Origin of the sequence: Limosilactobacillus ingluviei DSM 15946, assembly GCF_001435775.1 — a bacterium.
Lineage (GTDB): Bacteria > Bacillota > Bacilli > Lactobacillales > Lactobacillaceae > Limosilactobacillus > Limosilactobacillus ingluviei.
In genome coordinates this window covers 1-57,671 of sequence record NZ_AZFK01000087.1, presented here as the reverse complement: position 1 = coordinate 57,671, position 57,671 = coordinate 1, and the positions used below count along the sequence as shown (strand labels likewise).

Sequence of the window (57,671 nt, the reverse complement as noted above, 5' to 3'; positions counted from 1 at the left end):
TGTTAGTCAGGGCAACACCCACTAACCCGGCCTCAAGGGCCAGGCGGGTATAGTAGCCTGCCGTTCCAAAGTGATTGGAATTCCGGACGACCGCCATGGCGATCCCGGTTTGTTTGGCTTTTTTAATAATTTCTCGCATTGCTAAACGCGCCGCAAGCTGACCCATGTTTTGATTGGCATCGACCAAGACCAGCCCCGGTCGCTGTTTGATTACTGTTGCCTGCTTTGTTGGTATAATAGTGTGGTCCTTGACCATTTGGGCATACCATGCCAAACGGTTAATCCCGTGCGAAGAAATTCCGCGTAAATCCGCATCGACTAATGTATCCGCCAAAAATTTGGCATCATCAGCCGAAAAATTTAGTTTAACAAAAATCTGTTCCAAGTAGGTCCGTTCACTTTCAGACAAAATTCGCATTCAGCATCGCTTCTTTCTCATTGTTTTATCATCTTTTTATAATTTTAAAGTGATCTGAGCAAATGTCAAGATTAAAAAAACTCCGCTGTGCTTAGTGCACACCGGAGTAAAATTAGTAATTACTTTTCCGTTGCCTTTTCCAAGGCCTTCATGATCGAAGGGTTCTTGGAGTGGCAGTCCTTCAGCATTTGTAAGTCGGCTGCGGATAATTCAACTACGTACTTGGCCATCGTTTTACCTCCCTTTTCGCTAATGAATTTATCTTACCACAAATTCCGTGCTTTGCTGCGTTAAAGTTCACTGGTCGCAAAGGAACGGCCTTCTAGGGAACGCAATAAGGCATCAACCGTATCCAACGCCGTTAGCAATGGTACGTTGTGTTCAATCGCCGTCTGGCGGATGATAAAGCCATCTGAGGTATGCTCATAATCATGTCCCATTGTATTGATGACCAGGTTCACTTGCCCCGCCTTAATGACATCCAAAATGGTTGGGGCCGCTTGATCATGGACACGCTGGACTTTGGTGACGTGTAAGCCATGTTTCTTCAGGTACTTAGCGGTCCCCTTGGTGGCCAAGATGCGGTAGCCAATCCGGGCAAACCGTTTCGCCAGGGCTTTAACCTGTTTTTTATCGTGGTCTTCCACGGTTAACAGGACCGTCCCGTTGAGCGGCAATTGCATTTTAGCCCCAGCAAAGGCTTTGTATAAGGCTTTGGCAAAGTTGGCATCCGTGCCCATTACTTCCCCGGTCGACTTCATTTCAGGCCCCAAGTAGGCATCGACCGCATCCAGTTTGCTAAAGGAAAAGACGGGGGCTTTCACGTGCACCAAGGGTGAATCAGGGGCTAGTCCACCTTGGTAGCCTTGGTCACTTAGGGATTGCCCTAAAATCACCTTGGTTGCGACCTGGGCCATTTCAATTCCCGTAATTTTACTTAAGAACGGGACGGTCCGACTAGCACGCGGATTGACTTCTAGGACGTAGGCTTCATGGTCGTGGATGATGAACTGAATGTTCATAATGCCAATGCACTTTAAAGCGACGGCCAGTTTTTTGGTTGCCGCCACGATTTGGGCTTTGATGTCATCCCCAAAGGACTGTGGCGGATAAACGGCCATTGAATCCCCCGAGTGGACCCCCGCCCGTTCAATGTGTTCCATAATCCCCGGCAAGAGGACGTTGGTTCCATCACAAATCGCGTCGACTTCGCATTCTTTTCCTTCTAAGTACGCATCGACCAAGATCGGGTGATCGACGGCCGCTGGGGCGTTTTGAGCCAGATAATTCTTCAACTCTTGGGGCGAATTGACGATTTCCATCGCTTTCCCACCAAGGACATACGAAGGCCGGACCAAAACGGGATAACCAATCTGAGCTGCTGCTGCTAAGACGCCTTCTTTGGTGGTTGCCGTTAAGCCGACTGGTTGCTTTAAGCCCAGGTCTTTAATGACTTGATCAAAGACTTCCCGGTCTTCAGCAGCGTTTAAGTCAGTTACCGTGGTCCCTAAAATTTTAACGCCGTTTTGGGCCAGGCCGTCCGCCAAATTGATCGCTGTTTGGCCACCAAACTGGACAATGACCCCGACCGGCTGTTCAACGTCAATCACGTTTAGCACATCTTCCAGTGTCAATGGTTCAAAGTAGAGTTTGTCAGAAACGGAGAAATCAGTAGAAACGGTTTCGGGATTTGAATTCATGACAATCGCTTCGTAACCCAATGCTTGAATGGCGCGTACGGAGTGAACGGTAGCATAGTCAAATTCAACCCCTTGCCCAATTCGAATGGGCCCAGAACCAATCACCAAAATTGCAGGTTTATCGCTACGGTGAGATTCATTTTCCGTTTCATAGGTGGAATAAAAGTACGGCGTCGTGGAATCAAATTCGGCTGCACAAGTGTCTACCATTTTATAAACTGGGACTAAGCCTAATTGTTGGCGCTTTTGCCGAAGCTCAGCTGCTGAGGTCCCCCATAATTTAGCGATAGTTTGATCCGCAAAGCCATATTTTTTGGCCGTGCGTAAAAGGGCCTCGTTATTGAGGTGGGTCTTGAGCTGGTGTTCAATCTCCACTAGGTGCTGGATCAGATCCAAGAAGTAGGGTGTGATTTGCGTGAGCGCGTGCACTTCTTCAATCGTCATCCCCCGCCGAAAGGCTTCGGCTAAATAAAACAGGCGGTCGTCTTGCGGCGTTGTTAACTTGGCCTGTAACTGCTTGTCCGAAGCTGCCGCAGCCGCGGGAGAAATGAGATCCGTTTCGTCAATTTCCAGGGAACGCACCGCTTTTTGCAGCGCTTCTTCGGCGGTGCGCCCAATGGCCATTACTTCCCCCGTCGCTTTCATTTGACTCCCCAGTTGGCGGTCCGCTTGGGTGAACTTGTCAAATGGCCAGCGCGGAATTTTGCAGACCACGTAGTCCAAGGCCGGCTCAAATTGGGCCCAGGTCGTTTGGGTGACGGGGTTTTTAATTTCATCCAAGGTTAACCCAACGGCAATCTTAGCGGCTAATTTGGCGATCGGATATCCCGTGGCTTTAGATGCTAAGGCTGAGGAACGCGAAACCCGGGGATTAACCTCAATGACGTTGTAGTGATAAGAATGGGGATCCAAAGCTAATTGAACGTTGCAGCCCCCTTCAATTTTCAAAGCGCGAATCAATTTCAACGCACAATCCCGCAACATTTGATATTCCCGATCCGAAATGGTTTGGTTGGGAGCGAAAACAATTGAGTCCCCGGTATGAATCCCCACCGGGTCAAAGTTTTCCATGCAGCAAACGACCATCGCATTGTCCGCGGCGTCCCGCATGACCTCAAATTCAATTTCTTTGTAGCCGGCGATTGATTTCTCAATTAAGCACTGGGTAACGGGAGAAAGCTCCAGTCCATTGGCAGCAATGGTGGCTAATTCTGCGGGGGTCTGACACATTCCGCCACCAGTCCCACCCATGGTAAAGGCCGGCCGGACAATGACCGGGTAGCCAATTTCTTCGGCAAAGCTCAACGCTTCCTCGACCGTACCAACGGTTTGAGAAGCCGGAATCGGTTCCCCGAGCTGTTGCATCAAGGCTTTAAATTTTTCCCGGTCCTCGGCTTGGTCAATCGCCGTTAATTGGGTCCCTAAGAGTTGAATATCCAGTTCGGCTAAGATGCCGGATTTTGCTAAGGCGACGGCGAGGTTTAACCCAATTTGGCCCCCAAGGGTCGGCAAAATCGCATCCGGGTATTCTTGGCGGATGATGCGGGAAACGGCTTCGACCGTGAGGGGTTCGATGTAAACATGATCGGCAATCTGCTTGTCGGTCATGATCGTGGCGGGATTGGAGTTGATCAACACCGTTTCGTACCCTTCTTCACGTAATGCCAGACAGGCTTGGGTGCCTGAATAATCAAATTCCGCGGCTTGACCAATGATGATCGGGCCTGAACCAATTACTAAAATCTTGTGAATATCCGTCCGCTTAGGCATGAGCTTTTTCCTCCTTTACTGCATCGACTGTGGCAACAAACTGATCAAATAAGCCCGCCGCATCATGGGGGCCCGGGGCCGCGTCCGGGTGAAATTGGACGGAAAAGGCGGGATATTTTTGATGTTTGAGCCCTTCGATTACCCCATCGTTGATTTCCAAGTGCGTGACGGTTAAAGCGGTCTCGCTCAAAGAATCTGGGGCCACGGCATAACCGTGGTTTTGGGAGGTAAAGGTAATTTCCCCCGTGGCTAAGTTTTTCACGGGGTGGTTAAACCCGCGGTGCCCAAATTTCATTTGGAACGTTTGGGCGCCGTTGGCCAGCGCAAAGACTTGATGACCCATGCAGATGCCGAAGACTGGCACATGCTGTTCGATTTCTGCGACCATTTTGATTGCAGCAGTCTGCTCGGTCGGATCCCCGGGGCCGTTTGACAATAAGACACCGTCCGGGTGGTAGTCTAGGACGGCTTGGGCGGAGACGTTAGCGGGCAAAACGATGGTATTGCAGTCTCGTTGGGCCAATTCGCGTAAAATACTGTGTTTGAGTCCAAAGTCAATAACCACAATATTCCGCTTACTGCCAGGATTAGGATAAGGCGTTGGGGTTGCTGCCCGCCGGGAAGCGCCAACTGTTGGATGGACCATTTTTAGTTCGGCCACCACCGCTCGCTGCTTATCTAAACTGTCAACCAACTTGCCGCGCAGGGTCCCATGTGCCCGGATTTGTTTCACCAATTGCCGGGTATCGACCCCCATGAGCCCCGGGATTCCCTGGCGTTTTAAGAAGGCTGGCAGGCTTTCTTGCATCCGCCAGTTGCTAGGGTGCCGCGCAACTTGGTGGCAAATTACGCCTTTGATTTGGGGATTCAGGGCTTCGTTGTCGTCAACGTTGATTCCATAATTGCCGATCAAGGGATTGGTAAACACCAAGATCTGATCGGCATAGGATTGATCCGTAATCGCTTCTTGATAGCCCGTCATTCCCGTGGTAAAGACCACTTCGCCAGTTGTGATGGTGGTCGCCCCGAAAGCTTCGCCCGCGTAGGTTGATCCGTCTTCCAGAATTAAATATCTTTGCATATTGTTGCCTCCAATTCGCATGTGCTCAGTTTCCCTGCTCGCGGTCAGGGTTTAAAGTTCGCGTTTCCTTTTTCAGGAAGCGAAAGGGCATTTTAAAAGGTTCTCTCCGCTAAAAGAGACGAACTCTTTTAAAATAAAGGCTGAGAAAGTTTGCTTTTCTCAGCCTTTGAATATTATTCCATGCCCATTAACTTTTTACCAGCTTTAATTTGTTTTTTTACATTTTCAAAGCTGGTACCCCCTAATGACTGTCGACGCGCAACGGCAACTTTCGATTGTAAATCGTGATAAACGTCGACTCCGATTTTGGGCATGATTTTTTGGTATTCAGCGAGGGGGATTTCCTGTAATGTGGTCCCAGTTTGTAATCCTTTGAGGACCAATTCTCCCACAATTGCGTGAGCTTGTCGGAACGGAACGCCTTTTGTTGCCAAGTAGTCAGCCAGTTCGGTCGCATTGGAGAAGTCGCGTTCCGTTGCCGCTGCCATCCGGGTTTTGTTGACCTTGGCGGTGGCTAGCATTCCGGCCATCACGTGTAAACAAGGCAAAATCGTCTTCACTGCATCAAAAACGCCTTCCTTGTCCTCTTGCAGATCCTTATTGTAAGCTAAAGGCAAGGCTTTCATGACGGTTAATAAACCAGTGAGATCGCCGAAAATTCGACCGCTTTTGCCACGAATCAATTCCGCATAATCGGCGTTTTTCTTCTGGGGCATGATCGAGCTGCCAGTTGCGTACTCATCCGCTAACTCCAAGTACCCAAATTCATATGAGGTCCACAAAACGATTTCTTCACCTAAGCGCGAAAGATGGACCATTAAGATTGCGGCGTTACTTAAGAATTCGAGGGCAAAGTCCCGGTCTGAAACTGCGTCCAAGGAATTGGTATACGGTGCGGAAAAGCCTAATTCTTGGGCGGTTAAAGCCCGGTCAATCGGAAAAGTAGTCCCAGCTAACGCCGCTGCTCCAAGCGGCGAAAGATCGGTGTGCTGTTGGTTGAATTCAAACCGTTCCACATCCCGTTGGAACATGGCGAAGTATGCCATTAAATAGTGCCCGTATGAGATCGGTTGCGCGTGTTGAAGATGCGTATAGCCGGGCATGACGGTTTCAAGATTGGCTTCGGCTTGCGTTAGTAAAACGCGTTGTAAGTGTTTGATCGCGGTAATGACTTGTGGCAGGTGTTCCTTAACGTACAGATGAAAATCCGTAGCGACCTGGTCGTTGCGGCTACGAGCCGTATGCAATTTCCCGGCGACGGGCCCGATTTCTTTGGTTAATAAAGCTTCGAGATTCATATGGATATCTTCGTTAGCTAGTGAAAACTCGAGCTTCCCCGCGGCTAATTTAGCTTGCAAGCGTTGCAGCCCAGCGATAATTTGGTCAGCGTCAGTGGCTGATAAGATGTGAGTGGCCTTCAACATTTTCACGTGCGCCAAGGAACCCAACAGATCTTCTTTGGCCATGGCTTGATCGAATTCGATTGAAGCGCCAAAGCGATCGAGGTCGGGAGTCGCCATTGCTTGAAAGCGCCCGCCCCATAATTTATTAGTTGCCATCGGCGGTCCCTTCTATCTTTTGATGAACTTGAGCGTAGACTTGGGTTGGCAAGCCCCAGAGTTTAATAAAGCCGGCGGCGGCTTCTGAGTCAAATTGATCCGCCGCGGTATAAGTAGCCAGTGATTCGTCATATAATGAATTGGTTGATTTCCGGCCTTCGCAGATCACGTTGCCCTTAAATAGCTTCACCCTAACGACCCCATTGACGTCTTTTTGACTTTCCTTGATAAAAGCCTGCAGGCTGTCCATCAAAGTGGAAAACCAAAGACCATTGTAAATTAAATCCGCCATTTGCTTTTCAAGCAAGGGCTTAAAGTGGGCTAAGGACTTTTCTGTTGCGATATCTTCAATGTCCTTATGGGCCGCTAGCAATACCGTAGCGGCGGGACATTCGTAAATTTCCCGGGATTTAATGCCGATCATCCGGTTTTCAACGTGATCAATCCGGCCAATCCCGTGCTTGCCGGCTAATTGATCTAAGGTCATAATTAATTGGGCTAACGACATGGCCTGACCGTTCAAAGCGGTCGGGATTCCCTGGCTAAATGTAATGGTGATAACATCAGGGGTATCCGGGGTATCTTCCAACGCGGTGGTCCGTTCGTAGGCATCGGCAGGGGCCGCCGCCCAAGGATCTTCTAGGATACCGCATTCATTGGCCCGCCCCCAAAGGTTTTCATCGATTGAGTACGGGCTCTGTTTGGTAATGGGGACTGGAATCCCGTTTTCTTTCGCGTAGTCGATTTCATCTTCCCGGGCCCAGTGATTATCCCGAATCGGATCTTCAATCTTCATTTCCGGGGCAAGGGCGTGAATCCCAACTTCAAATCGCACTTGGTCATTTCCCTTACCAGTACAGCCGTGCGCAATTGCGATCGCCCCCTTGGCTTTGGCAATTGCTACCAGATGCTTAACGATTAAGGGCCGGGAAAGCGCCGAGACTAGTGGATATTTATTCTCATACATTGCATGAGATTGCAAAGCCGGCAGTACATAGTCGGTAGCAAATTCTTCCTTTGCGTCAATTACGATTGATTCGACGGCGCCGACTTGGCGACCTTTTTGCTGGATCGCGGCCAAATCTTTCCCTTCACCCACGTCAATACACACGGCAATCACGTCATATCCCTTATTCTTCAACCATGCAATTTCAACCGAGGTATCCAAACCACCGGAGTAAGCTAATACAACCTTGTCTTTTGCCATTTTCCTCGCTCCTTTATCATTCATTTTCAATGGATTGTTATGCATTATAGAACTAATTGGATATCCATGCAACCTAAAGGGGAGAATTGTTATTTTTATACATTAAAAAGTAAAGTTGTTTGCCGGCTTAAATTAGGATAAAAAGCTGATAGACTAGGCAAATAGTGGGATTTAAGGCGAAAGAAAATGGTTGATTTTATGCAGATATAAATTTTTCAGATTCGATTAACTTAACATAATTTTTAGACTGTATATAAAAAGTGGAGAGCCCCCACAGCTCTCCACTTTATTCGCAATTTTATTATTGTAAGAAACGTTCGTAATCAATCGAGGCGCTGGAAATACCGTCCGGGGCATCGGGGAAGGTAAAGATCACCCCTTCGGCCTCATCGTAATCAATTAAACAATCGTGACTGCCAAAAAACCAAGCATCCGCAAAGTTAATGTGATAATCAATCTCATCTTTGTGGACATGAATGATGGGGCGAACCGGATGATTATCCTTGGCGTACCCTTGCTTATGGTCATGATTAACTGGTTGCCCCGGAACTTGCTTGCCGAAGAAACGGACCCCGTCATCAGCTTGTAGTGCTAATTCCTTAATAATCGCTTGACTGGCTTGATCAGTAATAATTAAGCGCAAAAGCTGATCCCTCCGTTAATCTGCTACTTTGACCGTCGGTTCAGCGGCCGTTAAAACCACATTGTGTACTGGAACAACCCCAAAATACCGTTCGATTTGTTCGGCCAATTGCGTCATAGCCTGGTTGGCCCGGGTTGCTTGGTCCGGAGTTACCGATTCGATGACCGCAACGATATTTTGTGAAGTTTCATCCAGCATCGTTCGTTGGGCATCCCGCCAGTTGAGGCACCGGCAAACGGCACCTTGTTCATCATACCAAGCCATCTCCCCAGCTAAGGTTGGTTCATCTTTATCGGCACCGACAGGTTGGAATGGCAACCCTTCTTCAACCAATCCCAAGTGCATAGTGCCCTGGATTTTATCCCGGTCTTCAATTCCGACGGGAACCCCATTGGTAATGGAAACGCAGTTATAAATATCGACCAGCGGATCGATTGGAGTTAACTCCTTACCTTGGTCAATTCGCTTTAGCAGGGCTTCAATCGAGGCCCGGGCCCCTTTCTTCTTTTTGAAAGCTTGGTAGGCGGTCCGCCATTCGGCTACCACGGGGTTTTTACTGAACTGCGCGGCACCTAAAAAGCTTTCGGCTTGATCCATGGCCGTTTGCAACATCTTGCGCCGTTCGGCCTCACTCAGGGTGGCGTTGTGGTTGTCAATGCCATTGGCAATCAAGATATTAACTTGCGCGCCAGGGAAAGTGTCAAAAAAACTTTGGTCAATCGTTACTGCTTCTAACATTGCTTACCTTCCTTTATGATTCCTGTTGTTGCAAAAATTGGGCTAGCGCGACGGTTTGCCGAGCGACCTTGTCAATTCGGTGCTTTGTCGCGTCTTCAATAATTTCTGTTCGGTAAATCTCACGGGCTTCAACAAAAGCGCAATTACTGATTACTTCGGCTTTCATCGCCGTCAGCACCGGTTTTAGTTGGTATTCGGCAGCCAAAAAGAAGCGCGGTGATCCCGCGTTGACTACCGTCCCAATCACTTTACCCCGAAAGCCATCTTCCGGTAATAAGTCAAAGACATTTTTTAGCGCCCCTGGAATTGACCCTTGAAAAATGGGCGTCCCCACAATGATTGCATCAGCCACTGCCAACGTGGTTGCGACTTGGTAGGTATCACCATCATACTCATGGAAATCACGTCCATCGCTAGCTTGAAGCTGATAATCGCGTAAATCTAACATTTTAAAGTTAACTTCTGTCCCGTAGGTCCGGCCAATTTCTTTTTCGACTTCGCGCATGGTGGTGATTGTTTGGGACCCCGCGACCGAACCTGATAAACCTACGACCTTTAACATTTCTTCCTTATTCTCTCCTCTTTTATTGCTAGTACTGCCGGTGTTCACCGGCTTTAACCCGGTCCCAGTCGGCACTGATATTTTCAACGACCCGGGCTAATAGTTGGGTTAACTGTTGACTTTCGGTTGCCGAAAGCCCTTGGCGGGCAATTTGTTCCGAGTATGCGTTTTCCCGTTGGATAAACGCCGCTTGTTGCGCCCCCAGTTCAGTAACATAGAGATGCTTTACTTTTTGGTTGTCTGGAGCAGTTTGCCGATCCACCAAGCCACATTGGACAAGCTTGGCGATGGCCCGGGAAACTGTTGCCCGATCAACTTTTAACATTTTTGACAATTGTTCGGCAATAATACCAGGGTGCTCGGCAATTCGGACCAAGTAAAGGTACTGCCCCCGGGCCAGCTGGTGCTGTTTGAATTCCACGTTTGCAATGGAATCCAGCGCTCTGGCAATTGTTCCAATCTGTCGTACAATGGTTGCCATCTCATCCCCCCTTCAGTACTAGTTTACCGCAAATAGTTGCATTTGCAACAAAAATCAAAAAAGTTCCTTTAGTAATAAGTCATCACATTGTTCGTGGTCCCCCATCCAAAAGCAATGAGTGCTGACCGGCTGAAAGCCGTACCGCGCGTAAAAATGCTGGGCCCGCTCATTTTTTTGCCATACTCCCAACCAAATTTGGTTAAAATGGTGCATTCGGGCGTACGTAAGCGCAAAATCCATCAAATGGTGGCCTAATCCCTGCCCCCAAACGGCTGGCAAGAGGTAGATACGCTGAATTTCAATGGCCCCCGGAAAATTCGGTTCAGTTTGGGTTGGACCCCAGTTTAGCTTCAGGTAACCAAGCGGTTGGCCGTTTCCTTCTAAGAAAAACGTGGCGGAGGTTGGCGCAGTTACTTCGGCTTGTAAAGTCGGCAACTGGTAATTATTGACGACGTACTCGGTAATGCTGCGGACATCGTTATAGGGAGCAAAAGTTGCCGTAAAGCTTTCGGCAGCAATAGCTTGGAGTGTTGTGAGATCAGTATGGCTGGCAGTGACGGGCCGGATGGTAATTTGGGTTGTTGCTAAAATTTGCCAGGTTGACGTTACTGTTGGGGTTTGGGTCGTGGTATTCATACGAAGCCCTCCGTTTCCATTATTTATTAAACCGTTTTCATGCCTTTATTTTAGCAACCTTACGCAAGCGATTCAATTACAAAAATTATACACAATTATAGCATAATTAATCGCTGGTTGTGTCGAAACGTCGCCAATTCGTATAATCATTCAATTGATTGAAAAGAACGGCGGCATTTTTTTGAACTGCCCTGAAAACATGATAGAATGAACGAAAACCCATGAAAGAAGTGATAAGATGGAAGCTGATCGCTATCGGAAATTAATCCAGCAAGAATTAGCGGCCCTGCCCGATTACGTAATGGCTTACTACCGGGGGACCAATTTGGCGATGACAACCACTTACCAATATTTAACCGAATTCCGCCGCTTTTTTAATTGGCTGCGTGCCAACCAGATAAGTCATGCGACGGATAATCAACGGATTGCGACCACTGAGTTGGCCCATTTGCGTCGGGAAGACATCATGCTATACATTGATGATTTAAAGCATACCAAGAACGCCCAAGGACGCGCCAATTCGGCAACTTCAATCAACCGTTCTTTAAATGCGCTACGGTCCCTATTTAAGTTTCTGACGATCACGGCTGACAATAATGATGGGGAACCGTATTTTGAGCGGAACGTAATGTTAAAAATTCCGTCGCTCAATAGTACGCAGACCTTAAATTACCGGGCCCACGCGTTAGCTTCGCATATGTATCGGGGCGAGTTAAAGTTTGATTTTTTGACCTTTATTGCCCAGGAATATCCCCAAAAATGTGATAAACGCGCACAAGCTTCCTTTATGATTAATCAAGAACGCGACCTGGCGATTATTGCTTTAATTTTGGGAACGGGAATTCGCGTGTCGGAAGCGGCCAACGTTAACTTAGCGGACCTAAACTGGCAACAAAAAATGCTGGATGTCACCCGGAAAGGGGGGCAAAAGGACAGTATTCCGATCGCACCGTGGGTAATGCCCTACTTAACCCAATATCAACAAATCCGGGCAGCACGCTACCACGCGCTTAAAAAGGACGTGGCCTTCTTTTTAACGAATTATCACGGCGAGACCCGCCGGATCAGTGCTAACTCAATTGAACGCTTGGTTAAAAAATATTCGACTGCGTTTGGCCGCCCGTTAACGCCCCATAAGCTGCGCCATACCTTGGCGTCGGAATTATATGAAGTTACCAAGGATCAAGTTTTAGTTGCACAACAATTAGGTCAAAAAGGCACGTCAGCCACCGATTTGTATACCCACGTTGATCAGTCCGTGCAAAAAGCGGCCTTGGCTAAAATCAGTAAACCAGAGGAAGAAGGATAATATGTGTACTGCAATTACTTATCAGGATCGCCAAGATAACGCTTATTTTGGGCGGACCATGGATTTCCCCCTCAAAGCCACCCCTTGGCGCTTAACTTACGTCCCGGCCGGTTTTGCATGGCAAGTTCGGCCTAGTGAACAATTTCTTACCAGCAAATATGCGGTATTGGGCGGGATGCGCCTGGCCGATGGACACTACCTGATTGGGGATGGGGTTAACGAGGCCGGCTTAGCGTGTGCCGAATTGTACTTTCCGGGCCAAGTTCAGTATTATGAAACCCCCCAGTTTTACCGGTTAAACCTGACCCCCCAAGACGTAATTACCTGGCTGCTCACCCAACACCAATCAGTGGCTGAAGTGGCAAACAATTTGGACCGGCTGGCGATTATTGCCCAGCAATGGTACGATCATGATATTATTCATCCCTTTCATTGGATTTTAAGTGATGATACTGGTACCTATTTAATTGAACCTACCAATGAGCAATTAAGCCTTAAAAAGGCGCCCCTGGGCATTTTAACTAATGCGCCGGCAATTGAACAACATCAAGCCAAGTTGACGCACCTCGTAGGGGGCGAACCAACTAAGGAACGCTTGGCAGCTTTTCCTAAACGCCTACCGGTCACCCGGACGCCTTCAAACCGCTACTTACGAACAGCGTTAACCTTGGCTAAACAACCGGTGCCTGATCACCGGGATGGGATCTTATTAGGCCGGAAAATTCTCGAACGAGTTCAAATGGAGCCACTGGAAGGGCATGACGACTATACCCACTATATTGGGGTGATTGATCGAACCCACCTCACCTATGATTTTACCGATCTTGAATTTGAGCATCATCACCGGGCCTCGCTTCGTCATCTAATGAAGAAGTATCACAAACCGGTGACCTTTCATTAATTAAGGCAAACAACGATCTGGTCGTTAGCGGATCGTTGTTTTTTCATCTGTTTAAGTTTACATAATAATGTAAAGGTAAAGTTAATATGACTTACCGCCCCGCCATTGTCCCACAAAATTGGTCGGGTAACTAGATTCGCGTTCAGCTGCAGCTAGCTGACCAACTCCCCAACTAGTCAAATGAAAATGCAGCTGAGCGGAAAATCAGAATAGGGCCACCTTTTGACGCCGGTAATGACAATTAACTCACTTACGAAGTGTTATTTATATAAAATAACACTTCACGATCCCTATTAAATCAAGGCTTTATTTGGCACCAAAATTAAGATGTGTTATTATTGTAAATATCGATAAAATAACACTATTAAAAAGGGGCCGATTTTACCCATGAAACAACTCGTTTTACCGATCAAAAGTGAAGAAGTCCTTGCACAAGTCCAAGATACCCTGCTCCATAATTTTAAAGCCGGCCAGCGCAACTATACGATTTTTCAAGTTGGTAAAGCGACCCTGCTACGGGTCAGTGACGTTTTACGGCTCAAACAAGCGGATGTTTTTGACGACTACGGGGCTATTCGCGAACGGGCCTACATTACTGACAAAAAAACTGGCAAACAAAATACCCTGTATTTAAAACCAGTTATGAACGACCTAGTCATTTACCAGCAATGGTTGAAGCGACAACGCTTAGAAAACCAAACGCCGTGGTTGTTTCCTTCGACCACCCGCCCGCAAAAGCATATTGATGAACGCCAGTTTTACCAAATTATGGCCAAGGTTGGGCGCTTGTTGGATCTAAATTACTTAGGGACCCATACCATGCGCAAAACCGGTGCTTACCGGGTTTATGTCCAGTCTAATTACAACATTGGTTTGGTCATGCAACTGTTGAATCATTCCAGTGAAGCCATGACGTTAGCTTACCTCGGCTTAGACCAAGTCAGTCGAGAACATATGCTAGATAAAATCGACTTTGGGTAACACTTCGGAAATTATGTAAACATAAAATCGTTAAAACTCCTATCGTTTTTGAACAACGAACATTTTGTGTGTTTTTAAGTTTAAAGTTGGTTTTAACCGCTGGATTGGGTTATAATTGTAGAAAATCACTTGGAGGGATCCCCAAATGAAGAACATTTATTTTAATCACGATGGAAACGTTGATGATTTAATTTCCTTATTGTTGTTACTACAAGCCCCTGATATCAAACTATTAGGGGTCGGGGTTGTTGATGCCGACGGCTATTTAGAACCGGCGGCCGAAGCTTCTCGGAAAATCATTGATCGGTTTAACCGCCGGGGCGACCAATTAAGCGTTACCAAGTCAGTTGCCCGGGCGCATCATCAATTCCCAAAGGAGTGGCGCTTAAGTTCGTTTGCCTTTAACCACTTCCCCATCTTAAATGAACCCGGCGTCATTAGAACGCCGGAAGCCCCGTTGCCAGCCCACTTAGACATGATTGAAAAGATTCAGGCGGCAGATGGCCCAGTGACTTTAATCATGACGGGGCCAATTTCTGATTTAGCCTTAGCTTTAGATGTGGATCCGTCAATCGAAGCCAAAATTGAGAAACTCTACTGGATGGGCGGCTCGCTGGATGGACATGGGAATGTGTTGGAACCCGGCTTTGATGGAACCGCCGAATGGAATGCCTTTTGGGATCCTGAAGCGGTAGCCCGGGTTTGGCAATCAAAATTAGATATTCAAATGGTCGGTTTAGAAAGCACCGAAGAAATCCCCCTTACGCAAGAATTACAAATGTACTGGGCGTCCCGCCGGCAGGAACCTGCCTTTGACTTAATCGGCCAAGGTTATTCTTTGGTCTTGTCTTACGAAGCCAACTCGGTTTATTACCTTTGGGATGTCTTGACGACGTTATCAGCGCTCAAACCAGAATTGGTGGAAACAGAAAAGACGGCTTCGATTGCGCGAGTTGACGGCCCAGCCGCTGGGCGGACCGAACGTGATCCGCAAGGGACGCCAATGACGTTAGTGACGAAGGCGGATAAGGAGGCGTTCTTCCACTTCTTTGATGAATTGGCGGCTAGTGCCGTGCTTAAATAATGGCCTTAAAATTATGTAAAGTTAATAAAAAAGCAACGGTCCGCTGTTTCTAAAAGCTCGCTCATTCCGAACGAGTAGTTCACGTTGGACCGTTGCTTTTATACTAATTAGCCATCAAAATGGGTTTGGCCCATTCATATTCAGTTTGTGACTTTACCTTGTTTGGATTGAGTTCTTTTATAACCTTTTCCAGATGATCTTCAACTTTCTTCAATGAGTCGAAAGCCAATAACCCTAGCCACTCATAAACTCACCTAATGGGCCAAATGCTTCACCAGCATAACTGAAGATCCCTGCAGAAAGATCAGGGCGCTTAGCTAATAAGTTATTCAATGATAAGACTAGAGAAAATGCTCCAATTCCGCAGATTAACCATGCAATTAGAGCCGGGCCAGGCGCCGCGGCAGTTGCAAGATCACTACAAATCCCGTAAACTCCTGGACCAATCGATGAGCCAACGATTAGGGCAATCAATTCGCCTCGACCCAAGCCTGTTTTTTCTTTCATTTCTGCCTCCTCCCTTACTCAAACTGAACTATTTCAGTTCTTTCAAGAACTTGCTGACTTCGGCCAAGCCATTCTTCAAATGTTCGCTTTCAAAGGCATAACCAATCCGTGCAGAATGCTCAATATCAAAGCAGCTACCTGGAACCAGGAGTGTATGATATTCCTTCATCAAACGGTCACAGAATTCAGCACTAGGAATATCTAAGTCATAGTGCAGCAGAGTGGTTGTACCGGCCTTTGGCTTCAGCCATGAAATATGTGGTTCACTGTTTACCCAATCTTCCAGGATCTTAAGGTTCTTACGAATGATCCCCCGATTCCGTTTGATAATGACGTTCTGATGCTGAAGGGCAACGGTACCTACTAATTCATCTAACCGACCACAGCTGATTGTTGCGTAATCACGGTGTGACAGAAAATCACGCATTAACTGCCGATCATGGGTAGCAATCCAGCCTAACCGTAAACCAGCTAATGAGAAGACTTTAGAGAAGCTACTAGTGGAGATTCCCTTGTCATAAAGGTCAATGATTGATGGTGAGTAATCATCGGTTTGGGTCAGGTGACGGTAAACCTCATCGCACATCACGTAAGCACCGACTGACTTAGCAATCTTAATGATGGTCATCAATCCCTCCTTACTCATTAAGGAGCCAGTTGGGTTATCGGGGTTATTGATGACAATTAACTTGGTCTTTGGCGTAACCAATGACTTCAACTCTTCCGCATCTGGCAAGTAGTCGTTCTCTCGTTTCAATGGCAGAAGTTTAACGGCTGCGCCTAGCGCCTCTGGGATTGACTGTAATTGTTGATAGGTTGGTGTAACCGCAATAACTTCATCACCGGCAGAAACAATGGTATTTAGCACCAGATTGTTGGCCCCAATTGCACCATGTTCTGTAACGATTTCCTCGGGAGTCAAATTTTGATAGAGCTTAGCGATTTCCTTTTTCAACGGAATAGCTCCTTCAATAGCACCATAGGTTAACCGCGTATTAACTAATTGGTTAGTAAACTCCTTTTCATCAACCCCAATTGTCGCAAGTAAGGTATGGATACTAAACGGGGATACACACGTTTCGCCAAGATTATACTTAGCCTTGGTTTCGTACTCGTTCATCCATTGTTCAACGCCAAAATCTTTAATCTTCATCAGAAAACACTCCTTTTCTATAATTCAATTGTTGTTCCAACATGATGATTACTTGCCCGCTGTAGAGCCAGGTTTGCGGCTTCCAAATCTTGTAAGGCAATTCCCGTACTGTCAAATACAGTAATCTGCTTATCATTTTGGCGACCGGGTGCCTGCTTAGTAAGAACAGCGCCAATCTCATGAACATCAGCTTTCTTTAAAAAACCTGTCTTAATTGGATTCTTCGTCTCACCGACTGTGGTAGCCTGTTCTAAATCATCAACATAAGCTGCAGCATGAGCAAAAATTGCTGTATCCAGTTCCTGTTTACCTGCCATATCAGCACCAATCGCGTTAATATGCGTACCAGCTTGAACCCATTCTGCTTTGATTAATGGCTTGGTTGATGGCGTTGCGGTGATAATCACCTGAGCATCCTTGACTGCTGCCGCTAAATCACTAACTGTAACAAACTTGACTGTTGATAACCGTTTTTCAATCTTTACCGCAATCGATGGTTCATTCTCTTGAATGTTTTGACTAAACAGCTCCGTCAACCGACTTTCGGCTTCTCGAGCAAAGCTTTCAGCATTTTTTTGATTCATTGGGTCATAAATTTCAACCGTTGTGATTTCGGGCAATACACATAATTGCGCCATGATCTGATACAAGGCTTGCCCCCCGGCACCAACCATCAAAAGGGTATCACTGTGTGGATTGGCAAGTGCCCGACTGGCAACCGCCCCAGCGGCACCGGTCCGGTAGCCCGTTAGTGCTGGTGCATTGATAATGCCAACTGGCTCTCCGGTTTCACTACTGTAGAGCGTTACCAAGCCGTTCAATTCTGGTAAGTTTTGCTGGGCATTATTGCCAAACCAGGCAAGTAGCTTGTTACCAAAAATGCGCTTAGGCTGAAGTGCCCCAGAGCGAATGTCCATATCAGCCATATCACTGAAGGCGTGGTACACCATTGGCCATATCTCACCGGTCTTTGCTGACTTTTCTTGGTACGCGTCCTGAACAGCGTTGATCACTGCTGGCATATCCAAAAGATGACTAATATTTTGCGCATTTAATACTCTTACCTTTGCCATTTTGCATCCTCCTATTTGAATCAATTTCAAAAAAGAAGGCATTTATAACAAGCCTTAAGTGATTAAATCACCATACCTACGGCTTGAAATAAATGCCTTCTACTTACTCAACCGGTGTCAAGTAAGTTGTTTTATTTGATTGGCTTTAATATAGCACCCCTAGAAAGCGCTGTCAACAAAAAATTGTAATACTTTTCACTTGGCCCCACAACTTAACAGTGAGCAACTTACGATAATGCTTGGTATCAGTTTCTTGCGTCAGATGCTTTTCAATTTCATTTAGTTGGATTTCATTTAATTTTTTCATGTCTTACATCATATCATACCCAAGATATTAACGGTCCTATTTTGAACAATAATCAGTATTAAATAACGGCCTTAAAATTATGTAAAGTTAAAAAGCAACGGTCCGCTGTTTCTAGAAGCTCGCTCATTCCGACCGAGTAGTTCACGTTGGACCGTTGCTTTTTAGTAATTAGTTGACATAATTTTGAGATCGTTAATCGCGCTTGAAGAAGCGGCCAAACAACCCCGTTTTCTTGGTTTGGTGATGAGCAAGTTCCGCCAAAATTTGATCATACTTTTCTTGACGTTTAGCTTCTTCAGTGGCACGACGGGCCGCTTCGGCCTCCTGGAGAGCGATCAACCGGGTCACCGCATCCTGTTGATGCTCGGCTTTATGAGCTTGTTGATAATAGTTTCTGACTAAGGGTTCGCCAATGAATTGGTCAAATTTATCAATGTCGAGAATCATCCCGATATCATTTTGCACAATCCCAATCCCCATTTCCCGGGGCAACATATTGAAGTAATTATCGAGGGTTTCATTGTTATTTTGGTACAGGTTGGATTTTAAATCGTTGAAAATCGCTTTTGAGACGGTAAAATGCTGGTCATCCCCAGCCGTAAAATAGACATTCTTAAAGTTGTTTTCTGCTAATAACATCCGCCAAATGGTTTTATTTTGGTCTTGTTTATAATCATACCGCTTGGCCAACAAGGGAGCTAAGCGATGATTTAACCCATATTGTGCCAATAAGTCGCTCAGGATTTCTTTGGTTAAACTCAGATAATCCTTGATTAATTTACTCTCGTCTTCCCCGGAGAGGTTGTTTAAACGTTGATTTAGTCGATAGACAACGGTTTTGTATAGATGGTCATTGACGTTGTTAACCAAAATCCGGTAATCGATGGTTTGTTCATCTTCTGGTAACCAACCAGATTCAAACGATAAGTAATAAACCCGCTTGGTAATCTCTTCTAAATTATTGATCCCTTTATTGGAGGCGTTGTGATTCATAGCAAAAATATTGACGTTATGAATGTCTTCGAGGGTATTGGACCATTGCTTAATCGCATTGGTCGCGACCTTTGAGTGGAGGAAATTCTCGTAGAGTTCATCAATCACCATGGGCGAAATAAAACGTTGTGATTTTAAATAGTGATCCAAAAAGGCAACTGCCCGATCACTGCGGGCGCTAGTGGAGTTATTGATTTCCGAATACTGAACGCTAGCTGAGGTATCACCAGTGAAAGGCTTGAAGTAGTCGTGAACCAATAAGGTCTTGCCCGTGGTCCCCCGCCCAATCAGCACCATTGATAGCGGTACTTGGTCCGCTGACCGACTAAAGTTGGATTCGCGATAGATTTGACGAATTTTCCAAATTAGCGGCGCCGTCATCAAGTATAGAAAGGCTGAGAGGGCCTGCAAACTTTCATCGCGAACCTTATTCGTGCGAAAGCTTTCAATAATGTTGACGAAGTTCTCCAAATCTGCGCGGCTTAACGGGCTTGCCTGCAATGGTTCATATCGATCAGTAACAGGATTTTGCACCAATACCTGCCCCTCTGTTTCATCATAAGTCCACATCGGGACCGGGTAGAGTTCATTTTCGGGGATTACCCGGTGTTCATCTTGGGCAAAGGCTTGGTAATATAAGACTTTCGCGTTTGCCTGCGCGGCAGCTTGATCACGTTTTTTGTTTCCCTTTGCCGTATAGACGGCTTGAACCGCCTTTACCCACTGGGGGGCCACCACTTTTTCGCGTTGTTTTTGGTCGGTAATCGCCTCAATTTCTTCTTTCTGTAAAGTGATCGCCGTGGTCGTTTCTTGAGCGACATGGTCCGTTAAGATCGCGGTGATTTCTTGCCGGGATTTTCCTTTTATTTGCTGAATCAGCTTCCGATTCACGTAATCGGTACTATCAACTTCAAAGTTCTGCTTAAACAGGGCCAGATGGGCTTGATAAATGGCTTGGTCTTGGGAAATCGCTTTTTCGCCCCGGTAACACCACATCAATTCATGATTTTGGGTCAGGGCTTGTTTGGTTAAGTTCATCGAACCGTTAAAAATGATGAACTGTGTCTCATTTTCCAGCAAGAAGTATTTGCTGTGAAACAAGGCCTGTTTGGTAAATTTTAACTGCAAACTGCCCGCTTCAATTCGTTGCAAGAACGTATCGCTGGCATTCACCAGTTCCTCGACCCGCCGCGGGACATTGAAGATTTGCTCCATTTTTTGGCCGGTTTGCCGATCCTCCATCCCTAAAATCAACTTGACCTGTTGAAAGCGCGGCAATAATTCTTGCTCGATGACCTTAAATGAGCCCACAAATGAAACGCCGCGAAAACTGACGAAGCCCTCAGTTAATTTCCAAAAGTCCGGTTTGGTTAGCATTTGCTGATTTTTTAAATCGTAGATCCTTAACATATTCGAACCTCGTTTCTCTATTTAGTTGCCATGGACGTGGTTTTGCCAATTCCGGTACTGAGAAAGATACCAATCATCAACCGGCCGGTGATTGGCAAGATAAAAGTCTCGATTTTGCCGCATAATATACCCAATTAAAGCATTTTTATCATTAATTGGCAATTGCTCCCGCGGCTGCTTAACTGTCAAACCCCGCACTTGGGTGGGCCGGGTTAAATGATAGTCCAGTTGCCGATGTTCAAAGTGTCCTTTTTCGTATCTAGCGACGCGCGCTTTAAAGGTCACCAGGCTGCAACTCTCCTAAACTTAAAAAGTTTTTACCATAATTTAGCCACAGGTGATCAGTCATGAATTGGTCTTCACACCACAAATCGACCAATAAAAGTGTTGGTTGATAAATGGGGTGACTCTGACTATGATAGGTATTTTTAAAGCCAGTGCGTTTAAAAGTACCCGTAAATTGATAACGTTGCTGACTGCCTAACTGGCGTAACTTGGTCCGCATGCCTAAGTCCTCCTTTCTATCGTCCCTCTCTTTGCGAATGTAATATCATCAAATTCACATTTAGTAAAAATATTTTCGTTTAAAATCGAAAAAAAGCAGGATAACGATGAATTGTTCTCCTGCAAGAATTTTATGACCACCATAGTTTGACCAGTGCTTGCGTCCCTTCCTCGCCCAAGCCGCGTTGATCAACTAAGGCTTCGTATAATTGTTCAGCCGCCTGCGTGCTAGGCAGATTAAGCTGTTGGCGTTGAACTTCATCGAGGGCGATCCGCAAGTCTTTTAAGAAATGCTTCGCGAAGAAACCGGGGGTATAATCACCCTTTAAAATCCGGGGGCCGTAACTTTGCAGGCTAAAGTTAGCGGCCGCGCCGCCTTGTAAAGTCGTCATGACTTGCTTTAGATCTAGTCCCGTAGCACGGGCATAGACCAAGGCTTCGGTCAAACCGGTCATCGTACCGGCAACCATAATCTGATTCGCCATTTTCGCGTGTTGACCAGCCCCAAAGCCGCCAAAGTGATTAATTTCCTTACTGAAATGACGCAAAAGCGGGGTCACGGCGGTTAAAGTCTGTGCATCCCCACCGACCATAGCGGTTAAGGTCCCGGCCTTTGCTCCGATATCCCCGCCTGAGACAGGAGCATCCAGGACGGCAATCTCTTTTTCGCGGGCTTGTTCCCCAATTTGTTGCGCCAAGCTGGGGCGACTGGTCGTCATATCAACCAAGATTTGTCCGGGACGGGCATGGGCTAATAAACCAGCTGGCCCCAAGTACACAGCTTCGACATCCTGGGGAAAGCCCACCATGGTGAAAACCACATCGACTTTATCGACCAAAGCTGCGGGGGAGGCCGCCCAGCTAGCTCCATTGGCCAAGACCGCTTTGGCATGGGCTGGCGTACGGTTAAAAACCGTTACTTGCTCCCCGGCGCGAAGTAGATTATTAATAATTCCGGTGCCCATAACGCCGGTTCCAATAAAGCCAATTCTCATGAAAGCCACCTCTTTTCTACATTAATTATACGCAGAAATTACAATTGTGCCAAAGCCTGCTTTAAATCGGCAATCAAATCAGCTTCATCCTCTAAACCAACCGATAGACGAATCAATTCATCCTTAATCCCATTAGCCAGCCGGGTTGCGCGAGGGATCGCCCCATGGGTCATAACGGCTGGTACTTCAATCAGACTTTCAATCCCGCCCAAACTTTCCGCGAGGGTAATGACTTGTAGGCTTTCAACAAAACGTTTAGCACTCAAACCCGGCTGTAATTCAAAGGAGACCATGGCCCCAAAACCGCGCATTTGTTGAGTGGCAACAGCGTGCCCAGCAAAATCAGGCAAGCCCGGGTACAAAACCCGCGCAATACGGTCATCATGAGTGAGAAAATCAACCACCGCGGCGGCATTTTCTTGGTGAACGCGCATCCGGGCCCCGAGGGTCTTGATCCCCCGTTGCAAGAGCCAAGCATCATCCGGCCCCAAGACTGCACCAATGGAATTTTGCAAAAAGGCCAGTTGGTCAGCTAACGCGGGATCATTGGTGACCGCAATCCCAGCCACGACATCAGAGTGGCCCCCTAAATATTTGGTTGCCGAATGGACGACAATGTCGGCACCAAGTTGCAAGGGATTTTGGTTGTACGGGGTCGCAAAGGTATTATCGACAATCGTTTTTAACCCATGCCGTTTGGCCAATTGTGCTAACGCGGCGATATCCGCAATTTGTAAGAGCGGATTAGTTGGGGTCTCTAGGTAAATCGCCACGGTATTGGGTTGGATCGCTGCTTCAACTGCCGCTAATTGTCGCATGTCGACAACCGTAAACTCCAGGCCAAAGCGTTTTAATACTTTGTTGATCAAACGGAAGGTTCCACCGTAAACATCGGACCCGACGATCAGATGGTCTCCCGCAGAGTAAAGCGAAAAGACCGTATGAATAGCGGCAGACCCGGAAGCAAAGGCAAAGCCGGCGCTGCCGCCTTCAATTTCGGCCATTAATTGTTCCAAGGCCGCCCGGGTCGGATTACCAGTACGGGCGTATTCCCACTTGGGGTGACCGCCTAATTCGGTCTGCCGGAAGGTTGAAGACCGATAGATGGGAGTTGAAACAGCGCCAGTTGCGGGATCTTCGCTTAAACGACTATGAATTAAACGCGTGTTGAATTTCATGGTAAGACGTCCTTTCTTAATCAGCTCAAATTAAAGTGCTTCCTTACGGAGGTACAAAAAAAGCGCCAACGGAATTTCCGTTCGCGCCAATTAAGTTCCCGAAATTTGCTTAGCTCAAAATTCCGGTTCCCCAATCGGCAAACCGGTCACAACAACGCTTGGCATTGCGAGCTAAGATAACCATGCAAATTTCCTCCGTTTAATTAGTTGATCACAGTTTACCGGCTGGCGGTCAGCTTGTCAATCTTTTTTACTGATTTTTTGTTAGCTAACCTTTTAAACAATTTTTTGTCTGATGTATAATAACCACTATTCTAATGGAATTACGGAGGAAATGAAGATGCTCTACAATGCAGCCCTGGTTCTCGAAGGTGGTGCCATGCGCGGTCAGTATTCCGCTGGGGTTACCGACGCCTTTTTAAAGCACGGGATTGAATTTCGCAGTGTGATTGGCGTTTCCGCAGGGGCCCTGTGCGGGGCCCAATTTGTGGCAAAACAATACGGGCGGATGATTCACGTTAATACCACTTATCGTCATGATCCCAATTATATTTCCTTACGCCGGGCGCTAAAACGCCAACCGGTGCTCAACTTGGACTTTTTATTTGAAGACCATGGTTGGGATTGGCACAATTTTGATGAACGTGCCTACCGGCGGGCGGTCTCCCATTTTACCATTGTGGCGACAGCCCTGGCCACTGGTACCGCGGTGACCTTCACTGACCCGGTGGGTGAAGAACTTGAAGTTGCTTTGAAAGCTTCCAGCTCGATGCCCTTTTTTGCCACCCCGCAAATGACCGCCCAAGGCTTGTGTCTCGATGGGGGCTTGGCAAACTCGATTCCCTTTAACATTGCTCAACAACAAGGCTATGATAAAATCGTGGTGGTGCGGACCCGACCAAGTGATTATCGCAAGAAGCCAAGTGGCAAGCTGGTTGCCCAGATGTTTAAGCATACCTTTGCTGACTACCCGGCCTTTGTGAAAACCGCCTTGGCGCGCCCAACAATGTACAATGAGCAAGTGGCAAAGTTAAATGCACTCACCGCTGCTGGCCAGATCTTTTGTCTGGCCCCCGAACAAGCCGTAAAGGTCGGGCGCTTGGAAGGCAATACCAAAAAATTGACGCAGCTGTACCAGCAGGGCTTGGCCCAAGCGGAAGCGACCCTCCCGGCTCTTTTGGCGTACTTAACTAGGTAAACCATTTGACCTCTTTGGTGGCCTTTTGTACAATTTGGTTTGGAATGATTAATAAGTGAGGTCAAAATTATGAAACGTGTGGCAATTGTGGGGGCAGCTCGGACCCCGATTGGCAAATTGGGTGGGGCCTTAGCAACCCTTTCGGCCGTTGAACTTGGGACCATCGCCATTCAAGCGGCTTTGCAGCGCGCCCAAGTCGCCGTCAACCAAGTAAATGAAGTTTACATGGGGATGGCAATTCAAGCGGGCCAAGGTCAGAATCCGGCGCGGCAAGCGGCCATGCACGCCGGGCTACCTGAATCCGTTCCGGCAATGACTGTCAATGTCTTGTGTGGCTCGGGAATGCAGGCCATTTCCTTAGCTGCTAAGCAAATTCGGCTGGGCGATGCGCAAGTGATGGTTGCCGGGGGAATGGAAAGTATGTCCAATGCCCCTTATTTACTACCCAACGGCCGCTTTGGCTACCGTTATGGCAACGGTGAACTATTGGACAGTTTAACCCAGGATGGGTTGACTGATGCTTTTTATCACTATCCGATGGGGATGACCGCTGAAAACCTATTGGCTAAGTACCCAGTATCGCGGCACGACCTCGATGCGTTTGCTTTAGCCAGTCAAGAAAAGGCCCGGGCCGCCCAACAAGCCCAGCGGTTTGCTGATGAAATTGTGCCAGTGACGGTGCCGACCAAACATGGCGAGGTGACCGTTGCCGCTGACGAAGCAATTCGTGACACCTCCATGGCGGCATTGGCTAAGCTGCCCCCGGTCTTCAAAAAGGATGGTGACGTCACCGCCGGAAATTCATCGGGGCTCAACGATGGGGCCGCAGCTGTCGTCTTGATGGATGCTGAGCTAGCTCAAGCAACAGGGGCGCCGATTCTGGGCTATTGGCTGGATGGTAACCTGGTCGGGGTTGATCCGGCCATCATGGGGATTGGTCCCCTGCAAGCTTCCCAACAATTAATGGCCAAGCATGCGTTAACCGTGGCTGATTTTGATCTGGTCGAATTAAACGAAGCGTTTGCGGCGCAATCAGTTGTCACGATTCGTGAATTAGGCCTCGATGAAACCAAAGTCAACGTTAATGGGGGCGCAATTGCCCTTGGCCACCCGCTCGGTGATTCGGGGGCGCGCATTATTGTTACACTCTTGTATGAAATGCAAAAGCAAAACAGTCACCGGGGGTTAGCTGCCCTGTGCATTGGTGGCGGCATGGGGGCTGCGACCATTATTGAACGCAACTAAAAAGCCGGTTTTCCACGTTGGATGGAAAACCGGCTTTTGTGATTGGCTGGAAATTAGTTAGTAAAATTAAAGAGATCGGTTGACAGGTAGCGGTCACCACCGTCTGGCGCTACTGTGATCACTTTTTTTCCGGCCCCTAACTGCTTAGCAAGTTCAATCGCACCGTGAATATTGGCCCCTGCCGAAATCCCTGGTAAGAAGCCTTCCTGGTGGGCAACTTGTTGCGCCGTCGCAATGGCGTCATCACTAGCGACTTCAATCACGCCGTCGTAAACTTCTTGGCCTAAGGTTGCTGGAATAAAGCCCGCGGAGATCCCTTGAATCTTGTGCTTGCCCGCCTGCCCTTCTTTAAGGAGGGGGGATTCAGCTGGTTCGAGCGCGTAAACCTTTGCGTTCGGGTTGGCCGCTTTCAAAGCTTTGCCGACCCCGGTCAAGGTACCACCAGTTCCGACCCCGGCAACGAAGGCATCCGGGAGCTGCTCGGTCCCAAAGGCATTGATAATTTCTTGCCCCGTGGTGGCTTCGTGAATTGCGGGGTTAGCTGGGTTTTCAAACTGCATCGGCATGAAGTAGCCCTTGGTTTGGACCAGTTCTTCCGCTTTCGCAATGGACCCCTTCATCCCGTCAGCCCCAGGCGTCAGGATTAATTCCGCCCCGTAGCCTTGCATCAGCTTGCGGCGTTCCACACTCATCGTTTCGGGCATCACAATTACCAGGTGGTAACCCTTAGCGGCTGCGACCATGGCCAGGCCGATCCCGGTATTCCCAGACGTTGGTTCGACAATCGTGCCGCCGGGTTGCAATTGGCCAGCTTTTTCAGCTTGTTCAATCATCGCCAACGCAATCCGGTCCTTAACGGAACCGGCGGGATTGAAGAATTCCAACTTGACGTAAACATCCGCGGCCCCCGCCGGAACCACCCGGTTTAACTTGACGATTGGGGTTTGGCCAATTAGTTCTGTTACAGAGTTATAAAGCTTGGTCATGGTAAATCCTCCTTGTGAGCTGCTGCTTTATGCTGTGCGATTTGCGTTACCCAATTATTAAAGAAGTGCCGTTGGGTCGTTTCCCATTTAAACTGGGGAGCTTGCATGGTTAATGGATCAGCAAAGTAATGTTGCGGCTGGCGATACTCCCGTTCTGGGTGCGCGGTTATTTCGCGTTGGTATTCGGCCAAGAGGGCCTCGCGTTCATACTCTAAATGCGCGTACAAAAACAACTGTTGGGCCCGAGGATTTGAGACCAACATCAACCGGTGGTCCACCGATTCCGCATTTAATTGCAAGGCGGGGTGAGCCAGAATTTGGCGCCGGTTCATTTCGGCATAACGCGCGTGTGGCGCCCAGAATGTCGGTGGCAGTCCCGTTAAGACCGGGTGAGATTGATAAATTTGGTTAGCATAGACCCCAAAGTACTTCTGCGGCAAGGCGACCTTGTCAATCCCATACAAGTGATGCAAAGCCGCCATCGCGCCCCAACAAACGTAAAGTTGGGGCAGTGAATGAGTAACCAGTTGGTCGATTAACGTTTGTAATTCCGCCCAATAATCAACCTGGCAAAACGCCAAGTGCTCAATCGGTGCCCCGGTAATGATAAAGCCGTCCAACTTTGCCAATTCAATTTCACTTAACGGCGCTGCCAGGGCTTGCACACTAACCGGCACGGCGCGCTGACGGTAGTGCGAAACCGGGTAGAAAAATTCGGTTTGCACAGCAATGTTGGCCTGCTGTAAGACATACTCAAACCGGGATCGCGTAGCCGCGCGATCGTGCATTAAGTTTAAAATCCCAATTCGTAATGGTGGGTAAGCCACCCGCGGCACCTCCTTTTGGTTAGCTCTTATTGTAACTGATTCCCGCTTTACTTACAAATAAGAAGGATGAATTTTAAGCGTACCGGTGGGCAATTTTACCGCACACAGCAGCGATAATCGCACCTAATAGGTCATCGATAAAAGTATTGACGTGGTTGGCATCGGTATCATATTTCTTGATAATGCCGGATTTGACCCGGTCAACATAACCAAAATTTGTAGCGCCAATCGTGCCGTAAATATTTGCAATTTGCAAGGCCAGGGCTTCATCCACGCCAAAAACACCGAGATCGTGGGTAATAATGGATTGCAACGGTTCTTGAATTAAACCGGCTTCCGTCAACCGGTCTAATTCTAACGCCACCATCGCGTTGTTTAACAATTCCCGCTTGTGCAAAACGGTCAGCAGTTCTTCATAACAATCCGCTACGGTCAGGTCCGGCAAAAATTCTTTTTGCAGTTCATAGGCGTCGTTGGCTAATTCGTGGAGGTCAACCCCCCGCTTGGCTAAGGCTGTAGTGACGAATTCAAAAGCTTTGGTATCTGGGTACTTGTAAGTTTTACTGTCCATACTTAACTCCTTTAACTAGTGAACCCCCACAACCGAAGCTGCAGGGGCCAATGCTACTTTACAAACATCTTAAATTCTAAAAACAGGTCGTTGTACTCTTGATTTACTTTCTTCGGCAAGTCCCGGTAAACTTCCAGATGTTTCATCGTTTGCGCATCTGGATAGAAAGCTTGGTTGTGCGTGACGGCCTTTGGCAAGTACTTGCGCGCCGCTTGGTTGGGGGTCGCATAGCCAACGTAGTCTGCATTCTGGGCCGCATTCTTTGGTTCCAGCATAAAGTTCATGAAGGCGTACGCCCCTTTTAGATTCTTCGCTGATTTGGGGATGACAAAATTGTCAAACCAAATATTGGAACCTTCGGTCGGCACGACATAGTGCAAATGAGGATTGACGTCCATCATTTCAGCGGCATCCCCCGAGTAAGCAATCCCAATCGCTGCTTCGTCTTGCTTGAGATACATCTTCATTTCATCGGCCACCACGGCCCGGGTATTTTGGCTTAATCCTTGCAGTTTGCGTTCCGCGGCTTGGAGTTCCCCATAATTGGTGGTGTTGACGGAGTGGCCCTGGGTGATCAAGGCAATCGCCATCATATCCCGGGCACTGTCATAAACCATGACTTGATTGCGGTATTGTGGATCCCAAAGTTGCTCCCAGTGCTTTAGGGGGTGCGCAACCAATTTATCGTTATAGACAATGCCTAATGTCCCCCAGAAATACGGCACCGAGTATTGGTTGCCAGGATCAAAACTTTGGTTTAAAAAGCGGGGCGCCAAGTACTTCAAATTCGGCAGTTGGCGGTGGTCCAATTTTCGCAGTAAATGCTCTTTTTGCATCCGTTGGACCGTGTATTCACTAGGCACCACTAAGTCATACCGGGTGCCCCCCTGCTGGATTTTTGTTAGCATGGCTTCATTGGAATCAAACGTTTCATAATCCACCTTGTAGCCGGTCTGCTTCTCAAATTTTTTAATTAAGTTGGGATCAATATAGTCCCCCCAGTTATAAATTACCAGGGTTTTGCTGCCGGTCGCCCCGGCACTTTGTTTGGCCATTAATTGGTGATTCCAAACCAACAGGCCCGCAATGACCAAGCCTAGGGTCACTAACGCCGCGACTAATTTTTTCATTTGACGACGCCCCCTTTTGAACTTGGCTTAACGGAAAAACGATAATAAACATAAACCAATAACAATGAAACCAAAAACATCACTGTTGATAAGGCGTTGATTTCCAAATCAATCCCCTGCCGCGCGCGGGAATAGATTTCCACGGACAAGGTGGAAAAGCCGTTCCCGGTAACAAAAAAGGTAACTGCAAAATCATCCAGCGAATAGGTCAACGCCATGAAAAAACCGGCCTTAATCCCATCCATAATGCCGGGGATCGTCACTTGAGAAAAGGCCTGCCAACGGGTGGCGCCCAGGTCATAGGCCGCGTCCGTCAAGGATTGGGGTAATTCTTTAACCTTGGGCAACACCATCAAAACCACGATGGGAATACAAAAGGCAATGTGGGATAACAACACCGACCAAAAGCCCAGTTTAATCCCCAGGAAGGTGAAGAAAATTAAGAAACTCGCCCCGATAATAACATCGGGTGACACCATCAAAATGTTGTTTAGAACCAAGACATTTTGCCGCAAAGTGCGCCGTTTAATGCGTTCAATCAATAAGGCGCCACTAGTGCCGATCGCCGTCGCCAAGGTGGCGGCCAATAAGGCAATAATGATGGTGTTTAAAACAATACTGATCATCCGCGTATCAGCAAAGAGGGCCTGATAGTGGGTCCAAGAGAAATGGCGGAACCCATCCATCGTATCCCCCGAGCTGAAGGAGTAGTAAATCAAGTAAAAAATTGGCAAATACATGACCAGCAAGATTACGGTCAAGTACAACTTGCTCAAGGTTGACGTCTTTTTCACTTTGCCCGCCCTCCCTTCTTAGAATCATCGGTTAAGAGCATGACAATTAGCATGGCCACCACTAAGACCACCCCGATCGTCGACCCCATCCCCCAATTTTGGGTGGTTAAAAAGTGCTCTTCAATGGCCGTCCCCAGGGTAATGACCCGGTTTCCACCAATTAAGCGCGTAATCATAAAGAGGGACAGAGAAGGAATAAAGACGGCTTGGATGCCGGCAGCCACCCCGTTTTTAGTCAGCGGCCAAATCACCCGTCGGAAAGTCTGGAAGCGACTGGCGCCTAAATCCAAACTGGCATTAATCAGCGACGGCTTAATTGCCACAATGGCGTTATAGATGGGCAGGATCATAAAGGGCAGTTCAATGTAAGCGGCCACCAAAATAAAACTGGCGTCCGTAAACAACAATTGATGGCTGCCTAAACCAATGAACCGCAAAAAAGTGTTGATCGACCCCTTTTCACCTAAAATGCCAATAAAAGCGTAGGTTTTCAATAGGAGGTTAATCCAGGTAGGCAAAATTACCAACGCCAACCAAAAGTCGCGACTCTTAAACTGAGCGATGATATAGGCGACCGGATAGGCAATGATTAAGGTCAGCCCGGTAATTAAAAACGCGTACCAAACCGAGTTGAAGGTCATTTTTAAGTAAACGCTGGATTGGGCAAAATCCAGGTAGTTTTGGACCGTAAATTGCCCGTGGAGATTTAAAAAGGATTGATAAAAGATCAAGACCAGGGGAGCAATCACAAAGAGGGCCAGCCAAAGGTAGTATGGCAAAGCAAAAAAGAGGTGTTTTTTTTCACTCATGCTTCCACCCCCTGGTAAGATTCCAACCGCGCGTCAAACTCGGCTTGGGTTTCATTCTTCCGCATCACGTGGATGTCTTCAGGATCAAAGGTAATCCCAATTTGTTTGCCGACGGTCGTTTTGTGAATCGAATTGATTTTCCATTCGTGCCCATCCGTATCATGGACCATAATTTGATAATCAACCCCGCGGAAGAGTTGGGAATCAACCGTGGCGGTTAACTTGCCCTTTTCAACGGTCGTGATATCCAAATCCTCCGGACGTAAAACCACTTCAACTTGCTCGCCGGGGGTAATTCCCGCGTCCACACAAATAAATTCTTTGCCGTTGATAGCCACCGCAAAGTCGCGCACCATGGTTGCGGGGATGATATTAGACTCACCAATAAAGTCAGCTACAAAGTGATTAAGCGGCTCATCATAGATATCAACCGGACTCCCCGATTGTTCAATCAGGCCCTCATTGATGATCATGATTTGATCACTCATGGCCAAGGCTTCTTCTTGATCGTGGGTCACGAAAATAAAGGTAATCCCCAATTGCCGTTGCAGCTGGCGCAATTCGCTTTGCATTTCTTTACGGAGCTTGTGGTCCAAGGCCGAAAGAGCTTCGTCTAGCAGCAAGACTTTCGGTCGGTTGACGATCGCCCGGGCAATCGCCACCCGTTGCTTTTGCCCCCCCGATAATTCGTCCAATTCACGGTGGGCATAGCCAGCAAGGTGGACCAATGCTAAGGCTTCTTGGACCCGGAGTTGAATTTCTTTTTTCTTCATGCGCTTGAGCCGTAAGCCAAAGGCGATGTTTTCAAACACGTTTAAATTGGGGAACAGTGCGTAATCCTGAAAGACCGTATTGACTTGGCGCTGGTTGGCCGGTAGTTGATTGATTTGTTTGCCAGCGAAATAGATTGACCCGCCATTGGGGTAATCAAAGCCCGCAATCAATCGTAAAATGGTGGTTTTTCCCGACCCGGAAGGGCCTAGAATGGTATAAAACTTGCCTTCCTCAATTTCAAAATTGATATCTTTTAAGATCACGTTGTCCCCGAACTGCTTTTTAACCCCTTCAAACTTAAGAATCGCCAATCGTATCACTCTCCTTTGCAAACATTGTTCAAATCAATTTTAGTATAACAATTTTTCCCCTTGGTCCCCACTAAAGTGGTGTTTCAGGCGCCTGGTCCACCGCTTGCAACAACTGGGCCAATTGGGCGCGCTGGGCCGCGGTGAGGTTAGTCAACGCCCCAGCCAAAACATCCGTGTGATTTTTTAACATAAACGCTAATAAATCTTGGATTTGGCGTTGACTGCTGGTCAAAGCAAAGTCGCTGTCACCGCTTTCGACTGCCAATTGGCGTTCCGCTTTGATTAAGGCTTCGCTAAACAAGCGCATATCCGCCTTTTCGTTGTGCCACAAGACCACGCTGGCAAAGCGGCCAAACTGTTTGACGGCTTCTAAGGCGAGCTTAACTTCTTGCTCATCATTGGCATACGGTCCGTTAAGCAAGAAATCAGCCGGCATGGTTAAATCGCTGACTGGCGTTAAAGGATGGATCGCCAACAAATAATCATTGACGTAGTTATTAATAACCCCGACTAAAGCGTATGCCGGATCGGAATCCAAGCCGACTTGAGTTTCTAAATAGGCTTGAAAGGCCTTCAACATGAGCTCATTATCACTTCTTAACTGAGCAACGATCTTGGCAAAGGCAGGCTCACCAGCCGTTAACAAGCGGTACTGATCATAGCGTGCGTACGCTTGCCGCAAAGCCGTTGAATCTTCTTTCAGGCTGGCCGGCAAGAGAAATTCCGTCATTACCGCATCTGAAAGGTCCATTAAAGGATTGCCCTGGGTGGGCGTCGTTACTTGCTGGGCCAGTTCGACCGAGCATTGGCTTAGATTTTCAATCAAGTTTTCTTGTTCGTCTTCATCCAATAGGCCGCCGTCAAAATCGGCAATCATCGCTTGATACTCCCGCGTAATGCGTTCAAGACGAAAATCGTCAGTAATTTCAGGTGCCTCTTGAATAGTTGCGACCACTTCATTGGTGTAATGACGAATCTTGGTGGTGGCGAATTGAAAACCACCCAAAACCATTTGCAAGACGTGGGCAAACACCACCGGCGGCGCCACCCGTAAGTAGGTTGGCCCGGGAATTAAAATGGGCATCAACGAACGTTCATTAATGAACAACAACATTTCAATTTCCCCGAGGCGCGCCGGTTTGACATACCAATTTAACGCTGCCTGAGTGGGATGATTCCCAGTTGGTTTTGTGAGGGTAAATGCATTTTGATAGCTCTGACAGATCCTGAGCATTCACCATCCCCCCTTCCTTTATCTCAACTTACTAACTCTATCACACTTTCCCTATCAACGGGAGAATTCCCCTAAAAATCTGTTAGTAAAAATAAACCGCCGGGGATTTTTTCGCCCCCAGCGGTTTATTTGTTCAATTGGTTTGCTAGGCTCAACTGAATCAACTGTTTAGCCGCAGCGGCCACCGATTGGTCAGTTGCGGCCGCATAGCTTTTCAGCGCGGCGTATGTTTGCAAATCGGTCGGGCCCCGCCAGATGATTCCGGTTACTTGGCCAGGTTCTTTGTGGACTGATGCTTGGATCATTTTTAACTGTTTCCTTTCCCCCACAGGACTTGGCAAATTTGCCGCAAAATCGTGGGCTTTTGGTGTAACTGAATATGATTAGTCGCTGGAAAAATGCGTTGGTGGTAATGAACGTGCTTGTTTTTAATCAAGGAACGCAACATCTCTGATTGCACAATTGGGACCTCGCCGTCCGTGCCAGGTTGGGTTTGCCCCATCCAATTATAAAGGTAATCATCACTCCCTAAATGGGCGGTTTGAATCTGGTGGGTTAACTTTAAAAATTCTGGATCCACCGACCGTTTAAAAAGCGTTTGGGTGTACTTCGTTTTTGCCCCAAAGCTTTCATCAGTGGGCACGCCCAGCAAGATGACCTGGTGAAAATTAAGCTGGCGTTGCAGCTGGGGATTGGCAATGTACGCATGCAACCACTCAGTACCGCCATACGAGTGGGCCACCACGTTTAGATCATGAACCTGATAATCACGCGCCAACAGCAACAAGACCCGGGTCAGTTGTTTAACTTGCCCTTGGTAAGTGGGAGTATAATTCCACGTATACAATAATTGGATGAGCGGATTTTTAACCCCTTGGACGTGCCCCTTCACCGTTACTTTACCACTGGGAGCGACCCAGATCGTCATGGTGTGTTGCGCGTAATGGTGGCGCGCAGCGTAATCGATGAAGCGTTGGTAAGTCCAAGTATTGCCACCCCACCCGGGAATCAGCAAGGTTGGCACCTTTGTGGTTTGGACTGTGGGGGCAAACGTGGTGACGTTTGTAAACCGGCTGCCCCGCAACAAATAAGCTTGCACTGCCAAAGCGATCACTAAGATACTGATCCCGACCCGCCGAGCCATTTTTAACCATTGTCGTTGCATAATCTCGCTTCCTTAACGAGCGGCTGGGGTGACTAACCAAATAAGCGCGCCCAAAAGCCTTTTTTCTTTTTCTTTTCGGTTGGCGCCGGGGTTGCTGGTGTCGCTGGGGTGGGTTCTGCCGCCGGCTTAAGGTGTGGATCATCAATCCCAATCCACTTATAAAACGCCGGGGCCTTAATTTCAACAAATTTGCCAGTTTTTCCGTTGATGCCATCAACACAAAGCTCGACCGGCAAGGCATTTCGGTATTCTTCAACGGCATCGTTGCTAAAGCCGTTAAAGCTGTTTAACTTGGTAATATCAAAAATCAAACTATTCTTTTCGGCCCGGAAGCGGAATTCTTCTTCCTTGGCCAAGTACAGTTTGGCCCATTTGGCGCGGGTGTTTTCGCCAAAGTCATCGCACAAGCCGTCCGCAAAGTAAGCCGGTAGCGGCAAATCCGCTAACTTATAGTAATCTCGGAACAGCTTTCGCGTCATTGCTAGGAAGTCTAGTTGTCCAGTTTTGGCATCAAACATTCGCCATGGCGTCCCATCATCTTCTAGTAGGCTGGCCATCCGGACCACGAAGTCTTTAAACAAAACGTTATCCAGATCTTGACGGACCCCAAAAATGTATTTAGCGGCCGCCGCTTTCTTTTCCCCGTCAATGACCTTATCCAATTGCAAATAGTAGGTCCGCCGGGCCGTTTCCCGTTGCATAGTAAAGCCCGAATTGTAGTTGGTAGTCCCAATCAGGGGCGCCACGGGTTTAGGACTGTTTACCAATTGATTCATCGTGTCCACGATCAGCCGCCGACTGTACTGGTGTTGTTGGAAGAAGTAGGGTTCAATTTCATCGATTAGCACCGGATAGGTACTGCCCTGTTTCATGTAACTTTCCAAGGCCTGGACGGTTTTGGCCTTGCGTTGGTTAGCGTTCATTGGGTAAATGGTCCCAAAGTCGATCATCGACTTATCGGTCCCCCAGGTTAATTGATTAATGATCCGGAGTAACGTTGACTTGCCGGAGCCAGCACTGGCCCCCAGAATCAGGAAATTGGGGATGTCATTACCATCCTCAGGGTTCAAACTGGCCTTTTCCCGAATCTCCCACAAAAATGGCGCCGTAAACGCATACAGGATTGCTTCATAGAAGCGTTTACCGTATTCCGGCGTATAGTCAACCACAAATTGAGCGTAGCCTTCCATTACGGCTTCGATTTGCTGCAGGCTGTGCTTGATTTGAGCAATCGTTGCCAACTGGCCAAACGGAATCGGATAACTACCCGTATCATTGGGGGTATATAATCCCGTATGGTTATGGGTAATGTTGCGTTCCAAGGGACGATCATACAAGAAAGTAGTGTACTTCTTTTCGACGGCTAAATCTTGGGGCGATACGGCTGCTTTCATTTCATCTTGGATCTGCTTGGCGATTTGGGCACGCTCTTTGATTTTAGGCCGCGCTGCCCGGGGTGAGACGGCTTGCTTTTGCAGTTTCAAAACGATATCGCGTTGCTTAATGGCTTGCTCGGCCTGTTCTTGGTCTCGCGACCGATTTAAGGTGACGTTCCGCATACCCAGGGTGGTATCGGCTCGTAGTAATTGCCGGTCCAATTGGTGTTGTAAATCAGTGACCAATAAATCGGTCATTTCTTTTTCAACCAGCTGATCAGTCGCCTCATTGGCCAAAATGATCACACTATCCTGTTTAGCCTCCGGATCTGCCTGCTTGCGTTCCTTCAGCTGATTTTCGGCCATGGTCAGGAGGTGATTGGAGAAATAAGAAACCAGAACTGGGCGCAAGTCCAACTTAAAGTGTTGCAATAAGTTGTCATACAGGGGATCGTTGTCAAACACCAGAATTTCTTCAAACCGGTTGTAATTGGGGTCAAAAGACGGCTCCGTTAAATCAATCGATCCTAAGACCACCCGGGTTTGGCCGGTTTGCGGATTGGCCAGGAGGTAAAAACGGGAGTGCACCGCTTGGGCGGGCGCCATTTCCACTTTTAATACTCCCGCCAAGGCCATCACCTGTAATTGACTGGACAGTTGTAAAAACAGGCGGGTCGCCTCTTTATTGGCCACCGCAAGCATTGCCGTAGCCAAGGCATCCTTGGTAATGGTTTCCATTGAAGTATAGTGATGCGGCGATGAAGGTGACCCTAAGGCAATTTCCAGCTGCACAAACTCATTTAAATAGCGATTTAAAAACGCCGCACTCAACTGCCCCGTCACAGCCGTTAGTTGCGGGTAAGTCTGCGCATCAAAGATTTCGGAAATACTCATTGTTTGATTTTGGTGGTTATGTACCACGTGAATCCGTTTGTTTGCGGATGAAGTTTCAATTTCGGTTGCCATCACAACGCCGCTCCAATCATGATTTTTTACGTAAGCTATTACTTTAACTTTACTACATTTACCGGCGGGGCTCAACGTTTCGCCGCTGATGGCGGAGGTAAAAGAAAAAAGCGTGACCAAAAAGTCACGCCCGTAAAAGATTAATCCGACTGGTTTGCTAAACTGACTGCCCCAGTTGCGTAATTGATGCGAATGTTGCGTTGCACGTTCGGGACGAAAACATTAAATTGCAGGCTGCCGTCCTTACTTTTGGCTTCTAAATGCGCGCCCGCGGGTACTTTATTATTGCCATCATAGATATTCGTTACCCGGTAACGGACTTGTTTGCCCCGGTCCAGCGCTTGGCGAACCAATCCTTCGTAGTAGTTTTGCCCCGTGGCCGTTTGACTGCGGGCTTCATTGGCCCACGCCGTTTGGGTCGCAATATTTTTTGGATTGGCCTCCGAGGCATCGAAACCGCGGAGCCCCCCGACCAAGGCATACCCCAAGAGGTGGCCCCGATCATAAGCATGGCTGGGCCCATTGGTTAAATGGGTCGCCTGTAAGAAGCCAGCGGGCTTCCAATCGGTAGCGCCATTGCCAGTCTCACTGCGGTTCCGGTACTGCCGCGTGGTTTTGTTAAGCCACGCGTCTCCCTGCCAAGCACGACCAAGTTGGTCTAAGCGATTCACGGCGTAGGGTGCACTGGTAATGTTAGCCTTCAGTTTGGTTTGGTTATTATTGACAATAAACGCCCCATGGCCGTTCCAAGTTAATTCACCGCCCACTTGCTGCCGGACGGTTGGCGTTAAGACAGAACTAGCCAAGGTTTGGTTCGGCGGCGTCATCGAATTGCTGGTGGTTTGACTCGAACGTTGGTGCCAGCCCGTCGAAAAATTATTGATCAGCGCGGTTAGTTTATTCGAACTAGCCTGGGTTGTCGACTGGTTGCTGGTTGCCGCGTGATCTGTTGGCTGTTCAAACGCGGCCGCCACCGCGAACAAAATTGCGAAGACCACGAGCCAATGCCAAAATTTGCGGAATTTTCGTTTCATGTGCTTTCTCCTTTTGCCTTTCTTATTAACATTTTATCATAGCTAGGGGCCTTTGGAACGTTCATTCGCAAAAGAAAAAAGTGCCTTCCACTGGGGAACGACACTTTAAAAAATATTAAGCTTGGGCCTTGTGATTATGGCGTGCGAAGAACAAGGCGATAATCACGGCTAAGAAGATTACCCCGACCGAAACGGAAACGCGGGTATCCGGATTGATAAACATAAAGAGCACAATCACGGTTAAGGCCAACAAGGCAAAGTAATTGTAGTACGGGAACAGCGGAACTTTGAAGGGATGGTCGACTAAATCCTGCGGGTTTTGCTGGCGGTATTTTAATTCTGCCAATAAGATTACAAACCACGGCACCATCCCAGGCAAGACACTGGATGAGTAAACAATTACGAACAGGTTGGAAGAAGCCGAGTTAATTGAAGTTAAGACAAAGTTGACTACAAAACCCACGAAGATCCAGAACGAAATCGTTAAGATCGCGATGTTTGGCACCACCCGTTTCGACAACTTGCTGAAGAAGGCCGGCACTTCTTTGTCGACGGAGAGCTTAAACAGCATCCGGCTGGCGGAGTAAATCCCCGAGTTTGCCCCGGATAACGCGGCCGTCAATACGACGAAGTTAATGATCCCAGCGGCCCCCGTAATCCCAACCTTCGTAAAGGTTTCTACGAATGGTGAGCCAACGGCCGTTAATTGATTCCATGGGTAGATCGAAACAATTACAAAGATCGCGCCAATGTAGAAGATCAAAATCCGCCACAGCACGGACTTAACCGATTTAACAATGGCATGGCGGGGTGAAGCTGATTCGCCGGCCGTAATCCCCAGCAGTTCAACCCCTTGATACGAACCCGCAATCACGGCCATGGCAAAGACAAAGCCCTTTAAGCCATTCGGGAAGAAGCCCCCATGCGTCCAAAGATTACTAATGCCAACGGGGTGCCAATGGTTACCCAAGCCGACGGTGATCACTAACAAACCAACAATGATCATGAAGATGATCGTGACCACTTTGATCATGGCAAACCAGAATTCCAAGCGGCCGTACGCTTTAGCTGAGGCAAGGTTGGCCAAGGTCAAAATGACAATCATCACAATTCCGGAGATCCAATCCGGTAAATTCGGCCACCAATAATTAAGGTACTGACTCATTGCGATAATGTCAGAAATCCCCACAATAATGAATTGGAAAATATTGCTCCACTTGACCACGTAACCTGCCACCGGGTGAATATACTCAGCCCCGTAATCAGCAAACGAACCCGTCCCCGGCTTCAGGTAAACCAGCTCCCCTAAGGCCCGCATCACACCGTATAAGACCATGCCGACAAAGGCGTAGGCCAACAATACCGATGGACCGGCCCATTTGATCGTGGACGTGGCCCCCATGAACAACCCGGACCCAATCGTCCCCCCGATCGCAATCATTTCCATTTGCCCAGGCGTCATGGAACGCTTAAGCTGTTTTCCTTGCTTATCCATCAAAATCCCCTCGTTTCTTCTCTTGACGCTAAAAAGCCAGATCTTCCACCTCTTTGAAAACAATCGGCTGAAAGATCTGGCTTGGTTTGATTAACGCTATTTAATCCACCGCAAAATCCCTCAACCCACAAGTGTTGTTGTGGTTGAGGTGGAAGTAGTTTGGCTCGCAACAAATAAACTGACGTGACTTGACATGGCTACTTCCTCCTTTGGTGGTAATTTACGATTATTAGGATACCATTAGAAAGAACTCTTGACAAGTAAAAATGATAACTTTCTCAGAATTCCGTTACATTGAATGTAACACCCGCTCGATATCATCAACAATTTGTTCCGGCGTCAAGTGGTACCATTCGGCCAAGACTTCGGCAGGCACATTATCCGCAAATTCACGCGGCGCGCCAAAGTTAAGGGTTTTAATGTTGGTAGCCCCGAAGTAGCGGGCAATCATTTCGCCAAAGCCACCGCTTAAGTTGCCATCCTCCAAGGTGACCACTAAGTCGTGTTGTTCTTGCAAATAATGCAGGTCTTCACGGTCAATATTGGTTAATGATTTTGGATTGATCAGACTGGCATCAATGTTTAACTTGCGCTTTAATTGTGCCACAACTTCTTCACCCAGCGTCCAGAAATCACCCACGGCCATGACCGCGACTTCGCTGCCCTGGTGGGCAATTTCGTAATCAATGTTGCTGTAATCAGTTTGCGTCGCCGGACGGTGTAAGACCGCTTTTTCCGGTTGGCGGATGACAACGGGAACTTCAGTTTGTGAAATTGCCCACCGCAACATCGAAAGCATTTCTTCTACGCTGGTCGGGGCCAAGTACTCAATGTTTGGCAGGCTGCTAAGGTAAGAAATGTCAAAGCTGCCTTGGTGCGTTGCAGAACCGGCACTAATCGTTCCTCCCCGCACAATCATAACCACGGGGACACTGTTTAAAGCCATGTCGTGCACTAATTGGTCGTACGCCCGTTGCAAGAAGGTACTGCTTTCAAACACAACTGGCCGAATCCCGGCTTGAGCCATTGCCACCGCTGAGGTCACCGACATTTGCTCGGCAATGCCGACGTCAAAATAATGGGCTGGGTATTGCTTTTCAAACCGGTGAAGGTCAAAGGCGCCCGGGATCCCCGCCGTAATGGCCGCAATTGGGACCCCAGCTTCGACTTGCTGGAGTAATTCGTCAATAATCGCTGCCGAATAGGATTCTTGCGGTGCGGCTTGCCGATCTTCCCCACTGGTCAGATCAAACGGGGCGCGCCAGTGATAACGTTCGGGTGCTGCTTCAGCGGGGGCATAGCCAGCCCCTTTTTGGGTGACCACGTGCAAGACAATCGGGTGGTCAATGTCTTTAACGGCCCGGAAAGTTTCAATCATGGTGGCCAAGTCATTTCCGTCAGCCACGTAGCGGTAATCCAGCCCCATAAATTTGAATAAGTTGTTGGCACTTTGCCCGGCTGTTTTCCGTAACTCAGCCAACCCTTCGTACAGGCCCCCTTGGTTGGGGGCAATGGAATTCTGGTTGTCATTGACAACGATAATCAAGTTGGAATGGAGTTTAGCGGCGTTATTAAGGCCTTCAAAGGCCAGGCCCCCACTTAAGGAACCGTCGCCAATCACGGCCACCAGATTTTCCTGTTTGCCCCTCATATCCCGGGCTTGGGCCATTCCGACGGCTAACGCCACTGACGTCGAAGTGTGACCAATTTCAAAGAAGTCATGGTCGCTTTCTTCTGGTGCGGTAAAGCCGGTCACATCACCGTAATGGTCAGGATCTAAGAAGCCCAATTTCCGCCCCGTCAACATCTTGTGGGGGTAAGATTGATGGGAGACATCCCAAATTACTTTATCGTGGGGGGAATCAAACACGTAGTGAAAAGCCAGGGTGACTTCCATAATGCCCAGATTTGGCCCTACGTGACCACCAATTGCACTGTCCCGCTCCAAGACCAATTGGCGCATTTCCGTGGCCAGTTGTTGCAGCTGCGTTAAGTTTAGCTGCTTTAAATCTTGCGGTTCATTGATGTCATTTAATAAATAATCCGGGTGCAGATTCATATCGTCGTCTCCTTTATTTCCCTCCCCAGCAAATTAAAGACTGGGCAGTCAATTCTCAAACGAAACTTCATTAAAATCATTTTACAGCAATTTACGGATGAATGCGAAATCATTTTCCACGTGTGCTACACTGACTATAAATTGATCGAAAGAAGGACGTCTAATGGTATTATTTAAGACCGCAACTGAGAAGCTATCCCCAACACTGCCGCTAACGCCGGAGCAAGCCCAACTGATTAAGCAGGCCCAAGCATTCATCCAACAGCATCTAACCACGGGGCAAACCCCGGCGGTCTTAGTCATTGAAGGGGAAGCCGGGACCGGCAAAAGCGTTGTTTTGACGCACCTCTTTAATGACTTGCAGGTGGCCGCCCGTACCCAACCGGCCAGTGCGGTTTACCAAACCCAAAACCGCTTTTTAGTAAATCACCCCGAGGTCTTAAAGGTCTACCGTCAATTGGCTGGGACACAACCACACCTTTTGAAAAAAGATTTTCAGCGCCCGACCACCATGATTAACCAGCTCGAAAAGCACGATCAGCAATTAGATGTGGTTTTAATTGATGAAGCCCACCTTTTACTGTCAAAGCCGGATCACTATAATAACTTCTATCATGAGAATCAATTGTTGGAATTGATCAAGCGCAGTCAAGTGGTAGTGCTGGTAATCGATTTCCGTCAGGTCCTACGCATGAAGAGCCTCTGGACTCCCCGGCGCCTACAAAAATTGCTGGCCCCATATCCCCACTTGACCTTACGGTTGCAACAACAGCTGCGTATGCAGGCCCCAGCTTCCTTGGTAGACTGGATCAATCAATTTACTGACGGCAAAATTCAGCCGCTGCCCCCGCTAAACCAGACGACGTACGACTTTCGCATTTTTGATGACGCCGAAGCGATGCGGCAATTGATTGTTAAACAAAACCAACGGGTCGGCCTAGCGCGAATGTTAGCAACCTCCGGGTACCCTTCAACGCTGGATGGCGGCAAACACTATATCGAAGAAGGAGCATTTCGCCTGCCTTGGGATCAATATAATTTTACCAGCACGCCGTGGGCAGAATTACCAGCCAGCATTGATGAGGTTGGGTCCATCTATACCTGTCAAGGCTTCGACCTTAATTACGCCGGGATTATCATCGGGCCCATTTTTTATCAGGATCCCCAAACGGGCCAGCTGGCCGTTGACCTCAGTAAATATACTGACGTTGAAGCGTTTAAACGGCGGGCAGACTTAACCAATCCGCGCGAAATCAAACAGTTAAAGTTAACCATGGTGCGTAATGCACTCAACGTGATCTTAAAACGCGGCGTGATGGGTACCTATGTTTATGCCCACGACCCGCGCTTGCGGCGCACATTAATGGCCTTGTCGGCCGAAAGGAGTTAGATTAATGCATCCAACCAAATTAGATAAACGATTGTTAATGGGGCTGGGGCTTGGCCTGAGTTTTTTGTTTGTGGTGGCTTTACTGCATGATTTTGGCCCGGAAGTACACTTGTTATTGCACTATCATGCCGCAGACCGACCAGAGTTGATCAAGTTGGTACGGGCCCATGGTGCCCAAGATTTGATCTTCTTTTTGCTGTTAATTGGTTTATTGAACGCGGTTCCCGGGGCTTCCAATTCCTTAGTTTGTATTTTAGTGGGACTTTGCTACGGACCAGCAATTGGCTTGGCAGTTAATTGGTTAGGTAATGTCGGTGGCAATGTGGCTTGTTTTGGGCTGATTAAGCACCTCAGTTTCTCTAAGCACTTCCAGCAAAACCGCATCTTAACCAACCTAATGCAACATAAGCACCCGTTAGTTGGGTTGACCTTAGGCTATATGATTCCCATCGTGCCCAGTGTGTTAGTCAATTATGCTTGTGGCCAATTAAAGGTGTCGCGGCTACAGTTTTTGTTGATGGTCGCAATTGGTATGCTCCCCACCTCCGTCTTGTATGCTTTTGGGGGCGATGCAATTATGCACGGCGATTTAAAACGCCTTGGCGTAATCGGAATTTTGATCGTTGGGTTAGTGGCGCTACGCCAAGTTTTGGGGTGGAAACGGCATCGGAGTGCCAACTGAAGTGACTGCTGATAATTAGTGGTTGCTTTTTTATTTTAGGTCTAGTTAAAGTAAATATTTGTTTTATACTTAGTCCCTAAAAAAAAGAACGTTACCCGCGTGGATAACGCTCAGTTTATGCTTGTTATTACCGCTGACCCGTTTCGATCACTGGCTGACTGCCCCGCTCACTAACAATTGCTACTAATAAGTTGTTAATGATGGTTAAGCGTTGTTCCGGGCTCAACTGCAAGTCCGTTTCCCTGGTTAACTGTTGCAAAGCGTCCTCAACAATTGACACGGCTCCGGCCACAATCGTCTGACGCGCCGCTAAGATGGCGGCCGACTGCTGCTTTTGCAACATGGCCGAAGCAATCTCGGTCGCGTACGCCAAATGCGTCAGCCGGGTCTCAATGACTTTTACCCCGGCCACTGCCAACCGGGCTTGTAACTCCGCGGTCAATTTGGCTGAGACTTCATTGGGATTACCCCGTAAGGTTAATGCCGCTTCATCTTCAAAGGTGTCATAAGGATATTCACTAGCCACATGGCGAATTGCTGATTCGGCCTGAATTTCGACAAAGGCTTCGTAATCATCAACTGCGTACAAAGCTTGGGCGGTATCCACCACTTTAAAGACGATCACGGCCGCAATTTCAATCGGATTCCCCTTTAAATCATTGACCTTGAGGACCTGGCTGTTAAAATTACGGACCCGTAACGAAACCGGTTCTTTATTGGTTAAGGGAATCGTTAAAAAGAGGCCGGCATCGCGAATCGTCCCCACGTAGCTACCGAAAAAGGTTAGCACTTTGGCTGTATTCGGTTGGACAATCGTCAGCGACGACCCTGCCAACAAGGCAATGAGGATCAACAAGGCCCCCAAGAAATAGTGGCCCTGGTAAATCCCCCAGCCACCCCCAACCAAAAGCAGCAAGGCAACCAAAAGTCCTAGGTAACCATTAACGTGAAAGACGCGTTTTTCTTCCATGTTTGTCCCCCCCTTTTTTCAATCGTGACTAAACAACTGGGCCGCTTGAATCGCCCGCTGCCAGCCCGCGTACAATTGCTCGGCGTGGGCCGGGGCCATCGTTGGTGCATAATGCTGCCCCAGTTTGCTTAACTGCGCTAATTCAGCCGGGCTGGACCAAAAATCCACGGCTAAGCCGGCCAAGTAGGCCGCCCCTAAGGCGGTGGTTTCTTCAATTGCCGCCCGGACCACGGGCGTTTGCAATAAGTCCGCCTGGAATTGCATCAGGTAATTATTGCGACTGGCGCCCCCATCAACGGCCAGCTGGGCTAACGGCAATTGCGTGTCCTTGACCATTGTGTCCACCACATCCCGGGTCTGGTAAGCAATCGCCTGCAACGTCGCCCGGATAATGTTGCCCCGGTCGCTGCCGCGCGTAAGCCCAAACATCGCCCCGCGCACTTCTTGATCCCAATACGGGGCCCCTAAACCGGTAAAGGCCGGCACGACATATACCCCGCCGGTTGTTTCCGCGGCAACGGCCATTGCCTCCGATTCACTGGCCGACTTAAAGAACTGCAAGCCATCGCGCAGCCATTGAATTGCCGAGCCAGCCACAAAAATGCTGCCTTCCAAGGCATAGTTGACCTGACCATCGAGGCCATAGGCCACCGTCGTCAGCAAACCATTTTGCGACAAAACGGGTTCAGTCCCGGTATTCATCATAATAAAGGCCCCGGTCCCGTACGTATTTTTAACACTCCCCTTTTCAAAGGCCGCTTGCCCAAACAGCGCCGCCTGCTGGTCACCAGCCATCCCAGCAATCGGCACCTGGACACCAAAGAAGTGATAGTCATTGGTGTAGCCAAAAATCGAGGAGGACGGCTTAACGGCTGGCAACATGGCCCGCGGAATGTCCAACCGGTCTAAAATCGATTGATCCCAATCCAAGGTGTGAATGTTAAACAGCATCGTCCGCGAAGCGTTTGAAACATCCGTGGCGTGAACCCGGTGACTGGTCAAATTCCACAATAACCAGGTATCAATCGTCCCAAACAATAAATCCCCCGCGGCTGCTTTTTCCCGCGCGCCAGGGACATGATCCAAGAGCCACTTGATTTTGGTGGCCGAGAAGTATGAATCAATCACCAACCCAGTCTTTTGGTGAATTTCGGCCGTCAAGCCCGCTGCCACCAGCTCTTCGGCAATCGGCGCGGTCTGCTTAGATTGCCAAACAATCGCCCGGTGAATCGGCTGACCGGTGTGCTTATCCCAAATCACCGTCGTTTCGCGTTGGTTGGTAATCCCAATGGAAGCGATCTTGTAGGGCTGAATCTGGGCCTTGATCATGACATCGGCAATCACGGCTTGGACCGCATCCCAAATCTCTAAGGCATCGTGCTCCACCCAACCCGGCTGCGGAAAATACTGGGTAAACTCCCGCTGCGCAATCGCTACGACTTGGCCCGCGTGATTAAAAATCATCGCCCGGGCACTGGTGGTTCCTTCATCAATGGCCATTACATATTGTTCTTCATTCACGTCCCTCAGTCCTTTCTTCCATCAAAAAATCCCTCCCCAACCGGGAGGGATTCCAGCAGACTAGCCTTCGCTCTTCAGCGTCCCGCCCACTGCGTAGTGATCGGGCTTCATTTCACTTAACACAATGTGGATTCGTTCTTCGGGCACGTTCGCGTTCTTGGCGATCGCAGCCGTAACATCTTGAACTAAGCCCTTGAGTTGTTCGGGTGTCCGCCCTTCCAATAATTCAATGTGTACCAGTGGCATGGTTTCTTCCTCCTTATGGCCATTGTTTAATAAGCGTATTTTACCATATTTCCGCTTACAACGAAAAGCATCCGCCGAAAAATTATGGTTTGCCCCCGAAAAAAAGGAAAAATCGGCCAGCCCGGGTGGGCCCACCGATTCCAACGTTAATTTTGCTTCCGCAGCTGGCGCCGAATTTCAGCTACGTCGTCACGTTTTCCGGTAAAGATCAACCGGTCGTTGTATTCCAAAATCGTCGACCCGTGGGGGGTAATCCAATGGTTGCGCCGCCGAATTCGACTGACGGTAATTTTGTCGATAAATGGCAATTCCATCAGTTGGCGGCCGGTAAAGCGGTGGTTGACCACCCGGACTTCGTACAACCCAGCCTCCGTGTCGGTCAGCATCCCCATTACGGATGGCGACTCAATTAAGGCACGCAAGACACTGGTTTGCACGTTAAAGGCATTAAAAATTTCAACGCCTTCGCCGATTAAATGATCGACCCGGTCGTTATCCACCGCCCGATTATTTTGAAAGGCGATGATCCGTGGCACCCCGGCTTCTAAGGCCACGTGGGCATGGTCAAAGTTGGCTTGGTCATCCAGGTAGCTGGCCACGAAGATGTCCACGTCCAGCAAGCCGGCTGCTTGCATCGTCGCCGTCGTGATCTCGGGCAGGAAGGTCAAATTGTCGACCTCACTGTCGTAGGTCTCATAATTGGTTTGCTGCGTGGTAACCACATGCACATCGTACCACTCCTTGGATAATTGCTGGGCAATCGGAATCGTTAACATATTGGCCCCCACCAACACAACCCGTTGCTTGAGCAGGTCCTCTTTGGACAGCCGGTACACCGAATTAAAGAGGGTTGGCGCAAGGACACAGACCAAAACGGCCGCCAGGATAAAGGCGTCGGACTGACTGCTGGAAATGACGTGCAGCCCCCGTGCCACGGCTAAGGTCGGCAGCACCAAGGTAATCGTCGTCGCCGTCAAAAAGCCCCCGGCAATTGCATTGCGCGTGGAGAAACGGCGCCGGTACACCAGAATCGGGACCAGCTTGGCCAGGAAGAAGCAGGCCATCAAAATCGGGATCAAGACCAAGGCAGCTGGATTGGCAAACAATTCTCGTAAATTCAGTTTTACCCCGGTCATGATAAAGAAGATCGGGATAAAGAAGCCATAGCCGATGGAAGTCAGCTTTTCCGCGGTGGATTCATGCGGCTCTAACAGCTTCATCACCATGCCGGCTAAAAAGCCCCCTAAGATCGTTTCGGCCCCCACCTGTTCGGCAATAATGACCAAAGTGAAGATCAAAAAGAAGGCCAAGCGAATATCCAACTGGGTCGTCGCTTTGGTGACCTTATTAAACCAAATAAAGGGTTGTTTGAACCGGTACAGCAACACCAAGGCCGCCAGCAGCAACAACACCAACAACCAGAGCTGGCTAGCGTTGCCCCCATTGATCGAAGCATACACCGTCAAGCCAAACATCGGGACGATTTCGCCCAACACCGCCGTCAGCAGGATCGTTTGCCCCATCGGTTTGCTTAATATCTCCTTTTCCTTGAGAGTCGCGATCACCACTCCTAACGCAACGGTCGAAAACAGAATCGTTGCCAACAGGGGATCACTGAATAGGCCGGCCACCTTCAAGGCATAGCTCAACAACGCCGCCATGGCCAAGACGCCCGCAAAGGCCACCGAGGCCAAGCGCACGGGCGAGGCGGTTGCTTGTTCATCATTGCTGCCGGGCTTAAAGAGGCCAAAATCAATTTCCATCCCGGATAAGAACATCAATAAGATGACCCCGAGGTCTGAAAGCAACGTCAGGGTATCAGTTTGGTGGACCAAATTCAGGCCCGACTGCCCCAGAATAATCCCGACCACGATTTCGGCCACGGCCGTGGGCACGCTGGTGATTTTAAAGCGGGCCATCATAATCGGAATTACTAGGGCGGCTAACATGACGATAAACATCGATAACTGAGTCATGTTTTCCCTCCATCATCGTTTAGTTTGCAAGGTTAAAAGTTTTCTGACCTAGGTTAGCGCAAATTGGCGCAAAATACCACCCTTTCGCTTGCACTTCATTCACGAAAGATAGAAAAATTGACAAAAAGTCCAAATTTACGGACATTTTCGGGCGAATATTATACAATAAAAGGAAACGAAACCACTTTCAAGGAGGCAATCCTGATGATCAAAAAATTATCAGCCTGCACAAGTATCCTAATCGGTAAAGCCGCTTCGATTGACGGCACGATCATGATTGGCCGCAATGAAGATGCCAAAGCCGCCTGGCCGAAACGCTTTGTCGTACATCCCCGTGGTAGTGTCGGGAGGCGTTTTACCTCGAAAGACACCGGCTTAGTTCTTGATTTGCCCAAGGATAGCTTCAAGTACACCGCCACGCCCGAATGGACTGATCGCTACGGTTTGTTTGAAGAAGCCGGGATCAATGAGTATCACGTGGCCATGAGCGCCACCGAAAGCGCCTATACCAACGAACGGGTCTTAGGCTTTGATCCGCTGGTGGAAAACGGCTTGAACGAAGAAGCGATGGTCACCGTGGTGCTCCCCTTTGTCAAAAGTGCCAAGGAAGGGGTTAAGCGCTTGGGCAACCTGATTGCCAAGTACGGGACCGGGGAAACCAACGGGGTCTTATTTGCTGACGACGATGAAGCTTGGTACTTTGAATCTGGGGCGGGGCACTACTGGGTAGCTCAGCGGATTCCCGATGATGCCTATGCTGTAGTTGGCAACCAGTTGGCAATTGAAGAAATTGATTTTGATAACCAGGCTAACTTCTTATACCACCCCCAAATTCGTGAATTTGTGGCTGATCACCATTTAAATCCCGCCGCCAGTGGCTTTAACTTCCGCCAGATTTTCGGAACCCAGACGCGCTCGGATGCCATTTATTCCACCCCGCGGGTCTGGTATGGTCACCAAATGTTCAGCCCGAAGGCCGCAGCCTTGGAAACACCCGAAAGCCAAGCCCTGCCCTTTATCATGAAGCCTGAGCGTAAGCTTTCCATTTTTGATGCCCAAGACTACCTGGCCAGCCACTACCAAGGCACCCCGTACGACCCGATTGGCGCTTTGGGAACGGAAGAAGAAAAGCACCGCTACCGGCCGATCAGCTTGGCGAAGACCCAGGAATCACACGTCTTGCAAATGAATCGACCGGAAGGTAACGACATACACTGGCTAGCGATGGGGGTTGCCAACCAAAGTACCTTCGTGCCCTTCTTTGCCGACATCACTGAAGTACCAGCTGCCTACAAACGGGGTAAATTACCGGCCCAATTAAACGCCGCCTACTGGATCTTTAAACACGCCAGCGTCTTAGTTGACAGCCATTTACACGACTTCTTGCCACTCTTGCGCGACGTGCAAAAGGAACAGCGGATCAAAGCGACGGAAATGGTGGAAAAAACTGACCAAGCCTTAGCCCTGTTAGACCCCAGCAAGCGGGCCGCTTATTTAACCCGGCAAAGTACCAATTTTGCCATTGATGTGCTTAATGCTTACAAACAGCTGAGCCTGGATTTAATCGTGAAAATGACCGATTACTCTGCGTTAAACTTTAATACGGACGAAAATCTCTAGACGAAAAGACAGCCACGGAGAACGAAGTAAACGTTCTACCGGGGCTGTCTTTTTCCGTTTTCTTCTCCCTTGCTATTCGCTTCCTTTCGTGAGGGTCGGTCGTTTGCCCCGCTTGAGGGGTTGCTTGGTTGAATCCATCAAATACTGTTCAATCAGCTTCACGATCTGCTTATTCTGCGGCAAGTTGGAGTGTTGCGCTTGCTCGCCAGTCACCGTCATGGAAGTATAGCTGTGAGCGCGTTTTTGATAGATATACTTCCCCGCTAAGACCGAATCAGCTGGGACCAAGCCATCAGAAGTATAGGAATCTTCGTTGCCGACCACGGCAATCACATCCAGGCTGCGCGGAATCTTGGTGCGGTGCTTGACAAAGTCGGTAAACATCTGGGTTTTATTTTTAATCGAAGTTTCGGCTAAATTAAAGGGCGAGGCCACCGTCATCAAGACCCGTAGCTTAATGTCATCTTTATAATCATCGTAATAAGTCTCAATCCAGCGAGTCCAAATCAGCCCCCCGTTGGAGTGCCCAAAGGCCTTAAAGTTGTTGAATTGGTATTCTTCACTTAACTGGGCAAAGGCGGCATCAAACATGGTGGCTTGCTTCTTGATGTTGTCGTAGCCATCGTGATTATTCTGAAAACCGACGACAATAAAGGGTTCGCGATCTCCTTTATTGATTTTACCGCTGTACGTGATTTTGCCATTATTGTAAACTTCAACTTTTAGCAAGCTATGCTTTTGGTGGGTATCGCGATTCAACAGGTTGACTAAGCGATTAAACCGTTCCTTGGTAGCCGATGAACCAGGAATCATGATGATTGGTGACATTGTAGCCCGTTGCCGTTGCGCCCGCAGTTGGTTCGAACTGTGCATCTGAAAATAGGCAGGAATCGTCAGCAAAATAATGACCAGTAAGGCCGCCAAGGCAAAACGCCAGGTCCGCTTTTGCTGGGGATCCATGAATTTAAGCTTCATCCGTTTTCCCTCCCTTGATCAGTTGCTGGCAGCTGGTCGTTAAGCCGCAAGGCCAACTTGACAAACGGCAAGTAGCCCACAACATCAACGGCCAAGAGGACCAATGAAGTCAACAGGGCCCACCAGTTGCCATTGGTCCCAAAAAAGGCATAGAGAATGCCCGGCGTACCAGTTGGGACTGGGTAAACCGGGGTCGGAAACAGGTGCAAAGCCAACAAGCCACTGGCTACCGCCAGATTAAGCAAAGGCAACCCTAAAAAGGGAATCAAGTACAAGGGATTCAGCAACACCGGTAAGCCCACCGCCAGGCCATAATCACTGTTAAAGAGCACCGGGACTAGGTTGGTCCGCACTAGCCGGTGGTAATCCCGCTGGTTGGTGGCTAAAATCAGGGCAATCAACAGGGCCAGGGTCAGGCCCGGGCCACCGAAATTGGCGAAGGCTTTTTGCAAAACCGAAGCCAAATACGGGTACGGTAAGTCACCTTGCCCGTGATGGGTCAGTAAGTAATTTAAATCCGCCGCAACTTGGCTGCCGTCCAAGTCCAGCTGGCCATTGTAGTATGGCCCATTTAAACCACCCCAGGCCAAGATATTGGTCAAACAAATTACCGCAAATTTCAGCCAGACCGGCTGGTTGCCATTGCCGATCCCCTGCAATGAGCCGTAAAATTGCGAAAGTAAACTGTAGTAAGAAGCCAAATTTAACAATCCTTGGCACACTAAACTGATGGTTAAGACAATCAAGATCGGCCGTAACGCCGCAAACATCCGGTAAAAGATTTCGCTTAAAGCCACTTCCCGGGGCAGATAGGCGGGCTGCCCCCACCGGCGAAAGGCCCGGCCAACCAAATAGCCAACCAGAAGCGCTAATAATAAGGTCCCATACGAGGTCAGCATCCAATCGAGGTTAAAGCGCCCATTGTTGCCATGCCGCAACGCCAATAAGAGATAGGCGCTCAATGCCGTCAGCCCCGCCATCTGCTCATCGCGCTGGTAGCTTCTGGCCGTGTATTTAGCCATGGCAAACGCCGCCGCTAATCCAACCATCCCTAAGGTCACCGCGCGTAAAGCCATTAAATTGCTGCTCAAAACTTGCATCACGCCAGGTGTCGTCCACGCATCTAAGGCTAAAACCCCGTATAAAAAGCCACTGGGATTGAGCAAGCTGTCCTGCAGCCATTGACTAACGGCCCCGACTAAAACAAAGGGAAAAATGACCACTAAGGTCCGCCGCAGTGCGCGGGTAAAGGTGCGGTGGTGCAGGGCTGCCACTCGCGCTCCCAACCAATTTTGCATCTTGGTCCCCTTCTTTCTGATTTTTCCTTATTGTCGCGTGCTAACCACTGATTTGCAAGCCCTTTTCCAAAATAAAACCACCCCTTTTCCGCGCGAAAAAGGGTGGTTCGGACTTACCAACTAGCTTTTTTGACGCCCGGCAGCTTGCCTTCATGGGCTAAGCGCCGGAAAGTTAACCGCGACATCCCAAATTGCCGCAAATAGCCCCGCGGTCGACCATCATATTGATCCCGGTTGCGCAGCCGAACTGGGCTGGCATCACGGGGCAGCTGAGCTAACCCAGCATAATCATGGGCGGCCTTAAGCGCTGCCCGCTTGGCCGCATACTTGGCCACCATTGCTGCTTGGCGTTGGGCCTTGGCAATTTTTGCTTTCTTTGCCATAAAAACTCCTTATCAGCCTACTCAAGTTGTCCCCAGGTGAGGAGAGTCAATTCACTGATGTTAGTGTAGCGAACGGGGTCCCAAAAAGCAATTAATTTAGCTCACAAAAAGTAAGTTATTTATTGTGGGCGAATTGGGCTTGGTACTGTTGGCATTCGGCGACGTAGTTATACTTTGCATTCGCCGCAGCCAGCATTTCTTGGTTGTGCGTATACACCCGCCCCGTCTTTAAGTGACGGTGATAAATCGCCAAGTAAGGCAGTTCGGCCGCTTGCGCCGCTCGCCACTCGGCCTTACGATCATAAGCCACGTGCCGGAAGTTCAGGCCCGCCAAGCCCTGCTCATCGACTTGCAAGATGAGGTACTGAGCGCGGGTATCCGCTTGCAGTTTTGCCTGCCCATTAAAGGGTTCTCCCACCGAACCAGGATTTAAGATAATCCGCTCATCTGACCCATAGCGCAATAATTGGTGATGCACGTGGGCGTATAAGGCCACGTCCGTTTCTGGTAAGAAGAGCTGGTCAAACTTGCGACTGGAATTGGTCGGAAAGAGGGCCTGGCCCATGTTGAGCTTGGGTAAATTATGCGACAAACTGAAATTCAGCTTGCCAACGGTTACGGTTTGCCGTAAGGGCCAGGCTGCCATCGTCGCCAAGGCCGATTTGGGCAGCCGTTCGGCGACAAACTGGGCCAGGCGGGCAAAGTAAACGTGGGAAGGCTTTTTTAAATCAATTTCGCCCCGCGCACCGTGAATTACTAAATCATCCCAATTGCCCCGGACGAGCTGACTGGGGTGGATGGCTTCCAGCAGGTCCCAAATTTCGGCCACTCCCGGGCCGGGCATCAAGAGGTCCCCTAAGAACCAGTAATCCGTCGCCCCTTGAGCCTTAGCATCTGCGAGCATCGCTTTGAAGGCGGTCGCATTTCCGTGAATATCTGAAAAAATGGCAATTGTTTGCATCGCACCGTTCCCTGCTTTCCACAAAAGTTAAGTTAATCTTACCCCACTGAACCGAATTTAAAAAGTCAAGCGCCCGCAATTATGGTATTCTAATTACTATTAGTAAAAAGAAGGAGTATTTTTCAATGTCTCAAATCGCAACTGACGAACCTTTCCCCGCGGGCTGGCGCCGCGCCTTCATCGTCTTATGGCTGGGCTGCTTTATCACCGGGATGGGCTATTCGATGACGATGCCCTTTATTTCTTTGTTTATTAACGAGTTGGGAACCTTCACACATTTCCAGTTAAACCTCTTTTCAGGCCTGGCCTTTGCGATGACCTTCATCTCGCAAGCTTTGGTCTCCCCCTTTTGGGGCAGCCTAGCTGACACCAAGGGGCGGAAATTAATGTGTTTGCGGGCCAGTGGCGTAATGGCCATCACGATCTTCGTGACGGGGCTGGCCACCAACGTCTGGATGATTATTTTCATGCGTTTCTTACAGGGGGCCTTTTCGGGCTACATTAACAACGCTACAGCCCTGATCGCTGGTGAAACACCTCATCGCAAGTCCGGCTGGGTGATGTCAACGATGATGACGGCCGGCGTCTCGGGCAACCTGGTTGGGCCCTTGCTGGGCGGCGCGTTGTCGGATTGGTGCGGCTACCGGATCCCCTTCTTTATTACCGGGGGTTTGATGTTATTAACCTTTCTGCTGACCTTAACCTTAGTGGACGAACACTTTACCCCAATTCAGCCGACAGAACTCAAGCCGATGCGGGAGCTGTTGCATTTGATTCCAAATGTCAAGCTAATCTATGCCATGTTTGTCACGACTTTGATTGTCCAAGCCTCGGTCATGAGCATTGACCCGATCGTTTCCCTGTATGTGCGGGACATGATTGGCAACCACCGCAATTTAGCCTTAATTGCCGGAATTGTGGCCGCCGCCCCGGGGCTGGGCAATCTCTTATCCGCCTCTAAAGTCGGCCACTTGATGGATCACGTCGGCCCCGAGCGGATCTTGCAACTTGGCCTGGCCATTGCGACCCTGCTCTTTATTCCGATGGCCCTCACCCATTCGCCCGCTTGGCTGGCCGGGTGGCGCTTTATCCTGGGGTTGGCCAGCGCGGGCTTAATGCCAGCGGCTCAAACGATCCTCACTTTGGACGTTCCCCACGAAGCCTTTGGCCGGATCTTTTCTTATAACCAGTCCTTTCAAGCCGCCGGTTCCGTCTTGGGCTCGCTGATGGGGTCCTTAGTTTCCGGCCTTTTTTCTTACCCGGCCGTCTTTTGGCTGACTGGCGCAACCCTCTTAATCAACCTGTTGATTGTCATGGTCACCCGAACGCGAACTGCTAAATAGACTAAGTAATTAATGCTTGGCACCCCTAATTATGGGGGTGCTTTTTTGTCGCGGGAGCCCTTCGGTAAGTTGCTTGAGCGTTAACGTAAGGGGCATTTTAAGTCACGCACTCCGTTACAGAGTGCGATTGGGAGACAGTCTCAGCTGTTCTTTTACGCCTGCAGTCAGGGAAAAGGCATAATAAAAACGGCTACCGCATTGGTAACCGTTAAAGTTTGATTAAGTGTTTCTTGATCTCAGCGATTAAACGCTGTTTGTCTGCTGGAGTTAACATTGGTGGGACTAGTTCGTCGATTGAATCGACGTAACAACAACCATCGTTTGGCTCGAATCCGATCGTTTGATGATCTATATCGTAACCTAATGGGAAGTCAGCCCAGTTTGACCAAAAAGTTGAAATAATCTCCATTTCGTCTTGAGAATATTTGCCTTTAACGATTTTACTCGTAAAGCAAAATTCATAATGAACAGAATCTATCTTGAACTTTTTAGCCATTCGACTACCTCCAAATTAAGGACATTTAGTGTCGCTCCCATTTTAATAATATCATATCCACTTAAAATGCCTACGATTTCATGATTGTAATCCATTACTGAATTTTTGTCAGTAATATTTTCAAGATTTGCAAGCATTTTTGATGAATCGATAATATCAAGTACTTTAGCTTTAGAATTAATTCCCCATTCCGTAACCTTAGAATTTGCGCCGCGCAACGAATGCATTTGCGCTTGAAAATCATCTTCAGAAAAATAAGCTCCTCGGCCTTTCGAAGAACTATCTGCTCCCGAAATCATTAATGATGTGGTTTTAAGCTTCTCAATAAATTCATCGGCTGTTACCCCGTCGCTATCGTGAACCCCACGGTAAACAATTTGCCCACTATACTGATCAACCGGCGTTGGAATCGTATTATACCCGTTCCGAACCACCAGCCACTTAACAAATTTTACTTTCTCATCATCGTATAGATTACTCTCATCGATGAATTTTCCGGCGCCATCAGCTTAACTACATCAATACCAGTCTCTTTACGATATTGCGAAATAGCATGATCGTAACGGGCTTGAATTACTTTAATATCAGTAGTAGGTTTGGACCGATCATTTCAATCCACGCACTCCGTTGCAGAGTGCGATATGATCACTACTATGCCCATTTACACGTCCGCGTATTTCAATCCACGCACTCCGTTACAAAGTGCGATTCGTTAAATAGACTTACATACCGGGCTGTAAATATTTCAATCCACGCACTCCGTTACAGAGTGCGATTGTTCTTTGACTGCCGTTGACTGCATTTCTTTCCAAATTTCAATCCACGCACTCCGTTACAGAGTGCGATACGGGGGCAAGGACTGGATCGATATCCCCGAGTTGCAATTTCAATCCACGCACTCCGTTACAGAGTGCGATAGCCGATAAAGTAGCCCATGCCACAACTGGCAAGATTTCAATCCACGCACTCCGTTACAGAGTGCGATCAATTGGTGGCCACGGCCCAGCATGACCAAATGCTATTTCAATCCACGCACTCCGTTACAGAGTGCGATCGCAAGATATTGTGGTTCAAGTCTAAAATACAGCTTTTCTATGTAATCTTGCGACTAAAAATGACAAACCACGCAAGCCAAATGTCTCCCAATGAGACTTAATCGCATGTTTTGTTGGTGCGAATCTTCCGGGCAAAATATGTTTACCTAAGGTTCGCACCTCTTTTCTAAGGAAGCAGCAGAGTATCTACGAGGGAAGCCTAACATTTACTTAATAGTTGGCTTAACAATTCTTTTCTAGTCCCTACTAACTTAGTTTAAATTATTGTTAACTAGCCCCACTTACTTAGTTTCCTCACACATTAGCAGATATTATCTTAATCGATTCAATTCACGTTTCTAATGCTTTAATTGCTAATAAGTGATGAGATAACTTGGCCAGCAACCTTGATTACTCAAACCCCAAGATTGCTTTTACCAGTTGATCCACCTCTACCGGCACATCAGTATGTTCAAGGAAACTATAGTAACGATGGACAACATCAAGCGTTGTCAATTGATCGCAAAGTAAAGTTCCATATGTTTGGGTTCCCCGCTCTGCTGCTAACCACTCATAGACAAGCGGGTATGATCGATCTGTTGTCGTAAACGGAACTGCCCAAACAAACGGCGATACTTCATTCAAAGCCTGCTCACTTAGAACCAACCATGGTCGCAGCCCTTTTTGCTCCCGATTGTGATGTGGCTTTGGATCATTTGAAACCAGGATAATGTCGCCTTTAGCCAGCGGCTTTTGTACACTCACATGGACACCTCCATAAATTTATTATTCGTATTAAAGCGCATTGGCGCAGCTTATCAGAACCCATCATTTAATAAAGTTCTTCACCCACTGCGCCCCCTTTGTCAACCACTTCCATTGGGTATGGCTGACTACGGTCATATCCAGCTAGAAGCTTATCAATCGCTTTCGTTTCTTTGACTGGCTTCAAAATAATCTCATTATCAGTAGCCTTAAACTCAAACTTATCATTTTGTTCCAGCCCAAATTGATTTAATAACTTTTGTGGTAAACGAATCGACAAACTATTCCCCCACTTGCTAAGCGTTAACTCCCCTTGGTTCATCTTGTCGCCCTCCTTTGGTAAATCATAACATTTTGCTAGTACCATAGTAACATTTGTATCAACTAGTATCAACGTAAAAGGGAATGGTCTGACTATTTTAAACCGCGCACTCCGTTACAGAGTGCGATTACTACATATTAATTTCCGTTTTCTGGCACGCCATTTCAATCCACGCACTCCATTACAGAGTGCGATACAATACTACCCTTTGGCGTTTGGACCTTTGGTAAATTTCAATCCACGCACTCCATTACAGAGTGCGATGATCCGGCAAAATATATCCGATGCCTGCGAGCCATTTCAATCCACGCACTCCATTACAGAGTGCGATTCGCGATATTCACAGCCCCAGCCCTCTTCTGTAGTATTTCAATCCACGCACTCCATTACAGAGTGCGATCCGGTGTCGGTCTTCACATCGCCGTCGTCATCAATATTTCAATCCACGCACTCCATTACAGAGTGCGATGTGAACTGGACCCTGTCAAGTGGAAAGTTGAATTATGTAAATGATTAGGCAGCTAG

53 protein-coding genes, 1 pseudogene and 2 CRISPR repeat arrays (1 of these 56 running past the window's edge) are annotated in these 57,671 nt (G+C 48.3%); of the genes and pseudogenes, 10 read left to right on the top strand and 44 right to left on the bottom strand.

Going from position 1 to position 57,671, the window contains the following annotated elements; translation table 11 throughout:
• From FC43_RS09920 to FC43_RS09875, 10 genes are all read right to left on the bottom strand, one after another.
• Window positions 1-418, bottom strand: partial view of an Ldh family oxidoreductase gene (locus FC43_RS09920; protein ID WP_056955535.1) — the 5' end (the start) only. 665 nt of this gene lie to the left of the window's left edge; the window shows 418 of its 1,083 coding nt (coding positions 1-418); its start codon is at window positions 416-418; its stop codon lies beyond the left edge, outside the window.
• Window positions 419-708: 290 nt separating this feature from the next.
• Entirely contained in the window at window positions 709-3,888 is a 3,180-nt protein-coding gene (carB, locus tag FC43_RS09915) for a carbamoyl-phosphate synthase large subunit (RefSeq protein WP_019205484.1), read from the bottom strand.
• Complete coding sequence (locus FC43_RS09910) at window positions 3,881-4,969, bottom strand: carbamoyl phosphate synthase small subunit (RefSeq protein WP_056955534.1); 1,089 nt, start codon at window positions 4,967-4,969, stop codon at window positions 3,881-3,883. The genes carB and FC43_RS09910 overlap by 8 nt, the downstream gene beginning before the upstream one ends.
• 173 nt (window positions 4,970-5,142) lie before the next feature.
• Window positions 5,143-6,528, bottom strand: a complete 1,386-nt coding sequence (gene argH, locus FC43_RS09905) for an argininosuccinate lyase (protein ID WP_056955533.1) — start codon at window positions 6,526-6,528, stop codon at window positions 5,143-5,145.
• Window positions 6,518-7,735: an argininosuccinate synthase gene (locus tag FC43_RS09900; RefSeq protein ID WP_056955532.1), complete on the bottom strand. Its 1,218-nt coding sequence runs from the start codon at window positions 7,733-7,735 to the stop codon at window positions 6,518-6,520. The genes argH and FC43_RS09900 overlap by 11 nt, the downstream gene beginning before the upstream one ends.
• Before the next feature lie 301 nt (window positions 7,736-8,036).
• Window positions 8,037-8,378, bottom strand: coding sequence for a HesB/YadR/YfhF family protein (locus FC43_RS09895; protein WP_056955531.1), 342 nt, complete (start codon window positions 8,376-8,378; stop codon window positions 8,037-8,039).
• A 15-nt stretch (window positions 8,379-8,393) separates the two neighbouring features.
• Window positions 8,394-9,116 (bottom strand): B3/B4 domain-containing protein, encoded by a 723-nt coding sequence (locus tag FC43_RS09890; protein ID WP_019205489.1) that lies wholly within the window; start codon window positions 9,114-9,116, stop codon window positions 8,394-8,396.
• A gap of 13 nt (window positions 9,117-9,129) precedes the next feature.
• Window positions 9,130-9,678, bottom strand: a complete 549-nt coding sequence (locus FC43_RS09885; RefSeq protein WP_056955530.1) for an NADPH-dependent FMN reductase — start codon at window positions 9,676-9,678, stop codon at window positions 9,130-9,132.
• Between the two features lie 28 nt (window positions 9,679-9,706).
• The gene (locus FC43_RS09880) at window positions 9,707-10,159 is read right to left on the bottom strand and encodes a MarR family winged helix-turn-helix transcriptional regulator (RefSeq protein WP_056955529.1); all 453 of its coding nucleotides are present in this window, start codon (window positions 10,157-10,159) and stop codon (window positions 9,707-9,709) included.
• Between the two features lie 54 nt (window positions 10,160-10,213).
• The gene (locus FC43_RS09875; RefSeq protein ID WP_056955528.1) at window positions 10,214-10,795 is read right to left on the bottom strand and encodes a GNAT family N-acetyltransferase; all 582 of its coding nucleotides are present in this window, start codon (window positions 10,793-10,795) and stop codon (window positions 10,214-10,216) included.
• Window positions 10,796-11,033: 238 nt separating this feature from the next.
• On the opposite strand from FC43_RS09875, the gene xerS reads away from it, so the two are divergent.
• The 4 genes from xerS (at window position 11,034) to FC43_RS09855 (ending at window position 15,070) form a co-directional block, all read left to right on the top strand.
• Complete coding sequence (xerS, locus tag FC43_RS09870) at window positions 11,034-12,104, top strand: tyrosine recombinase XerS (protein ID WP_019205493.1); 1,071 nt, start codon at window positions 11,034-11,036, stop codon at window positions 12,102-12,104.
• A gap of 1 nt (window position 12,105) precedes the next feature.
• Window positions 12,106-13,005, top strand: a complete 900-nt coding sequence (locus tag FC43_RS09865; protein WP_056955527.1) for a linear amide C-N hydrolase — start codon at window positions 12,106-12,108, stop codon at window positions 13,003-13,005.
• 387 nt (window positions 13,006-13,392) lie between these two features.
• Complete coding sequence (locus FC43_RS09860) at window positions 13,393-13,986, top strand: site-specific integrase (RefSeq protein WP_019205495.1); 594 nt, start codon at window positions 13,393-13,395, stop codon at window positions 13,984-13,986.
• Window positions 13,987-14,131: 145 nt separating this feature from the next.
• Window positions 14,132-15,070: a nucleoside hydrolase gene (locus FC43_RS09855; RefSeq protein WP_056955526.1), complete on the top strand. Its 939-nt coding sequence runs from the start codon at window positions 14,132-14,134 to the stop codon at window positions 15,068-15,070.
• 237 nt (window positions 15,071-15,307) lie between these two features.
• On the opposite strand, the pseudogene FC43_RS09850 reads toward FC43_RS09855, so the two are convergent.
• The 8 genes and pseudogenes from FC43_RS09850 to FC43_RS09820 all read right to left on the bottom strand — a co-directional run.
• Window positions 15,308-15,577, bottom strand: a pseudogene (locus FC43_RS09850) (arginine-ornithine antiporter); the annotation flags it as partial.
• Between the two features lie 28 nt (window positions 15,578-15,605).
• Window positions 15,606-16,730 carry an aminotransferase gene (locus tag FC43_RS09845; protein ID WP_056955524.1) on the bottom strand — a complete coding sequence of 375 codons (1,125 nt, stop codon included), beginning with the start codon at window positions 16,728-16,730 and terminating at the stop codon, window positions 15,606-15,608.
• A gap of 17 nt (window positions 16,731-16,747) precedes the next feature.
• On the bottom strand, window positions 16,748-17,803 hold the full coding sequence (locus FC43_RS09840; protein ID WP_056955523.1) for an ornithine cyclodeaminase family protein: 1,056 nt from the start codon (window positions 17,801-17,803) through the stop codon (window positions 16,748-16,750).
• Between the two features lie 499 nt (window positions 17,804-18,302).
• Window positions 18,303-20,513 carry a phospholipase D family protein gene (locus tag FC43_RS09835; protein WP_056955522.1) on the bottom strand — a complete coding sequence of 737 codons (2,211 nt, stop codon included), beginning with the start codon at window positions 20,511-20,513 and terminating at the stop codon, window positions 18,303-18,305.
• A gap of 21 nt (window positions 20,514-20,534) precedes the next feature.
• Entirely contained in the window at window positions 20,535-20,798 is a 264-nt protein-coding gene (locus tag FC43_RS10945; protein WP_082611501.1) for a hypothetical protein, read from the bottom strand.
• Entirely contained in the window at window positions 20,788-21,018 is a 231-nt protein-coding gene (locus tag FC43_RS10940) for a hypothetical protein (RefSeq protein ID WP_051014596.1), read from the bottom strand. Before FC43_RS10940 ends, FC43_RS10945 begins: the two co-directional genes overlap by 11 nt.
• A 130-nt stretch (window positions 21,019-21,148) precedes the next feature.
• Complete coding sequence (locus tag FC43_RS09825) at window positions 21,149-22,012, bottom strand: NAD(P)-dependent oxidoreductase (RefSeq protein WP_056955521.1); 864 nt, start codon at window positions 22,010-22,012, stop codon at window positions 21,149-21,151.
• Window positions 22,013-22,050: 38 nt separating this feature from the next.
• Window positions 22,051-23,190, bottom strand: a complete 1,140-nt coding sequence (locus FC43_RS09820) for a trans-sulfuration enzyme family protein (RefSeq protein ID WP_056955520.1) — start codon at window positions 23,188-23,190, stop codon at window positions 22,051-22,053.
• 340 nt (window positions 23,191-23,530) lie between these two features.
• Here FC43_RS09820 and FC43_RS09815 point away from each other — a divergent pair, with 340 nt between their 5' ends.
• Both FC43_RS09815 and FC43_RS09810 read left to right on the top strand, forming a co-directional pair.
• A complete protein-coding gene (locus tag FC43_RS09815) occupies window positions 23,531-24,388 on the top strand; it encodes a patatin-like phospholipase family protein (protein ID WP_056955519.1) in 858 nt (285 codons plus the stop codon).
• Between the two features lie 69 nt (window positions 24,389-24,457).
• On the top strand, window positions 24,458-25,633 hold the full coding sequence (locus FC43_RS09810; RefSeq protein ID WP_056955518.1) for a thiolase family protein: 1,176 nt from the start codon (window positions 24,458-24,460) through the stop codon (window positions 25,631-25,633).
• 53 nt (window positions 25,634-25,686) lie between these two features.
• Here FC43_RS09810 and cysK read toward each other — a convergent pair whose 3' ends face one another.
• The 14 genes from cysK to FC43_RS09740 form a co-directional block, all read right to left on the bottom strand.
• Complete coding sequence (gene cysK, locus FC43_RS09805) at window positions 25,687-26,619, bottom strand: cysteine synthase A (RefSeq protein WP_056955517.1); 933 nt, start codon at window positions 26,617-26,619, stop codon at window positions 25,687-25,689.
• Window positions 26,616-27,476 (bottom strand): homoserine O-acetyltransferase/O-succinyltransferase family protein, encoded by an 861-nt coding sequence (locus FC43_RS09800; protein WP_268872366.1) that lies wholly within the window; start codon window positions 27,474-27,476, stop codon window positions 26,616-26,618. Before FC43_RS09800 ends, cysK begins: the two co-directional genes overlap by 4 nt.
• A gap of 43 nt (window positions 27,477-27,519) precedes the next feature.
• Window positions 27,520-28,017 carry a phosphatidylglycerophosphatase A family protein gene (locus tag FC43_RS09795; RefSeq protein ID WP_056955516.1) on the bottom strand — a complete coding sequence of 166 codons (498 nt, stop codon included), beginning with the start codon at window positions 28,015-28,017 and terminating at the stop codon, window positions 27,520-27,522.
• A 53-nt stretch (window positions 28,018-28,070) separates the two neighbouring features.
• The gene (locus FC43_RS09790; protein ID WP_019205505.1) at window positions 28,071-29,147 is read right to left on the bottom strand and encodes an ABC transporter substrate-binding protein; all 1,077 of its coding nucleotides are present in this window, start codon (window positions 29,145-29,147) and stop codon (window positions 28,071-28,073) included.
• On the bottom strand, window positions 29,144-29,887 hold the full coding sequence (locus FC43_RS09785) for an ABC transporter permease (RefSeq protein ID WP_056955605.1): 744 nt from the start codon (window positions 29,885-29,887) through the stop codon (window positions 29,144-29,146). The genes FC43_RS09790 and FC43_RS09785 overlap by 4 nt, the downstream gene beginning before the upstream one ends.
• A 50-nt stretch (window positions 29,888-29,937) precedes the next feature.
• The gene (locus FC43_RS09780; protein ID WP_019205507.1) at window positions 29,938-30,750 is read right to left on the bottom strand and encodes an ABC transporter permease; all 813 of its coding nucleotides are present in this window, start codon (window positions 30,748-30,750) and stop codon (window positions 29,938-29,940) included.
• Window positions 30,747-31,841 carry an ABC transporter ATP-binding protein gene (locus FC43_RS09775; RefSeq protein ID WP_040469854.1) on the bottom strand — a complete coding sequence of 365 codons (1,095 nt, stop codon included), beginning with the start codon at window positions 31,839-31,841 and terminating at the stop codon, window positions 30,747-30,749. Before FC43_RS09775 ends, FC43_RS09780 begins: the two co-directional genes overlap by 4 nt.
• A gap of 64 nt (window positions 31,842-31,905) precedes the next feature.
• Window positions 31,906-33,069, bottom strand: coding sequence for a hypothetical protein (locus tag FC43_RS09770; protein WP_056955515.1), 1,164 nt, complete (start codon window positions 33,067-33,069; stop codon window positions 31,906-31,908).
• Between the two features lie 125 nt (window positions 33,070-33,194).
• On the bottom strand, window positions 33,195-33,374 hold the full coding sequence (locus tag FC43_RS09765) for a hypothetical protein (protein ID WP_056955514.1): 180 nt from the start codon (window positions 33,372-33,374) through the stop codon (window positions 33,195-33,197).
• 2 nt (window positions 33,375-33,376) lie between these two features.
• Window positions 33,377-34,234 (bottom strand): alpha/beta hydrolase, encoded by an 858-nt coding sequence (locus FC43_RS09760; protein ID WP_056955513.1) that lies wholly within the window; start codon window positions 34,232-34,234, stop codon window positions 33,377-33,379.
• 32 nt (window positions 34,235-34,266) lie between these two features.
• A complete protein-coding gene (locus tag FC43_RS09755; protein ID WP_056955512.1) occupies window positions 34,267-36,576 on the bottom strand; it encodes a P-loop NTPase family protein in 2,310 nt (769 codons plus the stop codon).
• A 140-nt stretch (window positions 36,577-36,716) separates the two neighbouring features.
• Window positions 36,717-37,610, bottom strand: coding sequence for a DNA/RNA non-specific endonuclease (locus tag FC43_RS09750; protein ID WP_056955511.1), 894 nt, complete (start codon window positions 37,608-37,610; stop codon window positions 36,717-36,719).
• A gap of 115 nt (window positions 37,611-37,725) precedes the next feature.
• The gene (locus FC43_RS09745; RefSeq protein ID WP_056955510.1) at window positions 37,726-39,105 is read right to left on the bottom strand and encodes an amino acid permease; all 1,380 of its coding nucleotides are present in this window, start codon (window positions 39,103-39,105) and stop codon (window positions 37,726-37,728) included.
• A 289-nt stretch (window positions 39,106-39,394) separates the two neighbouring features.
• Window positions 39,395-41,164 (bottom strand): 1-deoxy-D-xylulose-5-phosphate synthase, encoded by a 1,770-nt coding sequence (locus tag FC43_RS09740; RefSeq protein WP_056955509.1) that lies wholly within the window; start codon window positions 41,162-41,164, stop codon window positions 39,395-39,397.
• Between the two features lie 163 nt (window positions 41,165-41,327).
• Between FC43_RS09740 and FC43_RS09735 the strand changes: the two genes are divergently transcribed.
• Both FC43_RS09735 and FC43_RS09730 read left to right on the top strand, forming a co-directional pair.
• Complete coding sequence (locus tag FC43_RS09735; RefSeq protein WP_056955508.1) at window positions 41,328-42,554, top strand: DUF2075 domain-containing protein; 1,227 nt, start codon at window positions 41,328-41,330, stop codon at window positions 42,552-42,554.
• Window positions 42,555-42,558: 4 nt separating this feature from the next.
• Window positions 42,559-43,236 (top strand): TVP38/TMEM64 family protein, encoded by a 678-nt coding sequence (locus FC43_RS09730; RefSeq protein WP_056955507.1) that lies wholly within the window; start codon window positions 42,559-42,561, stop codon window positions 43,234-43,236.
• Window positions 43,237-43,363: 127 nt separating this feature from the next.
• On the opposite strand, the gene FC43_RS09725 is transcribed toward FC43_RS09730, so the two are convergent.
• From FC43_RS09725 to FC43_RS09710, 4 genes are all read right to left on the bottom strand, one after another.
• Complete coding sequence (locus FC43_RS09725) at window positions 43,364-44,206, bottom strand: SPFH domain-containing protein (protein ID WP_019205517.1); 843 nt, start codon at window positions 44,204-44,206, stop codon at window positions 43,364-43,366.
• 18 nt (window positions 44,207-44,224) lie between these two features.
• Window positions 44,225-45,727: a glycerol kinase GlpK gene (glpK, locus tag FC43_RS09720; RefSeq protein ID WP_019205518.1), complete on the bottom strand. Its 1,503-nt coding sequence runs from the start codon at window positions 45,725-45,727 to the stop codon at window positions 44,225-44,227.
• Window positions 45,728-45,787: 60 nt separating this feature from the next.
• Window positions 45,788-46,012: a 2-hydroxymuconate tautomerase gene (locus tag FC43_RS11140; protein ID WP_235807621.1), complete on the bottom strand. Its 225-nt coding sequence runs from the start codon at window positions 46,010-46,012 to the stop codon at window positions 45,788-45,790.
• A gap of 107 nt (window positions 46,013-46,119) precedes the next feature.
• Complete coding sequence (locus FC43_RS09710) at window positions 46,120-47,949, bottom strand: monovalent cation:proton antiporter family protein (protein ID WP_019205520.1); 1,830 nt, start codon at window positions 47,947-47,949, stop codon at window positions 46,120-46,122.
• A 204-nt stretch (window positions 47,950-48,153) separates the two neighbouring features.
• On the opposite strand from FC43_RS09710, the gene FC43_RS09705 reads away from it, so the two are divergent.
• Window positions 48,154-49,569, top strand: coding sequence for a C69 family dipeptidase (locus FC43_RS09705; RefSeq protein WP_056955506.1), 1,416 nt, complete (start codon window positions 48,154-48,156; stop codon window positions 49,567-49,569).
• Window positions 49,570-49,641: 72 nt separating this feature from the next.
• Here the strand turns inward: FC43_RS09705 and FC43_RS09700 are convergent, their stop codons facing one another.
• The 4 genes from FC43_RS09700 to FC43_RS09685 all read right to left on the bottom strand — a co-directional run bounded on the left by FC43_RS09700 (window position 49,642) and on the right by FC43_RS09685 (window position 53,186).
• On the bottom strand, window positions 49,642-50,544 hold the full coding sequence (locus FC43_RS09700; RefSeq protein WP_420865150.1) for an alpha/beta hydrolase: 903 nt from the start codon (window positions 50,542-50,544) through the stop codon (window positions 49,642-49,644).
• Window positions 50,541-51,842, bottom strand: a complete 1,302-nt coding sequence (locus FC43_RS09695; RefSeq protein WP_019205523.1) for a PTS transporter subunit EIIC — start codon at window positions 51,840-51,842, stop codon at window positions 50,541-50,543. The genes FC43_RS09700 and FC43_RS09695 overlap by 4 nt, the downstream gene beginning before the upstream one ends.
• A gap of 113 nt (window positions 51,843-51,955) precedes the next feature.
• Window positions 51,956-52,225 (bottom strand): 30S ribosomal protein S14, encoded by a 270-nt coding sequence (gene rpsN, locus FC43_RS09690; protein WP_019205524.1) that lies wholly within the window; start codon window positions 52,223-52,225, stop codon window positions 51,956-51,958.
• A gap of 115 nt (window positions 52,226-52,340) precedes the next feature.
• Complete coding sequence (locus FC43_RS09685) at window positions 52,341-53,186, bottom strand: metallophosphoesterase family protein (protein ID WP_019205525.1); 846 nt, start codon at window positions 53,184-53,186, stop codon at window positions 52,341-52,343.
• A gap of 125 nt (window positions 53,187-53,311) precedes the next feature.
• Between FC43_RS09685 and FC43_RS09680 the strand changes: the two genes are divergently transcribed.
• A complete protein-coding gene (locus tag FC43_RS09680; protein WP_019205526.1) occupies window positions 53,312-54,529 on the top strand; it encodes an MFS transporter in 1,218 nt (405 codons plus the stop codon).
• A gap of 208 nt (window positions 54,530-54,737) precedes the next feature.
• Here FC43_RS09680 and FC43_RS09675 read toward each other — a convergent pair whose 3' ends face one another.
• The 4 genes from FC43_RS09675 to FC43_RS09660 form a co-directional block, all read right to left on the bottom strand.
• Window positions 54,738-55,025 (bottom strand): hypothetical protein, encoded by a 288-nt coding sequence (locus FC43_RS09675; RefSeq protein WP_019205527.1) that lies wholly within the window; start codon window positions 55,023-55,025, stop codon window positions 54,738-54,740.
• Window positions 55,004-55,459 carry a hypothetical protein gene (locus FC43_RS09670; protein ID WP_019205528.1) on the bottom strand — a complete coding sequence of 152 codons (456 nt, stop codon included), beginning with the start codon at window positions 55,457-55,459 and terminating at the stop codon, window positions 55,004-55,006. The genes FC43_RS09675 and FC43_RS09670 overlap by 22 nt, the downstream gene beginning before the upstream one ends.
• A gap of 173 nt (window positions 55,460-55,632) precedes the next feature.
• Window positions 55,633-56,079: direct repeats of the CRISPR family, unit length 34 nt.
• Window positions 56,080-56,470: 391 nt separating this feature from the next.
• Complete coding sequence (locus FC43_RS09665) at window positions 56,471-56,824, bottom strand: type II toxin-antitoxin system PemK/MazF family toxin (protein ID WP_019205529.1); 354 nt, start codon at window positions 56,822-56,824, stop codon at window positions 56,471-56,473.
• A 67-nt stretch (window positions 56,825-56,891) separates the two neighbouring features.
• Entirely contained in the window at window positions 56,892-57,146 is a 255-nt protein-coding gene (locus FC43_RS09660) for an AbrB/MazE/SpoVT family DNA-binding domain-containing protein (RefSeq protein ID WP_019205530.1), read from the bottom strand.
• Window positions 57,147-57,239: 93 nt separating this feature from the next.
• Window positions 57,240-57,615: direct repeats of the CRISPR family, unit length 34 nt; unit sequence ATTTCAATCCACGCACTCCATTACAGAGTGCGAT.
• Window positions 57,616-57,671 lie beyond the last annotated feature (56 nt).

Excerpts from the sequence above, each read along its gene's own strand:
- FC43_RS09825 (WP_056955521.1), bottom strand. The coding sequence starts at position 22,012 with ATGAGAATTGGCTTTATTGGAACCGGCGTTATGGGCACCGGAATTATT.
- FC43_RS09910 (WP_056955534.1), bottom strand. The coding sequence starts at position 4,969 with ATGCAAAGATATTTAATTCTGGAAGACGGATCAACCTACGCGGGCGAA.
- FC43_RS09875 (WP_056955528.1), bottom strand. The coding sequence starts at position 10,795 with ATGAATACCACGACCCAAACCCCAACAGTAACGTCAACCTGGCAAATT.
- FC43_RS09845 (WP_056955524.1), bottom strand. The coding sequence starts at position 16,730 with ATGAAGATTAAAGATTTTGGCGTTGAACAATGGATGAACGAGTACGAA.
- FC43_RS09685 (WP_019205525.1), bottom strand. The coding sequence starts at position 53,186 with ATGCAAACAATTGCCATTTTTTCAGATATTCACGGAAATGCGACCGCC.
- FC43_RS09770 (WP_056955515.1), bottom strand. The coding sequence starts at position 33,069 with ATGCTCAGGATCTGTCAGAGCTATCAAAATGCATTTACCCTCACAAAA.
- FC43_RS09865 (WP_056955527.1), top strand. The coding sequence starts at position 12,106 with ATGTGTACTGCAATTACTTATCAGGATCGCCAAGATAACGCTTATTTT.
- FC43_RS09730 (WP_056955507.1), top strand. The coding sequence starts at position 42,559 with ATGCATCCAACCAAATTAGATAAACGATTGTTAATGGGGCTGGGGCTT.
- FC43_RS09795 (WP_056955516.1), bottom strand. The coding sequence starts at position 28,017 with ATGGACAGTAAAACTTACAAGTACCCAGATACCAAAGCTTTTGAATTC.
- FC43_RS09810 (WP_056955518.1), top strand. The coding sequence starts at position 24,458 with ATGAAACGTGTGGCAATTGTGGGGGCAGCTCGGACCCCGATTGGCAAA.
- FC43_RS09890 (WP_019205489.1), bottom strand. The coding sequence starts at position 9,116 with ATGTTAGAAGCAGTAACGATTGACCAAAGTTTTTTTGACACTTTCCCT.
- FC43_RS09740 (WP_056955509.1), bottom strand. The coding sequence starts at position 41,164 with ATGAATCTGCACCCGGATTATTTATTAAATGACATCAATGAACCGCAA.
- FC43_RS09675 (WP_019205527.1), bottom strand. The coding sequence starts at position 55,025 with ATGGCTAAAAAGTTCAAGATAGATTCTGTTCATTATGAATTTTGCTTT.
- FC43_RS09725 (WP_019205517.1), bottom strand. The coding sequence starts at position 44,206 with ATGGAAGAAAAACGCGTCTTTCACGTTAATGGTTACCTAGGACTTTTG.
- FC43_RS09750 (WP_056955511.1), bottom strand. The coding sequence starts at position 37,610 with ATGAAACGAAAATTCCGCAAATTTTGGCATTGGCTCGTGGTCTTCGCA.
- FC43_RS09815 (WP_056955519.1), top strand. The coding sequence starts at position 23,531 with ATGCTCTACAATGCAGCCCTGGTTCTCGAAGGTGGTGCCATGCGCGGT.
- xerS (WP_019205493.1), top strand. The coding sequence starts at position 11,034 with ATGGAAGCTGATCGCTATCGGAAATTAATCCAGCAAGAATTAGCGGCC.
- FC43_RS09705 (WP_056955506.1), top strand. The coding sequence starts at position 48,154 with ATGATCAAAAAATTATCAGCCTGCACAAGTATCCTAATCGGTAAAGCC.
- rpsN (WP_019205524.1), bottom strand. The coding sequence starts at position 52,225 with ATGGCAAAGAAAGCAAAAATTGCCAAGGCCCAACGCCAAGCAGCAATG.
- FC43_RS09880 (WP_056955529.1), bottom strand. The coding sequence starts at position 10,159 with ATGGCAACCATTGTACGACAGATTGGAACAATTGCCAGAGCGCTGGAT.
- argH (WP_056955533.1), bottom strand. The coding sequence starts at position 6,528 with ATGGCAACTAATAAATTATGGGGCGGGCGCTTTCAAGCAATGGCGACT.
- FC43_RS09660 (WP_019205530.1), bottom strand. The coding sequence starts at position 57,146 with ATGAACCAAGGGGAGTTAACGCTTAGCAAGTGGGGGAATAGTTTGTCG.
- FC43_RS10940 (WP_051014596.1), bottom strand. The coding sequence starts at position 21,018 with ATGCGGACCAAGTTACGCCAGTTAGGCAGTCAGCAACGTTATCAATTT.
- FC43_RS09745 (WP_056955510.1), bottom strand. The coding sequence starts at position 39,105 with ATGGATAAGCAAGGAAAACAGCTTAAGCGTTCCATGACGCCTGGGCAA.
- FC43_RS09735 (WP_056955508.1), top strand. The coding sequence starts at position 41,328 with ATGGTATTATTTAAGACCGCAACTGAGAAGCTATCCCCAACACTGCCG.
- carB (WP_019205484.1), bottom strand. The coding sequence starts at position 3,888 with ATGCCTAAGCGGACGGATATTCACAAGATTTTAGTAATTGGTTCAGGC.
- FC43_RS09855 (WP_056955526.1), top strand. The coding sequence starts at position 14,132 with ATGAAGAACATTTATTTTAATCACGATGGAAACGTTGATGATTTAATT.
- FC43_RS09695 (WP_019205523.1), bottom strand. The coding sequence starts at position 51,842 with ATGCAAAATTGGTTGGGAGCGCGAGTGGCAGCCCTGCACCACCGCACC.
- FC43_RS09760 (WP_056955513.1), bottom strand. The coding sequence starts at position 34,234 with ATGCAACGACAATGGTTAAAAATGGCTCGGCGGGTCGGGATCAGTATC.
- cysK (WP_056955517.1), bottom strand. The coding sequence starts at position 26,619 with ATGACCAAGCTTTATAACTCTGTAACAGAACTAATTGGCCAAACCCCA.
- FC43_RS09700 (WP_420865150.1), bottom strand. The coding sequence starts at position 50,544 with ATGAAGCTTAAATTCATGGATCCCCAGCAAAAGCGGACCTGGCGTTTT.
- FC43_RS09710 (WP_019205520.1), bottom strand. The coding sequence starts at position 47,949 with ATGACTCAGTTATCGATGTTTATCGTCATGTTAGCCGCCCTAGTAATT.
- FC43_RS09820 (WP_056955520.1), bottom strand. The coding sequence starts at position 23,190 with ATGAAATTCAACACGCGTTTAATTCATAGTCGTTTAAGCGAAGATCCC.
- FC43_RS09840 (WP_056955523.1), bottom strand. The coding sequence starts at position 17,803 with ATGGCAAAGGTAAGAGTATTAAATGCGCAAAATATTAGTCATCTTTTG.
- FC43_RS09835 (WP_056955522.1), bottom strand. The coding sequence starts at position 20,513 with ATGTTAAGGATCTACGATTTAAAAAATCAGCAAATGCTAACCAAACCG.
- FC43_RS09785 (WP_056955605.1), bottom strand. The coding sequence starts at position 29,887 with ATGTATTTGCCAATTTTTTACTTGATTTACTACTCCTTCAGCTCGGGG.
- FC43_RS09755 (WP_056955512.1), bottom strand. The coding sequence starts at position 36,576 with ATGGCAACCGAAATTGAAACTTCATCCGCAAACAAACGGATTCACGTG.
- FC43_RS09790 (WP_019205505.1), bottom strand. The coding sequence starts at position 29,147 with ATGAAAAAATTAGTCGCGGCGTTAGTGACCCTAGGCTTGGTCATTGCG.
- FC43_RS09860 (WP_019205495.1), top strand. The coding sequence starts at position 13,393 with ATGAAACAACTCGTTTTACCGATCAAAAGTGAAGAAGTCCTTGCACAA.
- FC43_RS09765 (WP_056955514.1), bottom strand. The coding sequence starts at position 33,374 with ATGATCCAAGCATCAGTCCACAAAGAACCTGGCCAAGTAACCGGAATC.
- FC43_RS09780 (WP_019205507.1), bottom strand. The coding sequence starts at position 30,750 with ATGAGTGAAAAAAAACACCTCTTTTTTGCTTTGCCATACTACCTTTGG.
- FC43_RS09885 (WP_056955530.1), bottom strand. The coding sequence starts at position 9,678 with ATGTTAAAGGTCGTAGGTTTATCAGGTTCGGTCGCGGGGTCCCAAACA.
- FC43_RS09680 (WP_019205526.1), top strand. The coding sequence starts at position 53,312 with ATGTCTCAAATCGCAACTGACGAACCTTTCCCCGCGGGCTGGCGCCGC.
- FC43_RS09900 (WP_056955532.1), bottom strand. The coding sequence starts at position 7,735 with ATGGCAAAAGACAAGGTTGTATTAGCTTACTCCGGTGGTTTGGATACC.